The organism is Nocardia sp. NPDC005366, from assembly GCF_040606855.1.
In the GTDB taxonomy this organism is placed as follows: domain Bacteria; phylum Actinomycetota; class Actinomycetes; order Mycobacteriales; family Mycobacteriaceae; genus Nocardia.
Genome location: NZ_JBEXFQ010000034.1, coordinates 1 through 57384, shown reverse-complemented (window position 1 = coordinate 57384; position 57384 = coordinate 1). Strand labels below are relative to the sequence as shown.

Here is a 57384-nt window from a genome sequence, read left to right as displayed (position 1 = left end):
GCGAGTCGCGAGTTCGGTGGACTCGGCGGTCGCCGCCCCGCCGGTCCCCGCGGTCGTGGGGACGGTGGACTCCGGGCACACCTGTTCGGTCATCGCCGCGGGGAGAACGAGAAACGGCGGCGGCGCGTGTCGCGCAGCGCCAATCGGGCCGCACTGCGTCCGCTCGCCCCGGACACCCCGCCGCCCGGGTGGGTCGACGCGCCGGTGAGATAGAGACCGGGCGCGCCGGGCACCCGCTGACCGGACAGTTCCGGAATCGGCCGCCACATCATCATCTGGTCGAGCGACATCTCGACGTGCATCACATTGCCGCCGCGCAACCCCATCTCCCGCTCCAGATCGACCGGGGTCTGCACATGGCGTCGCAGCACTGTCTCGGTGAAACCCGGTGCGTAGGAATCGACTTCGGCGATGATTCGGTCGGCCTCGTCCTCGGCGTGCGCCGACCACTCGGTGCCGTCGGCGAGCCGGTACGGATGCCACTGGGCCCACAGCGAGAGTTGATGCTGCCCGGCGGGGGCGATGGTGGGATCGACGGCGCTGAAACTCATGCCGAGCACCACGGGGCGCGGCGGCAGGTCGCCCGCCAGCGCCGCGCCGTGCGCCAACCGCAACTGCCTGCGGTCGGAGACCAGGAATTGCAGGCCGCGGGCGGATTCGTCGGCGGTGGCATCCGGATAACGCGGCAGGTCCGAAGTCGCCAGGCGCACCACCATGCCGATGCCTGGACCGACCCGGATACGCCGCTGCCACTCATCGAGCGCGCCCTCGTCGAAACCGCCCGCGCGCAACAGGTCCAGCGTCGTCAGCACGTGCGTGCCCGCGATCACGATGCGGGCCGACAGATCTCGCCCGGATTCGGTCCGTACCCGCCAGCCGTCTCCCGCGCGCGTCACGGCGGTGACCGCGTCCCCGGCCGACACCGCGCCGCCGTCCGCGCGCAATCGCGCGACCAGCGCCGCGGACAACGCCCCGCTTCCGCCCACCGCGCGTCCGGGCGGCAGGGTGTGCATGAGCGCCGCGATTCCGACCATGGGCGCGGTACCCGGCTCCGACATCGGCGGCCCGGACTGGGCGCCGAACCACGCCAGCGACGCCTTCAGTCGTTCGTCGTGAAAACAGGTATCCAGCAGCGCGTCCCCGGATTGCAGGAATTCGCGCGACAACGCGCTGCCACCGCCTCGGGCGTCCAACCCCCAGAAGGAGCGCAGCAGCCGCCCCGGTGTCGGCGTCGCGCCGAACGCGCGCATCACCCGCGCGCTGCGCTCGCCCCACACCTCCACGAAACGCCGGTAGGCCACGGCGTCTCGCTCACCGCAGGACGCCGCGATGCCGGCGCAGGTCCGGTCGAGATCGTGATGGAACACGATCGGCGGCGCGCCCGATTCGGGGTCGGCCGGGGTGAATCCCCACGGATCGCAGTCGATATAGCGCAGGCCGAAACGTTCGAGTTCGAGTTCTTCGATGATGCCGGTGTGCCGGATCATGATGTGCGCCGACGATCCCCTGTCGACCAGGTGCCCGGGAAACCGCCGCACCGTCGAGACCGCCCCGCCCAGCACCTCGTCGCGCTCGAGCACCTCGACCCGTTCGCCCGCGCGCGCCAGATAGCAGGCCGCGACCAGGGCGTTATGTCCCGAGCCGAGCACCAGAACTGTCACGTGACCCTCATAGCGGCATCCGTCGTCCCAGGATCGCGAAAGGCCGAGTATCCCCGGCGAAGACGAAATTCCTGATCACATCGCTGAAACCCTCGCGTCGGTACAGTCGCCAGGCGCGGTTGTCCTCGCCGACCACCTCCGGGGTGGACAGCAGTACCGCGCCCTCCGGCCGGTTCCGGAGCAGGCGGTGCAACAGGATCGCGCCGATGCCGCGTCCCTGCGCGGAGGGGTGCACATGTAATTCGGTCAGTTCGAAATAGTCCGCGAGCAGGTCGCGCGTGGCGTGCTCCGGCCAGCCGGAGCGTCGCATTCCGGTGTGCACCTGCTGATGCCACCACTGGTGCGGTGCGCCGCGATATCCGTAGGCGATCGCGACGATCGGCGAGGTTCGCAGATCGACGTGTCCGGAATCGTCGGGCGACAGCGCCGCGACGGCCTGCCAGCCGACGCGGGTGGTGTGCTCGGTCCACATCGGCGCTCGATGATTCTCGGTGCCGCGCGGGTAGTCCATCGCCGCGACATATACCGAGAGCACGTCGTGCAATCGGTAGCGCAGATCGGTGACCGAGAAGTCGACGACGACCGGTGCGGGGGCGGGGGTGTGATTGGGCTTGACGGCTGTCATGGCTCTCGTCGGCCGCGCTGGCGCGGAAAAGTTGTCGGTGGGTGTCCCTATATTCAATCTCAATTCAAACGTTCGAATACCCGTTCGATCCGCGCGGTGGGCATGCAGCGCCCCGTCGGGTCGGGGTGTACGACAGCGGAGGGACGGCTGATGTCTGGTCGGATCGAACATCAGGGGCAACCCGGCAGGGCGGGGAAACTGCTGAAGAAGGCCGATGGACTGCTCATGGAGGCGGCGGGAGAAACGGATCCGCGCGAGCGGTTCCGCACCGCCTACCTGGCCGCGCTGCGTGGCGCGGGGGCCGTGCTCGCGTTCACCGGAGCCGACGCCGCGCCACGGGCGCGTTCACGCAACGCGTGGGTGCTCCTGCAACGAGCGATGCCGGAATTCGTCATGTGGGCCGACTACTTCGGCGCTCGCTCGGAATTGCGGGCCGCGCTGGAGGCGGGATTCGACCGGGATGTCGATGATCACACGGCCGACGAGTTCTCTTCGCGGGTGGGCGCATTCCTGCACGATGTGGAGGATCTACTCGCCACCGCCGCGCGTTTGAGGCCGCCGCGGGGCCTTTCGAACGGTATGACCGCTTAAGTTATCGGCGAGTAGGTGGTACGGCCTTCATCGAACTCGTATCATTGGTGTCAGATAGCCGCCAAGGTCGGCTATCAGTCGCCGACCCGGAGGCGACAGCCACGTCCTAGTGCCGGGGGAGGTACCGTGCCACTCTCCGAGCACGAGCAGCGCATGCTCGAACAAATCGAGAGCGCGCTCTATGCTGAGGATCCGAAGTTCGCCTCGTCCGTCCGCGGCGGACGACTTCGCTCGACCTCGAGTCGTCGCAGACTCCAGGCCGCGGTTCTCTTCGTCCTCGGTTTGTTTCTACTCGTCGCAGGGATCGCCGCTCCGGTGAAACCCGGCGGCTTCCCGATCATCAGCTTGGTCGGGTTCATCGTCATGTTCGGTGCCGGCGTGCTGCTGTTGCTCGGCAGCCCCAAGGGCGGCGGTAAGGGCACTCGCTCCACCGACGCCCCTTCCGGCGGACCGGGCACTGGCCGATCGAGCGGGCCTGGGCGACAGCGCAAGTCCGGTGGTTTCTCCGAACGCATGGAAGATCGCTTCCGGAGACGATTCGAGCAGGAGTAGTCGGATTCGTCCCCGACACTCGGCCCGACAACGACATATCGACCGCGACGCCGCACCGATCGAGGTGCGGCGTCGCCGTCGCATGTCGGTGGTCCATCAGACATCCGAGCAACGGGCGATATGCCGGGCGTCCCCATTTCACCCCACGGCTGTCCAACCGCACCCCCCACCTTTCCCCACGGGGATCCCCCACCGCGCCCCACCCGCGTGGCCCGGCGGACTATCCGCTTCCGGGTCCGCGCCTGCGGGCACGTTCCCCGCAAACTCGCCCCCGCGACAAAAGACGTGCGTAGCAAGGCCATGCCGAACCCGAGCGGTCGATCAGGGGTCGAATCGGCCCCTTCCGGGGGTTTGCTGAGTGTTTTCGGGTGATTGTCCATCTGCGCCAGGCGTGTCGGCGGAACACGGAAAAAGTTCTCCACTGCGTGATAGCTGGGATGACCTGCGAAATCGTTGACGTGGGGAGCGAGATCACCGGTTGTTTCGATTGAAAGTGGGGGAAAGTGGGGTAATGTGGAGCGCGCACTACTGGAGAGTCGTACATCCGAGGTGATCGTGCTCCCCGCTACCGCGGGGTTGATCCGCAGGAGGTATCGGGATGTTCCTCGGTACCTACACACCCCGGCTGGACGACAAAGGGCGACTCACGTTGCCCGCGAAGTTTCGAGACGATCTGGCGGGAGGGTTGATGGTCACGAAGGGTCAGGACCACAGCCTTGCCGTATATCCCAAGGAAGAGTTCACCGCGCTCGCTCGTCGAGCCGCGGCGGCGTCTCGAAGCAACCCGCGGGCGCGCGCGTTCGTCCGGGCGCTTGCCGCCGGTACGGATGAACAACGTCTGGATGGCCAGGGCCGGATCGTGTTGTCCGCCGAACATCGCCGCTACGCGAATCTCGATCGGGATTGCGTAGTGATCGGTTCGGTCGACTTCCTGGAGATATGGGATAAGCAGGCGTGGGAGTCCTACCTCGCCGAGCACGAGGAGGATTACGCGGAAGCGAGAGACGAGTCGCTGGGCGGAATCTTCTAGCCCGAACGAACGAGTGCCACGCGGCCTCTGCCCGGAGGCGAACCCTGACGTACTTCCCCGACGCCAGGTGTCGAATTCGGTCAGAGACCTCGCGGCATTCGTTTTCTCGAAGCAGCTCCGAAAACACTGTGGAACAAGGCGACCCGTGCAAGCGACGACGCGAGGCAGGATCCGGGAGGTCGAGGTGAATCGTGCAGAGCCCGGTCCCCGCCATGTTCCGGTGCTGTTGCACAGGGCCGACGAACTACTCGGGCCCGCGCTGACCGAGCCAGGCGCCGTCTATATCGATGCCACCCTCGGATTGGGCGGGCACGCCGAACATTTCCTGCGTACCTATCCGCGTCTGCGCCTTATCGGGCTCGACCGCGACACCACGGCACTCGAGCTGGCAGCAGAGCGCCTGCGGTCCTTCGAGGACCGAATCACCCTGGTGCATACCCGATACGACGGGATCGCCGACGCACTGGGACAGGCCGGACTCGGTCCGGTCGGTTCGGTCAGCGGGATCCTGATGGATCTCGGCGTCTCCTCGATGCAGCTGGACGAGGCGGATCGGGGGTTCGCCTATTCCGTCGACGCGCCGCTGGATATGCGGATGGATCCGACCACCGGTATCACCGCGGCCGATGTGCTGAATACCTACAGTCACGGCGACTTGGCCCGGGTTCTCAAAACCTATGGGGAGGAACGCTTCGCGGGCAAGATCGCCAGCGAGGTGCTCCGGCGTCGTCAGCAGCGGCCCTTCACCACCAGCGCCGAACTGGTCGAGGTGCTCTACGCCACCATTCCGGCGGCGGCGCGGCGCACCGGTGGTCATCCGGCCAAGCGCACCTTCCAGGCCCTGCGGGTCGAGGTCAACGGAGAGCTCGATTCGCTGCGCGCGGCTCTGCCCGCGGCACTGGATTCGCTGCGCGTCGGCGGGCGCATCGTGATCATGTCCTACCAGTCGCTGGAGGACCGCGTCGTCAAACACGAGCTGGCGCCGCGTATCGCGTCGAGGACCCCGGTGGACCTGCCGGTCGAATTGCCCGGTATGGGACCGGAATTCCGGATGCTGACCCGTGGCGCCGAGAAGGCCACCGAGCAGGAAATCGAGGAGAACCCGAGAGCGGCCCCGGTCCGTATGCGTGCCGCCGAACGAATTCAGGCGGCGGTGTGACGGACACGGGCTGGTCGACCCGCGGGTGGTTCCGCGGACTAGAGGAGGGGACTGCATGAGCATTCGGACACGCGCCGTGCCCGCGCCGGGTCGGGTCGCCCGACGGGTTCAGGCCGCCGAACGTGTGAAATCCGGTGCGGCGCAGCGCGCCTACGCCAAGCGCCGGACGCGGGCCGAACATCAGTCCGACGTGCCCGCGCTCCCGCGTCGGCGCGGATCGGTGATGGCGGCGCGCATTCCGTTCGTCGCCGCGATCATCGCCCTGCTCGGCTGCGGACTCGCGCTGACCCTGTTGCTGACCACCCGCGCGACGGAGGACAGCTACCAGCTCGGCGACGCCCGTCAGCTCAATCGCACGCTCGCCGAGGAACGCGCCGCCCTGCAACGCGAGGTGGAGGCAGCCGATTCGGCGCCCGAACTCGCCGCGCGAGCCCGTGAACTCGGCATGATCCCCGCCAAGGATCCGGCCAGGCTGGTCATCGCCGCGGACGGAACGGTCACGGTGATCGGCGATCCCACTCCGGCGCAGGGCGCGCCCGCACCTCCGTTGAACGGCTCGCCGACCGGTCCGGGGACGCAGGGGGAACGGGTCGTGCCGGTCAGCATTGTGCGGCAGTCGCCCGCTCCCGTGCAGACGAACGCGGAATCCGGCGCCGCGCCGCATACGCCCGCACCGACCCCGGCGCCCGCGCCCCCGGTTCCGCTTCCGGCGGGCCACGAGCCGGTCGCCGCGGTACCGGCGGCGCCGGTACCGGCCGCGTCCGGTGCGCCGGGCGAGGTACGGGAGACGCCGCGATTCGATGAATCGCACACCGGCGAATCGCAAACCAGCGAACCGCAAACCGGCGAACCGCAAACCCGGGCGGATCCGTACCGGGAGCAGTCATCGCCGGATGGAGGCACTCGATGACACAGGCCAGGCCCGCGGCGCGCAGGCGACGCGGGCCGACCCCGTCCGGGGGACGACCGCGTAAAGCGGGGGCCTCGGATCGGCCGCTGCGGCTGCGTCTGGTGGTGGGGCGGATCGTGATGCTGGTCGCGCTCGCCGTCGTCGCGCTGCAATTGCTGTGGATCCAGAGCATTTCCGCGCCCGCGCTGTCCGAGCAGGCCGCGAGTCAGCGCACCACCCGGGATCCCGAGATGGCGATCCGGGGTCCGATCACCGACCGCAACGGTAAAGCGCTGGCCTTCACGACCGTCGCGAAAGCTCTCACCTTCCAGCCGGTCCGGGTGCGCGCCGAACTCGAGGACGCGCGCGCCAAGAGCGAGAAGGCGCCCGTCCCGGAGGAACGGCTGCAGGCGATCGCCGAGGTGATCCACGACAAGCTCGGCCCGCGCGCGCCGTCGACGACGGAACTGCTCGACAAGTTGCGCGGCGACGAGGAATTCGTCTACCTGGCCCGTAATGTCGACGCGCGGATCGCCGGGGATATCAGGGCGCAGTTCCGCGAGGTGGGTACCGAGGCGCAGTCGCTGCGCGAGTATCCGGGAGGCTCGTTGGGAGCCAACATCATCGGCGCCACCGGCTGGGACGGGCACGGACTGATCGGCCTCGAGTCCTCGCTGGACGCGGTGCTGGCGGGTACCGACGGTTCGGTCACCTACGACCGCGGCTCCGACGGCGCCGTCATCCCGGGGAGCTGGCGCGACAAGCAGCCCGCCGTGAACGGCAACGGCGTCGAGCTGACGCTGGATTCGGACTTGCAGTACTACGTGCAGCAGCAGGTGCAGCAGGCGCGCGAAATGTCCGGTGCGCAGAGCGCTTCCGCGGTGGTTCTCGATGCCAAGACCGGCCAGGTGCTGGCCATGGCCAACGACAACACCTTCAATCCCGCGCTCGGCCCGCAGAACTGGGGCACCCTCGTCACCAACAACCCCTCGGTCAGCGATCCGTTCGAACCGGGTTCGGTGAACAAGATCGTCACCGCCGCCGCCGCCATCGAATACGGGCTCACCGATCCCGACGAGGTGTTGCAGGTTCCCGGTGCGATCAGAATGGCGGGGGTCACCGTCGGTGACGCGTGGGAGCACGAGACCGCGCCCTACACCACCACGGGCGTCTTCGGAAGATCCTCGAACGTCGGCACTCTGATGCTGGCTCAGCGGGTCGGCGAGGACCGATACGCGGATATGCTGAACCGCTTCGGACTAGGCCGGCGCACCGGCGTCGGCCTGCCGGGCGAAACGGCGGGCCAGGTTCCGGCGCGTGACCAGTGGTCGGGCGGCACTTTCGCCAACCTGCCCATCGGGCAGGGCCTTTCGATGTCGACACTGCAGATGACGAGCATGTACCAGGCCATCGCGAACGACGGCATGCGCATTCCTCCCCGGATCGTCAGGGCCACGGTCGCCGCGAACGGCGCGCGCACCGAGGAACCGCAGCCAGAGGGCGTGCGGGTGGTGAGTCCGCAGACCGCGGCGACGCTGCGGACCATGTTCCAGGCCGTCGTGCAACGCGATCGGATGGACGCCGCGCAGAACGGCACCGGCTGGCCCGCCGCCATCGAGGGCTACCAGATCGCGGGAAAGACCGGCACCGCGCAGAAAATCGACACGCGCTGCAAATGCTATTCCAGCTCCAGCTACTGGATCACCTTCGCGGGTATCGCCCCCGCCGACAACCCTCGCTACGTGGTCGGCCTGATGCTCGACAACCCGGTGCGCAGCTCCGACGGGAGCGGAGGCCAATCGGCCGCCCCACTGTTCCACAGCATCGCCTCCTGGGCGTTGCAGCGTGACCGCATCCCGCCATCGCCGGAGCCGGTACGCAAATTCGTGCTGCAGGCCGGAGTGTGATTCGCGTAGGTCACCCACACGTACCGGGGGACGGCGGCGCCGCAACATCGAGGCGCGTTGTTCCCCGGTACGCGTACGTCGGTAACCTGACACGTCGTCCCACGATGCGTTCTCATGTCCACGTCCCCGATCAGAGAGGAGCAAGGTGCCCGCGCAGTCCAGCCCGCACGCGCTCCGGCCGGTAAACCCGCCGTCGACGCCGCTGTCCACCGTGCTGGAGTCGACAGGCGCCCGTGTCCGCGGACCGATCCCCGCGGACGCGGTGGTGACCGGCATCGAGCAGCGGTCGAACGCTGTCGTGCCGGGTGATCTGTTCGCCGCGCTGCCCGGCGCGCGGTCCCACGGCGCTCGCTTCGCCCGTGACGCGGTCGAGCGCGGCGCGGTCGCGGTGTTCACCGACACGGCGGGGGCCGAGTTGGCGGGTGATCTCGGTGTGCCGGTGCTGGTACGCGAGCAGCCGCGCGCGGTACTCGGCGAATTGTCCGCGACGCTGTACGGCCATCCGTCGCGGCGGCTGCGCATCGTCGGCATCACCGGCACATCGGGTAAGACCACGACGTCCTACCTGGTGGAAGCCGGGCTGGGCGCGGGTGGCCTGTCCACCGCGCTGATCGGGACGATCGAGACCCGTATCGGCGGACGCCGGGTGCCGAGCGCGCTCACCACACCGGAAGCGCCGCAGTTGCACGCCATGTTCGCGCTGATGGTCGAGCAGGGCGTCGACGCGGTGGTGATGGAGGTTTCCAGCCACGCGCTGGCGCTGGGGCGGGTGGACGGGGTCCGATTCGCGGTGGGCGCTTTCACCAACCTGTCGCAGGATCACCTGGATTTCCATAGCGACTTCGAGGATTATTTCGCCGCCAAGCGTCGCCTGTTCGATCCGCAGTCGCCGGTGGCGGCCCAGGTGCCGGTCGTCTGCGTCGACGACGAGTGGGGCGCGCGACTGGCCGCCGAGCTGACGGAGCCGATCACGGTGTCGACCACCGCGACCCCGGCGACCTGGACGCTGGCGGGCGCGATCACCACGCGCGGCGGCGAACAGAGTTTCACCGCGGCGGGTCCCGAGCGAACCATCGATATGCGCCTGCGGCTTCCCGGCCGCTACAACGTCGCCAACGGACTGCTCGCGGTCGCGGTATGCGCCGCCGCGGGAGTCGACGCCGATATCGCCGCGCCCGCGCTGGCCACCGTGGACGTGCCGGGTCGGATGCAGCGTATCGAGCGCGGGCAGGATTTCCTCGCCGTCGTCGACTACGCCCACAAACCCGCCGCCGTCGAATCCGTCGTCGCCACCCTGCGCGCCCAGCTGGATCTCGATGCCTCCGCGTCGCCGGGCAGGCTCGCGGTGGTGGTCGGCGCGGGCGGTGACCGCGACGCGGGCAAGCGCGCGCTGATGGGCGCGGCGGGCGCGCGCGGCGCGGATCTGCTGATCATCACCGACGACAATCCACGCGGCGAGGATCCGGCGTCCATCAGGGCGGCGCTGCGCGCGGGGGCGCTGGAGGTGCCCGCCGACGTGCGCGGCGAAGTGCGCGAAATCGGCGACCGCGCCCTGGCCATCGCGGCGGCGGTCGACTGGGCGCGCTCGGGCGACGCGGTACTCGTCGCGGGTAAGGGACACGAGTCGGGCCAGGAGATCGACGGCGTCAAACACCCGTTCGACGACCGCGACGTACTGGCCGAGGCGCTCGAGCGCAAGCGGCGGTCGGTGGCCTCGGGGCACGACGACGGCGTGCACACGGGCGGCTCGACCACAGGGGTGTCGGGGGTGCTGCGGTGAACGGGATACCCTACTGCCGCAACGACATCGGGTCGGCGCACAATGTTCAGGCACAGCGAAGTCCGCAGAGAACGGACGCGGAGGACTTGACGATTTCATGATCGAGATGACACTGCGGGAGATCGCGGACGTCGTCGGCGGGACGCTGCACGACGTGCCGGACCCACAGGTGCGGGTGACCGGTTCGGTCGAATTCGATTCGCGGCGCATCGGTTCAGGGGATCTGTTCCTCGCGCTGCCCGGCGAGCGAGCGGACGGGCACGATTACGCGACCGTCGCGGTCGAGGCGGGCGCTGTCGCCGTGCTCGCCGCGCGACCGGTGGGCGTACCCGCCATCGTCGTCGGCCCGAAGCCGGGCACCGTGCCCGCGAGTTCGGTTGCGCTGGCCGGTGATTCGGACGGATCCGGGGCCGCGGTGCTGGCCGCGCTCGCCGATCTCGCCCACGCCAGCATCGAACGGCTCACCGCCGCAGGCGGTCTCACCGTCATCGGCGTCACCGGATCGTCGGGCAAGACCTCGACCAAGGATCTGCTCGCGGCCGTGCTGGCTCCGCTCGGCCCCGTCATCGCGCCGCCCGGCTCGTTCAACAACGAACTCGGGCACCCGTGGACCGCGCTACGCGCCGACGCGAATACCCGCTTCCTCGTTCTGGAAATGTCCGCGCGCGGGCCGGGACATATCGCCGCGCTGGCGTCGGTCGCACCGCCGAGGATCGGAGTCGTGCTCAATGTCGGCACCGCGCACCTCGGTGAATTCGGCAGCCGGGAGGCCATCGCGAAAACCAAGGGCGAATTGGTCGAGGCATTGCCCAGTGACGGCGTCGCGGTTCTCAATGCCGACGATCCGCAGGTCGCGGCCATGGCCTCGCGGACATCGGCCACCGTAACGACGGTCGGACAGTCGAGCGGCGCGGATATCAGGGCCACCGACATCCACCTCGACGACCAGGCCCGCGCCGGGTTCACCATGCACACGCCCGCGGGCAGCGCGCGGATCCGGTTGTCCGTGCACGGCGAACACCAGGTCGGCAACGCGCTGTCCGCCGCGGCGGTCGGATTGGCCTGCGGCGCGGATCTGGACACCGTGGCGACGGCGCTGTCCGGCGCCACGGCGGCCTCGGCGCGCCGGATGGACGTGCGCACCACCGGCGAGGGCGTGACCGTTGTCAACGACTCCTACAACGCCAACCCCGATTCGGTCCGGGCCGCGCTCAAGGCGTTGGTCACCATGTCCAGGGCGGGCGCCACACCTCGGCGCAGCTGGGCGGTACTCGGCGAAATGGGTGAACTCGGCGAGGAATCCGTGATCGAACACGACCGGATCGGCAGGCTCGCGGTGCGCCTGGATGTCGACCGGCTCGTCGTCGTCGGCACGGGAAGGCCGTCCCGGGCGATGCACCAGGGAGCGGTGATGGAAGGCTCATGGGGCGAGGAATCGATTCTCGTCCCCGATATCGGCGCGGCCATCGCGTTACTCGAAGACGAAGTAGAGACGGGTGATGTGGTGCTGGTCAAGGCGTCCAAATCGGTGGGTCTGTGGGAGGTCGCCGAGTATTTGACGAGCGCGGAACGTGCGGGCGATCGCAGGGGTAGCACGGAGGCGGCGCAGTGAGACAGATTCTCTTCTCCGCCGCCATCGCCTTGGCGGTGTCGATCCTGTTGACCCCGTTATTGATCAAATTCTTCGCCAAGCAGGGTTTCGGCCAGGAGATCCGGGTCGACGGCCCGGCCAGCCATCAGGCCAAGCGCGGCACCCCGACCATGGGCGGCGTCGCCATCCTGATCGGCATGTGGGCCGGTTATTTCGGTTCGCACCTGATCGGCATCGGCTACAACGCCGAGGGGCCGACCGCGTCCGGTCTGCTCGTGCTCGGGCTCACCACCGCGTTGGGGGCCGTCGGTTTCGTCGACGATTTCATCAAGATCCGCAAGGGCCGCAATCTCGGGCTGACCGCGGCGGGCAAATACGTCGGCCAGCTCACCGCCGCGGTGATCTTCGGCGTGCTCGCCCTGCAATTCCGCAACAACTACGGGCTCACTCCGGCGAGCAGGCATATCTCCTATGTCCGCGACATCACCACGGTGTCGATGGGCATTGTCTTCTTCCTGCTGTTCGTGAGCCTGATCGTCGTCGCCACCTCGAACGCGGTGAATCTCACCGATGGCCTCGACGGCCTCGCCGCTGGCTCGATGAGCCTGGTGATGGGCGGGTACGTGATCATCACGTTCTGGCAGTACTACCACGCGTGCGCCACCAAACCCGAGGCCGGTTGTTACAACGTGCGCGATCCGCTCGACCTGGCGCTGGTCGCGGCGGCGGGCGCTGCGGCGTGTATCGGATTCCTCTGGTGGAATGCCGCGCCCGCCAAGATCTTCATGGGCGACACCGGTTCGCTCGCGCTGGGCGGCCTGCTCGCTGGCATGGCCATCACGACCCGCACCGAACTGTTGATGGTGGTGCTCGCCGCGCTGTTCGTCGCCGAGGCGCTATCGGTGATCCTGCAGGTGGCCGTGTACCGCACCACGCGTAACCGATTGTTCAAGATGGCGCCGTTCCATCATCATTTCGAGCTCAGCAAATGGGCCGAGACGACTGTGATCATCAGATTCTGGCTCTTGGCCGCCATGGCCTCCGCGGTCGGGCTCGGCTTGTTCTACAGCGAATACCTCTCCGCGGTCGGGTGAAACAGATGGTCGAACATTCTCCGCGCGCCCTGCGATCTCCTGGGCCCATGCTCGAATTCCTGCGCGGCCGTGACGTGCTCGTCGCCGGCTGGGGTGTCTCGGGGCGCTCGCTGATCGAGCCGCTGCGCGATATCGGCGCCAATCCGGTGGTCACCGACGCGGGCGCGAAGGCGCTGGCCGAGGCCGCTGAACTGGGGCTGGAAGTCGCCCCCTGCGTGCAACTGGAATCCACCGCGCCGAGCGATCCGACCGGCCTGAGCCGGTTCGCGCTCGTCATCACCAGCCCCGGTTGGCGACCGGACTCCCCGGTACTCGCCTCGGCGGTGACCGAGGGCATTCCCGTCTGGGGCGACGTCGAATTCGCCTGGTGGGTCGACCAGGCCAGGATCTACGGTCCGGTGCGCAAATGGCTGGTGGTGACCGGTACCAACGGCAAGACCACCACCACCCAGATGACCCATTCCATCCTGCGCGCCGCTGGAATCTCCAGCGTCGCGTGCGGCAATATCGGCCTGCCTATTCTCGACGCGCTGCGACGCAGTCCCGGCCCGCAGGTACTCGCGGTGGAACTCTCGTCGTTCCAACTGCACTGGGCGCCGTCGGTGCGCCCGGAGGCGGGCGTCGTGCTGAATGTCGCCGAGGATCATCTGGATTGGCACGGCGGCCTCGACGCCTATGCCGCGGCCAAGGCCCGCGCGCTGGTCGGTCGGGTCGGCGTCGTCGGACTCGATGATCCGGTGGCGGCCTCGCTGGCGCGGCGCGCGAAGGCCAAGCGCGTCATAGGTTTTCGCATCGGCGTACCCGCCGACGGTGAACTCGGCGTGGTAGACGGCAAATTGCTCGACCGCGCCTTCACCAAGGCCGCGATCCTCGCCGAGACCGGCGATATCAGCCCGCCCGGTCCGGCGGGTGTCGCCGACGCGCTGGCCGCGTCCGCGCTCACCAGGGCCATCGACGTGGCTCCGCAATTCGTGCGCGAAGGACTTATCGAGCACAAGGTCGGCCCGCACCGGGCCGCCTTCGTGCGCGAACTCGCCGGCGTCGATTTCGTCGACGACTCCAAGGCGACCAACCCGCACGCGGCGCGGTCGTCGATTCTGGCGCATCCGCACGTCGTCTGGCTCGCGGGCGGACAGTTGAAGGGCGCCGGGGTCGAGGATCTGGTCGAGGAGGTCGCCGACCGGCTCGTGGCCGCGGTGCTGATCGGGGCCGACGCGCCGGTGATCGCGGCGGCATTGGCGCGACACGCGCCCGAAGTCCCTGTCGTCGAGGTACGCGCGGGAGACGATGCACTGATGCGGGACGATCCGTCGAGATCCGAGAAGGCCGATACGGTCATGGCCGAGGCGGTTCGCGTGGCGGCGGGGCTGGCCGGCAACGGCGACACCGTACTGCTCGCACCGGCCGCGGCCTCATTGGACATGTTCGCCGACTACACCCATCGCGGGCGCAGCTTCGCCGCCGCGGTGCACGCGCTGGAAGATGGTGACATCGGGCGGCAGCCATGACGGAAGCGACGCGACGGAACTGGAACGGCCGCAAGGCCGAGCGCTCGGTAGCCGCGAAGGCGACGGCGGGCGCACGGTTCGGCGCCTGGCTGGCGCGTCCGCTCGCGTCGTTCCATCTGATCGTCACCATCGCGACCCTGCTGACCGTGCTCGGACTGGTCATGGTGCTGTCGGCCTCGAGCGTGGAGGCCTATGCCGACGGTGGCTCCGCCTACTCGCTGTTCATTCAGCAGGCCATGTTCGCCGCCATCGGATGTGTCCTGTTCTACCTCGCGTTGCGGATCTCGTTGAAGCGGCTCCGCCAGTGGTCGTTCCCGATTTTCGCGCTCTCGGTGCTCGCCCTCGTTCTCGTGCTGATCCCCGGTATCGGCTCCGAGGTCCAAGGCGCGCGACGCTGGTTCATGGTTGGCCCGATCTCGGTGCAGCCCTCGGAGATCGTCAAGGTGACCCTGGTGGTGTGGGGTGCGCATCTGCTGGCCTCGCGGCGCGCGGAACACGCGAGCCTGAAGGACATCCTGGTCCCGCTGGTCCCCGCGGGTCTGCTGGTCTGTCTGCTCGTCGTTCTGCAGCCCAACCTGTCCACCACCATCGCGCTCGGCATCGTACTGGCCGCGCTGCTGTGGTTCGGCGGACTGCCGGTTCGGCTGTTCATCACCATCGCGATCTCCGGTGTGATCGCCGCGGGGGTACTCGCGCTGTCGGCGGGGTATCGCTCGGACCGAATGCGCGCGTTCTTCAATCCCGGCGATGATCCGCAGGGCATCGGATACCAAGCGCGCCAAGCGCTCTACTCGCTGGCCGACGGCGGGATCTGGGGTCGCGGGCTCGGGCAGAGCCGGGCCAAGTGGAGCTATCTGCCCAACTCGCACAACGACTTCATCTTCGCCATCATCGGCGAGGAACTCGGCTTCCTCGGCTGCGCGCTGGTACTCGGCCTGTTCGCGCTGTTCGTCTATACCGGGCTGCGCATCGCGAGCCGGTCGGTCGATCCCTTCCTGCGCCTGCTCACCGCGACCGCGACGACCTGGATCACCGCCCAGGCGTTGATCAATATCGGCTACGTCGTCGGCCTGCTCCCGGTGACCGGGCTGCAGCTGCCCTTGGTCTCGGCGGGCGGTTCCTCGCTGGCGATCACGCTGTTCATGTTCGGCATCATCGCCAACGCGGCCCGCCATGAACCCGAGGCCGTATCGGCGTTGCACGCCGGTCAGGACGGCCGGTTCAGCCGCCTGCTGCGATTGCCCAAACCCGAGGTGTATTCGCCCGCCAAAGCGGAATCGGCGAGGGCGCGCACCGCGGCCAAGGCCCGTCAGCGACCCCGCAGACCCGATCCGCGCGCACAGGCGCAGCCCGCGCGACGTCAGCCGCCCGAATCACGCCGCCGCTCGCCCGAGAGCCGCGGCACCAGCTCCCTGCGCGCGACCCGCGCCTGGGAGCCGAATTATCCGATGCCACATGCAAGAGAACGGGGTAGATCCAGGTGAGTGACGTGCGGTCCGGACTTTCGGTGATCGTCGCGGGTGGTGGTACCGCGGGACATATCGAGCCGGCCCTCGCCGTCGCTGACGCGCTGCGCCGACTCGACGATTCGATCCGGGTGACCGCGCTCGGCACCGAGCGTGGCCTGGAGACGAAGCTGGTTCCCGAGCGGGGCTACCCACTCGAGTTGATTCCGCCGGTGCCGCTGCCGCGCAAGGCGAGCGTCGATCTGCTGCGCCTGCCCGGGCGGGTGCGCGCCTCGGTGGCGCGCACCCGCGAGGTGATCGACGCGGTGCACGCCGACGTGATCATCGGATTCGGCGGATATGTCGCGCTGCCCGCCTATCTGGCCGCGGGCGGGGGAGTGTTCGGCCGCCGTCGCGCGGTGCCCGTGATCGTGCACGAGGCGAACGCCAAGGCCGGGATCGCGAACAAGGTCGGCGCCCGGCGCGCCGTCCGCGTACTGGCCGCGGTGCCTGATTCGGGTCTGTCCCATGCCGAGGTCGTCGGAATCCCGGTGCGCGCCGCGATCACCACACTGGATCGCGCGAGTCTGCGCGCCGAGGCTCGCGCCCATTTCGGGCTGCCCGCGCACGGTCCGGTGCTGCTGGTCTTCGGCGGTTCCCAGGGCGCCCGTTCGCTGAACGAGGCGGTCTCCGCGGCGGCCCCGCAATTGGCGGCGGTCGGGATTTCGGTGCTGCACGCGCACGGTCCCAAGAACACACTCGACGTCGCGGAATCCGGCGGTGAGGCGCGCTATGTCGCCGTGCCGTACCTGTCGAGGATGGATCTGGCCTACGCCGCGGCCGACGCGGTGGTGTGCCGGTCCGGCGCGATGACGGTGGCCGAGGTGTCGGCGGTCGGCCTTCCCGCCTTCTACGTGCCGCTGCCGCACGGCAACGGCGAGCAGGAACTCAATGCCAGGCCGGTGGTCGCCGGAGGGGGTGGCAGAATCGTCCCCGATTCGGAACTGACTCCGAAGTACATAATCGACGAGGTGATACCGCTGCTGATCGATCCGACACGGCTGAGCGAGATGGGCATGGCCGCCGCGGGCGCCGGGCACCGCGATGCCGCCGACGCGGTCGCACGGATCGCGGTGGAGGTAGCCGGTCGTGAGTGAGCGAAGCGAGCGAACCATGAACGCAGCGTCGGCACGAACGACGGAGCCGAGCGTCAGCGAGGCGCAGTCGTGAGTGAGCGGAGCGAGGAGCGTTCGGCGCTGCCCGCCGATCTGGAGCGGGTGCACATGGTCGGCATCGGCGGGGCGGGTATGTCCGGGATCGCGCGGATCCTGCTGTCGCGCGGGGGCGCGGTCTCCGGTTCCGATGCCAAGGAGAGCCGGGGCGTGCTGGCATTGCGGGCCCGCGGCGCACAGGTGCGGATCGGTCACGATGCCAGCGCACTCGACCTGCTGCCCGGCGGCCCGACGGCGGTCGTCACCACCTACGCCGCCATCCCCAAGACGAATCCGGAACTGGTGGAGGCGAACCGGCGCGATATCCCGGTGCTGTTGCGACCGGCGGTACTCGCCTCGCTGATGCGCGGGCACCGGACGCTGCTGGTCTCCGGCACCCACGGCAAGACCTCGACCACCTCGATGCTGATCGTGTCGTTGCAGCACTGCGGATTCGATCCGTCCTTCGCGGTCGGCGGCGAACTCAACGAGGCGGGCACCAACGCCCACCACGGCACCGGCGAGATCTTCGTGGCCGAGGCCGACGAGAGCGACGGCTCGCTGCTGCAGTACGACCCCGATGTCGCGGTGGTGACCAATATCGAATCCGACCACCTGGATTACTTCGGCTCCGACGAGGCATACGTTCAGGTCTTCGACGATTTCGCGGACCGGCTGCACGAAGGCGGCCTGCTGGTGGTGTGCCTGGACGATCCCGGTTCGCGCGCGCTGGCGGAACGGGTCGCGCCGCGGCTGGCCGAGCGCGGAGTCGAGGTGATCGGCTACGGCTCCGGCGATCTCATCGACGCGCCCGTACAGGTCGGGGTCCGGCTGCACAGCTGGGAACCGCGCGATGTCGGCGGTGTCGCGCAGTTCCGGTTGGGTGACGAGAGCGCGCCGCGGACGCTGCGACTGTCGGTGCCGGGCAGGCATATGGCCCTCAACGCGCTGGCCGCGCTGCTGGCCGCGCGCCGGGCCGGCGCGGATCTGGACGAGATCATCCAGGGGCTCGAGGGTTTCGGCGGCGTGCATCGGCGCTTCCAGTTCGTCGGCAGGGAGAACGGGGTGCGGGTCTTCGACGATTACGCCCACCACCCCACCGAGGTGCGCGCCGTGCTCGGCGCGGCCGTCGAGCTGGTGCGGCAGGAGGCCCGCGACGGCGCCCGTTCTCGGCAGGGGCGGGTCATCGTGGTGTTCCAGCCGCATCTCTACAGCCGCACCGCGACCTTCGCCGCGGAGTTCGGCGCGGCGCTGAGCCTGGCCGACGAGGTGGTCGTGCTCGACGTCTACGGCGCGCGGGAGGAGCCGCTGCCCGGCGTGAACGGCGCGCTGGTGGCGCAGGCGGTGACCGGCCCCGTGCACTACCAGCCCGATATGTCGCGGGTCGGTCGTCAGGTCGCCGGATTGACATTGCCGGGCGACGTGGTGATCACCATGGGCGCGGGCGATGTGACGATGCTCGGCAGCCAGATTCTCGATGGGCTCCGGGCTCGGCCGCAGTACGGGCGGTGAGCCGCCATGCGATCCGCGCGGCAGCGGCGCGCGTGGTGGGAGGAGATCACCGACAGGCTGCGCACCGAACGCGTCGGTGGTCTGCGGCAGATGCGGTCGTGGGGTGTACTCGGCGTCGGCGTTCTCACCGTCGTCGCGGTGCTGGCGTGGTTCACGCCGCTCCTGTCGGTACGCACGGTGGAGATCGATGGAATCGTCGCGGTCGGCGACGCCGAGGTGCGTGAGCGGCTCGAGGTCCCCTCGGGGCGCTCGATGCTGCGGATCGACACCGACCAGATGGCACGGCGGGTCGCCGACCTCCCGAAGGTGAGCACCGTGCGCGTGCGGCGGGTGTTTCCGTCCACCGTGCGGGTGACGGTCGTCGAGCGCACGCCGGTGCTGTACTTCGAGAGCCCCGATGGCGCGCATCTGGTCGACGCGCAGAGTACGGAATTCGCGATCGAGGCCGCTCCGATCGGGGTGCCCCAGCTGATCACCGGAACCCCCGGTGGGGCCGATCCGGTGACGAGGGCCGCGGTCGCCGTGGTCGCCGTGCTGCCGCCCGCCTTGTATATCCAGGTGGGCGAGGTTGTGGCACGGTCGATTTCGGATATCTCGTTGAAACTCAACGACGGCCGCACGGTACTGTGGGGAGGAGCGGACGACGCCGAACGCAAAGCGCAGGTAGTGTTGCCGCTGCTGACGCGCGAGGGAACAGTGTTCGACGTTTCGAGTCCTAATCTGGTCACGGTAAAGTGATCCACACCCATTGTGCCCAGGGATTTTTCGGTACCACCGAGAAGCTGGACGGGGGCAACCGTCCACGATACGACGTGTCGCGCGGCGAGACGAGAGGGATCACACAAGATTCTGTGACTTGTCTCGGCGCGCCTGCGCGCGTATCGAGGCGGCTGCGAATAGCGTTCCGCACCAGTCGGATACTTGACATAATGCTAACCCTATGGTTCAGCTTTAGGGTTTGCCCGGACGGCGGCGCGTGAAGCTTCGCCCCGGGTTTCCTCGGCGACATGTCCTGAATCCGAAAACGACAGGCTTTAGATCGAAGGAAGGCGAGAGCCCATGACGCCCCCGCACAACTACCTTGCTGTGATCAAGGTCGTCGGTATCGGCGGCGGCGGTGTGAATGCCGTCAACCGGATGATCGAACAGGGACTCAAAGGTGTCGAGTTCATCGCGGTGAACACCGACGCGCAGGCCCTGCTGATGAGCGATGCCGACGTCAAACTCGACGTCGGCCGTGAACTCACCCGCGGCCTCGGCGCCGGCGCGGATCCCGAGGTCGGACGCCGCGCCGCCGAGGACCACAAGGACGAGATCGAAGAGGTGCTCAAGGGCGCCGATATGGTCTTCGTGACCGCGGGCGAAGGCGGTGGCACCGGCACCGGCGGCGCGCCCGTCGTCGCCAGCATCGCCCGCAAGCTCGGCGCGCTCACCATCGGCGTCGTCACCCGCCCCTTCTCGTTCGAGGGCAAGCGTCGCGGCGGACAGGCCGAAACCGGTATCAACCTGCTGCGCGAATCCTGCGACACCCTCATCGTCATCCCGAACGACCGGCTGCTGCAACTGGGCGACGCGGCGGTGAGCCTGATGGACGCCTTCCGTTCCGCGGACGAGGTGCTGCTCAACGGTGTGCAGGGCATCACCGATCTGATCACCACCCCGGGTCTGATCAACGTCGACTTCGCCGACGTGAAGAGCGTGATGTCCGGAGCGGGCAGCGCGCTCATGGGCATCGGCTCGGCGCGCGGGGAGGGTCGCTCGGTCAAGGCGGCCGAATCCGCGATCAACTCGCCACTGCTCGAGGCGTCCATGGACGGCGCGCACGGAGTGCTGTTGTCGATCGCGGGCGGTTCGGATCTCGGGCTGTTCGAGATCAACGAGGCGGCCTCGCTGGTCCAGGAGGCCGCGCATATCGAGGCCAACATCATCTTCGGCACCGTCATCGACGACTCGCTCGGCGACGAGGTGCGCGTCACTGTGATCGCGGCCGGATTCGACGGCGGTGGTCCGGCGCGGCGTAGCTTCGAACCACCCATCAAGTCCACCAGCACCATCGGTTCGAGCACGGCGGGTGAAGTCGGGAGACCTCGCCCGTACGAACCGGTGACGCGAACCACGGATACGTCGTCGACCCCGCCGCGTCCCCCGAGTCGCACGGTGCCGAGCTACAAGGAGACCGAGGAAGCGCGCCTGCGCACCCGCATCGATCCACCCGATACCGACGATGACGACGATGTCGATGTGCCGTCGTTCATGCGGCGGTAGAGCACGCGGCGATCACCGACGCCGCCGTCGATCCCGATGAGGAGGTCGTCGACGCGGCGATAGGTGCTGGGGGAAGGTGACAGCGCTCACCACGGGGCTGGTCCGGGATCGGATCAGCCTCCGTCTGTCTGCGGGGGGTTCCGCGCGCCGCGGCGCTGCGGATTTCGGTGGCCCGCGCCGAGGGCTACTACGCTCGGCACCATGACTGCTGCGCCGACTCTGACCATCCGAAGGGTGACCACGACCAGGACCGGTGGATTCTCGGCGCCGCCGTACGATTCGTTCAATCTCGGCGATCACGTCGGCGACGATCCGGCCGCGGTGCGGCGCAATCGGGAACGACTGGCCGAGGGGATCGGACTGAGCCCGGACCGGATGGTGTGGATGGAGCAGATCCACGGACGCTCCGTCGAGATCGTGGACGGACCACGGTCGCAACCCGTGCCGGCCACCGACGCGCTGGTCACCACCGTGCCGAATCTGGCGCTGGTGACGTTGTCGGCGGATTGTGTTCCCGTATTGCTCTCCGACGACGAGGCAGGGGTGATCGCCGCGGTACACGCCGGACGGATCGGCGCGCGGATCGGCATCGTGCCACGGGTTCTCGACGCCATGGTCTCGGTGGGCGCGCGGATCGATCGGATCGGCGCTTTCCTCGGCCCCGCCGCATCAGGGCGTCAGTACGAGGTGCCCGCCGCGATGCGCGCCGATGTCGACAAACATCTGCCGGGCAGCGCGGCCACCACGGTGCGCGGCACCCCTTCGCTGGATCTGCGCGCGGGCATTCGCAGGCAGTTGACCGAAGCGGGCGTCGGCGGGGTCGCGGTCGACCCGCGGTGCACCATCGAGGACAAGACGCTGTTCAGTCATCGCCGTAGCGCACCGACCGGTCGGATCGCCGGTGTGATCTGGATGCAAGCGGGTATATGAGTGGAAGTGCCTGCGTACGGACGATTTTCGATGTCCGCCGCGGTGCTGGGTGACGGGAAAGGCTGGTAGGTGTGAGCGGGACCGCGGAGTCCACGGTCGAATCGAGAACGGCGGCGCTGTCGTCCAGGCTCGATGAACTGCTGGAACGAATCGATGCGGCATGCCGTGCCGCCGGGCGTGCGCCCGGTTCGGTGCGCTTGCTTCCTGTGACGAAATTCTTCCCCGCCGCCGATGTGGAGATCCTCTATCGGCTCGGCCGACGCGAATTCGGCGAGTCCAGGGAACAGGAGGCCACCGGCAAGGTCGCCGCGCTGCGCGAATACCTGTCAGCACAGGATGATTCGGACATTCGGTGGCATATGATCGGCCGTTTGCAGCGCAACAAGGCCCGTGTCGTCGCGCGCTGGGCGCACACCGTGCACTCGGTGGACAGCGAACGGTTGGCAACGGCTCTTGACGTCGCCGCGCGTGCGGCGCTCGACGCGGGGGAGCGCTCCGATCCGCTGCGGGTGCTCGTGCAGATCAGCCTGGATGACGATCCCACCCGAGGTGGTGTCGCGGCACGTGATCTCGACGCGCTCTCGGACCGGATCGCGCAGTTGCCAGGACTGCGGCTCGGGGGTCTGATGGCGATCGCGCCACTGGATGTCGCGCCCGATAGCGCGTTTGCCCGCCTTGCGACTTTGCACACGTCGCTACTGGCTCGACACCCCCGTGCGACCGAGCTTTCCGCAGGAATGTCGGGCGATCTGGAAGCGGCCATCGAACACGGTTCGACATGTGTGCGTGTCGGTACCGCTTTGATGGGCGCGCGACCGATAACCTCGGCGTAGCAAAGAAACCTCATCAGTCACATTCGACACATATGCTTGGGACGGACGAGGGGCTGAGCAAGACTTCAACACCCGGCCGCCACCGGGGCCGAAGGAAGGTCGACCAGAATGAGCGAGCGCAGCGAGCGAACATTCGACGCAGCCACCATCGTGGTCATGACGCCGCCTAGCGACAGCGAGGCACGGTCATGAGCACGCTGCACAAGTTCAAGGCGTACTTCGGCATGGTTCCGCTCGAGGATTACGAGGACGACTATGTCGACGACCGCGCACCCCGTGGCGCGGGCGAGCGTGGTGGACCCAGGCCCCGCGGTTACTCCGACCGGGGTGGCTACGGAGTCCGCTACCCCGAAGATCGTTACGGCGCCGAGCGATTCGGCAACGACCGGTTCGGCGCCGACAGGTTCGACGACGAGTCCGGCTACCCGGAGCCCGCGTACAAGTCGCCCTACAAGGGCGGCTACCCGAGTTCGCGCGACTACGCCGACGAGCCCTACGGTGATGACCGCTACGAGGCGCCACGGCGCCCCACCCGGATCGATGCCGCCCCGTCGTCGGGGAGCCGGTTCCGGGCGGGCGGCGGTGCGCCGATGCTGCGGGGAGCCACCAGGGGTGCGCTCGCCGTCGATCCCGACGCCGAGGAGCGGCGGCTGGAGGAGCGCGTGCGCCCCGAGCCCGCCGTGGCCCGCAGGCCAGGGATCTTCGAGGACGGAGGTCCCTTGTCCAAGATCACGACGCTGCGCCCGCGCGATTACAGTGAGGCCCGCATCATCGGCGAGCGGTTCCGCGAGGGCAACCCGGTGATCATGGATCTGGTCGACCTGAGCAACGCCGATGCCAAACGACTTGTCGATTTCGCGGCCGGACTCGCGTTCGCCCTGCGTGGCTCGTTCGACAAAGTCGCGACCAAGGTGTTCCTGCTCTCACCGGCCGATGTCGACGTATCGGCGGAAGAACGCCGTCGGATCGCGGAAACCGGCTTCTACAACCAGAAATAGCGATCTGAACCGGGGGGTTCCGCAGTCCGGTCGCGCTCGGGGCGGTGTGGTCATTTTGCGCGACGCGGATTTTGGGGCAGAGTGATCTGGTGGCCTTGTTCGCGGTGCTGTACTTCGTACTGTTCATCTTCTGGCTGTTGTTGATCAGCCGGGTGATCGTCGAGTTCGTGCGCAGTTTTGCCCGCGACTGGCGTCCCACGGGCGTCGTGGTCGTCATCCTCGAGGTGATCTTCACGATCACCGATCCGCCGGTGAAACTCCTGAGACGGTTGATACCGCCGGTGTCTCTGGGGGGAATTCGCCTCGATCTGTCGATTATGGTCCTGCTATTCGTCGTCTTCATCCTGATGTCGATCGTGAGCAGGCTCGGCCAACCGGTAGCTCCGGTGTGACAGAATGGGCAAAGATACCTTGCTAGATCTGCTCGATCTCCAAAAGACGCGTGAAGGGATCCTTCCATGCCGCTGACTCCAGCCGATGTGCACAACGTCGCGTTCAGCAAACCACCGATCGGGAAGCGCGGCTACAACGAGGACGAAGTAGATGCCTTCCTGGATCTCGTGGAGCAGGAGCTCTCGCGTCTGATCGAAGAGAATGCGGACCTGCGCCAGCGGGTTGCCGAACTCGATGCCGAACTCGCCGACGCCAAGTCGAACCGGCCCCCAGCGCCCGCCGCCGTCAAGGCTCCGGTGCAGCAGGCGCCGCCGCCCCCACCTGAACCGATCAAACCCCCGATCCAGCAAGCGCCGCCGGTGCCCATGCCGGTGGCCGCGCCCATTCCCAAGGACGCTCCGAGTGCCGACGCGAATCTGCAGGCGGCCAAGGTGCTCAGCCTCGCCCAGGAGATGGCGGACCGGCTGACCAGCGATGCCAAGACCGAGTCGGAGAATTTGCTGTCCAACGCTCGGGCGAATTCCGAGCGACTGGTCGGCGACGCCCGGACGCGTTCGGAGGCGATGATCGCGGACGCGCGCCAGAAGTCGGACGCGATGCTGTCGGACGCCCAGAGCCGGTCGGACAGCCAGCTGCGGCAGGCGAAGGAGAAGGCCGACGCTCTGCAGGCCGATGCCGAGCGCAAGCATTCCGAGATCATGGCGACCATCACCCAGCAGCGCAGTGTGCTTGAGAGCCGGATCGAGCAGCTCAAGACCTTCGAGCGGGAATACCGCGTGCGGCTGAAGTCGTACCTGGAATCGCAGCTGGAGGAGTTGGAGAACCGCGGCTCGGCGGTTCCGGTGGACGGCGGCGAGGCATTCGCCGACGTCAACACCGCGAACAACCTCGCGCCCGCGTCGTTCGCCAAGGGCGGCAAATAAGCAGGCTCCGGGTGGGCGCGTGCCTCGGCATCGCATCGCTTGTCGCCGAACCGCCTGGGATGCCTAGGGGGTCATCATGCTCGTCTCGACGCTCGTCCTTGCCGCGATCGGATTCGCCCTGCTCGTGACCGCGCTGACCACCGGGTCGGTGCTGTGGGCCTGGGGTTGTATCGTCGTCTGTGTGATCGGTGCTGTGTTGTTGCTGGTGAGCGCGCTCTCGATGCGCAGGCCGGGCGGCGATACGCCACCGCCGCCGGGGCGGCACTCGAAACGGTGAGTGCGGGCCCGAATCCGGCGCACGATGGGCGCGGCCTGTGGGAAGTCGTTTGACGGCGCTGGTTAGAATCGAGAAGTACACGGTGTCGATCCGGCTATCACCGGGGAGCCTTCGGAAGAACGGCGCACGCCTTCGGCCCGCCTATTAGAACCGAACGGGTGAGCCCGTCACAGCTCGTAACGAGAGGTCCGGCTCGATCGTTTGCCGGACAAGCGGGGTGGTACCGCGGTTTCGGCGCAATGGGCGCCGGCATCGTCCCCGTGCCGACACAGAACGCGCCTGGTGGCGCGGTGGCACGAGGAGACGTATCCGCGATGGCGGACGACAGCAAGAGCGCATACCCCCGCGTCGACCTGGGCGCAGGCAGCGATGGATCGTTCCCCGACCTGGAACGACGCGTGCTCGAGGCCTGGGCCGCCGACGACACCTTCCGCGCGAGTATCGACGACCGCTCCGGCGCCGATGAGTTCGTGTTCTACGACGGGCCACCGTTTGCCAACGGTCTGCCGCATTACGGTCACTTGCTCACCGGATACGTCAAAGATCTTGTTCCGCGTTTCCAGACGATGCGCGGTAAGCGTGTCGACCGGCGTTTCGGCTGGGACTGTCACGGATTGCCCGCGGAAATCGAAGCCGAAAAGCAGCTCGGTATCACGGACAAATCACAGATCGATGCCATGGGGTTGGCGGAATTCAATGCCGCCTGCAAATCCTCGGTTCTCCGGTATACCGGAGAATGGCGCGACTACGTCACCAGACAGGCGCGCTGGGTCGACTTCGACAACGACTACAAGACACTCGATCTCGACTTCATGGAGTCGGTCATGTGGGCGTTCAAGTCGCTGTACGACAAGGGCCTGATCTACCAGGGTTTCCGGGTGCTGCCCTACAGCTGGTACGAGCAGACCCCGCTGTCGAATCAGGAGACCCGGCTCGACGACGCCTACAAGATGCGCCAGGATCCGGCGGTCACCGTCGATATGGTGCTCACCGTCGGGCCCGACCATCCGCTGCGTGAACTCGACGGCGCGAACGCGCTCATCTGGACGACGACGCCGTGGACGCTGCCATCCAACCTGGCCATCGCGGTACATCCCGACGTGCGCTACGTACACCTGCGCGCCGCGGACGGCAAGCGGTATCTGCTTGCGGCCGAACGGGTCTCGCATTACGCCCGGGAGTTCGGCGAGCAGCCCGATGTCCTCGGCGAGTTCGACGGCGCGGCACTGGCCGGACTGTCCTACACGCCCCCGTTCGACTTCTTCCTCGGTCACCCGAACGCGCACCGGGTGCTGAACGCCGACTATGTGACCACCGACTCCGGCACCGGAATCGTGCACCTCGCACCCGCTTTCGGTGAGGAGGATATGGACGTCGCCTCGGCCAACGGCATCAGGATCGTGCAGCCGCTGGATCCCGGCGGCAGGTTCACCTCGATGGTGCCGCCGTACGAGGGCCTGATGGTCTTCGACGCCAATCCGGTCATCATCAAGGATCTCAAGGCCGCGGGAAAGCTGCTGCGGCACGAGACGATCGAGCACTCCTACCCGCACAGCTGGCGTTCGGGTCAGCCGCTGATCTACATGGCCGTGCCGTCGTGGTTCGTCGCGGTGACCGAGTTCCGCGACCGGATGGTCGAGCTGAACAAGCAGATCACCTGGGTGCCCGAGCACATCCGCGACGGGCAGTTCGGCAAGTGGCTCGAGGGCGCGCGCGACTGGAATATCAGCCGTAACCGCTACTGGGGCAGTCCGATCCCGGTGTGGGTCTCCGACGACCCCGCGTACCCGCGGCTGGACGTGTACGGCTCGCTCGATGAGCTGGAACGCGACTTCGGTGTGCGACCGGATGATCTGCACCGGCCGATGATCGATGAGCTGACCCGTCCGAATCCGGATGACCCGACCGGCAAGTCGACCATGCGCCGGGTGCCGGAGGTGTTGGACTGCTGGTTCGAATCGGGCTCGATGCCCTACGCCCAGGTGCACTACCCGTTCGAGAACAAGGACTGGTTCGACTCGCACTTCCCCGGCGATTTCATCGTCGAGTACAACGGGCAGACCCGCGGCTGGTTCTACACGCTGCATGTCCTGGCGACCGCGCTCTTCGACAGCCCGGCGTTCAAGACCGTCGCGGCGCACGGAATCGTGCTCGGCGACGACGGGCTCAAGATGTCGAAGTCCAAGGGCAACTATCCGGATGTGAACGAGGTGTTCGACCGGGACGGGTCCGACGCCATGCGCTGGTTCCTGATGAGCTCGCCGATCCTGCGCGGCGGCAATCTCATCGTCACCGAGCGCGGTATCCGCGAAGGCGTCAGCCATGCGCTGCGCCCGCTGTGGAATGCGTGGACCTTCCTGCAGCTGTACGCCTCGACCCCCGGCACGTGGCGTACGGATTCGGAGCACGTGCTCGACCGCTACATCCTGGCGAAGCTCGCGGCGACCCGTGACGTCATGACCGAGGCGCTCGAGACCTACGATATCGCCGGAGCCTGCGAGGAGCTGCGTCACTTCGCCGACGCACTCACCAATTGGTATGTGCGCCGGTCGCGTTCGCGGTTCTGGTCGGAGGACCGCGACGCGGTCGACACGCTGCACACGGTCCTGGAGGTCGTCACCCGGCTGGCCGCGCCGCTGCTGCCGCTGATCTCGGAGGTGATCTGGCGCGGACTGACGGGGGGGCGCTCGGTGCATCTCACCGATTGGCCCGGGTCCGCCGAGCTTGCGCGTGATCCGGAATTGGTGGCCGCGATGGACGAGGTCCGCACGGTCTGCTCGACGGTGCTCGGTCTGCGCAAGGCGCGGAATCTGCGGGTGCGGTTGCCGCTGGCAGAAGTCACCATCGCCGCGGCCGATGCCGAGCGGCTGCGTCCGTACGCCGACATCATCGCCGACGAGGTGAACGTCAAGAAGGTCGATCTGACGACCGATGTCGCCGTGCACGGCCGTTTCGAGTTGGTCGTCAATGCCAGGGCCGCGGGTCCGCGCCTCGGCAAGGATGTGCAGACCGTGATCAAGGCGGTGAAGGCGGGCGAGTGGTCCGAGGATGCCGACGGTGTGGTCACCGCCGCGGGCATCACCCTGCTGCCGGAGGAGTACACCCAGCGGCTGGTCGCCGCCGAGCCGGAATCCACCGCCGCCCTGCCCGGCAATGCCGGTCTGGTGGTCCTGGATTCGGTGGTCACCGAGGAACTGGAGGCCGAGGGCTGGGCCCGTGACCTGATCCGCGATCTGCAGGAGACCAGGAAGTCGCTGGGGCTGGATGTCTCCGACCGCATCACCGTCGTACTCGGGGTGCCCGATGATCGGCTGGAGTGGGCGCGCACGCACCGCGATCTGGTCGCGGGCGAAATCCTCGCCACCGAACTGACATTCGGCGATCCCGGTGCCGACGCCGCGGAAATCGTCGGTGGCGTACGGGTTTCGATCGTCAAGGCCTGACGGGACGGTAGGGGCGGGCGCACCGCCCCTACCGACTACGTGTAGTCGTTCTCGTTCAGCCCGATTCCCAGTCGGCTTGACGCATTCCTATATAGGAATATGATGACTGCCATGGCACGAGCAGCGACGACATCGGACGTCTTCAACGCGATCGCCGAGCCGCAGCGTCGGGACATCCTGGCGCTGCTGCGGGCGGGTGAGCGGCCGGTGACCGACTTGGCCCAGGAGCTGGGGATGAGCCAGCCGGGGGCGTCCAAGCACCTGCGGGTGCTGCGGGAGGTGGGGTTGGTGCGGGTCCGAGGAGCGGGCAAGCAGCGTCTCTACGGCCTGGACGCCCGCGGGCTGCGGCCGGTCCACGAGTGGGTCGGCGGATTCGAGCGGTTCTGGAACGAGAGTTTCGACCGGCTGGACACCTACGTGCATGACCTCAAACAGACACGGCAGGAGGAATGACCGATGGCACAGACAAGGCGAGAAATGCGGGCGGAGCCGGAGACAGCCGACCGGGAGATCGTGATCTCCCGGGTCATCGACGCCCCGCGGGAGCTGGTGTTCGAGGTGTTCACCGAGGTCCGGCACCTGTCGCGGTGGTGGGGTCCCGACGGGTTCACCACCACCACGCGGTCCTTCGAGTTCCGCGAGGGCGGGGAGTGGGACTTCGTGCTGCACGGGCCGGACGGGACCGACTACTCCGAGTGGATCCGCTGGACCGAGATCGCCCCGCCGGAGCGGATCGCGTTGCTGCACGGTGAGTCCCGCGACGACCCGAACGCCTTCGAGTCGGTCCTGACCTTCGCGGCGGACGGCGCGGCGACCCGGATCGTGATGCGCACGGTGTTTCCCACCAAGGAACTGCGCGACGAGGCGGTCGAGAAGTACCACGCGATCGAGGGCGGCAGGCAGACCCTGCGCAACCTGGCGGCCTACGTCACCGAGATCATCAGGAAGGGAGCGCGGGGCTGATGGCGGGGAAGGTGTTCTTCAGCGTGTCGATGTCGCTGGACGGGTTCATCGCGCCCGAGTCCCACGCCGTCGGTGTTCGTGCCATGGAGGGCTTCACCGCGCCCGATGAGCAGGACGACCCGGACGTGCGGCGCTGGATGGCGCAGTGGATGGAACTGCAGCAGTGGGTCTTTCCGCTGCGGTTCTTCCGGGAGAACCTGAAGCTCGGCGAGGGCGGCGAGGAGGGCCGCGAAAACGACGTCGTGCGGGAGACGTTCGAGCGCACCGGCGCGAGCGTCATGGGCAAGCGCATGTTCGACCTCGGCGAGCGGGCATGGCCGGAGGAGGCGCCCTTCCATACCCCGGTCTTCGTCGTGACGCACGCCGGGCGTGACCCGTGGGAGCGGCCCGGCGGCACCACGTTCCACTTCGTCGACGACGGCATCGAGCACGCCGTCGACCAGGCCCGCGAGGCCGCCGGCGACCGCGACGTCCGCATCGCGGGCGGCGGCGCGACGATCCTGGAGTACCTGAACGCCGGCCTGGTCGACGAGTTCTCGATCACGCTGTCACCGGTGCTTTTCGGCGCAGGCACCCGCCTGTTCGACGGCGTGGACGCGTCAAGGGTCGCGCTGGAGCAGGTCCGTTCGGAGCCGTCGTCGCGGGTGACGCACCTGACCTACGCCGTGCGCCCACGGTAGTGGCGCCACCGCTGCACCCCAACGAACATGTGGTGGCAGTTTGCAAGCGACCATTGTGATAGACATCACACGCTAGATATTTGCTGAAAACCTTGTAGGGATCTAGAGGGGCCCGGCAGACTTTACGGATGTGACTGCGGTTACCCGGATGCACTCCTGGTTCTGTCGGTCATGATTAATGGTTTGTCCTGTGTGAACCGCGTTGCTCCGGAATCCGACCGGTTTGCGACGCGCTGTGGTCTACGGCTCCATACCCACGAAGAGATGGGTGCCGTGAGTTAGCCAGGCCGTCGTTCGGCGGCCGATAGCTAGGCCGACAGTGAGGGGCGAGCACGTGAACAACAAACCGTTACGCCGGATGATCTTCGGCTTCGTCATCTCCATCGTGGCCGCGCTGCAGCTGGCGGGGCCCGCCTGGTCCGATACCGGGAGTGTCTCCGGCAGTGGCGGCTCGGGCTCGGGCAGTTCCAGCGGGTCGGCCGCGCTGCCGATTCCGAGCGTGGCCGGACTCGGCGCGCTGGCCGCGGCCACCACCCAGACCGGTAAGCCCTACGAATGGGGCGCGGTCGGCCCGAATTCCTGGGATTGCTCCGGACTGGTGCAGTGGGCGTTCCGGCAGGTCGGCGTGAAGCTGCCGCGCACCACCTGGCAGCAGGCCAAGGTCGGCGCGGCGGTACCGCGCGCCGCGCTCTCGCCGGGTGATGTCGTCGTGCTGAACAGCGACGCGTCGCATGTCGGCATCTATGCCGGATACGGTCAGGTCCTCAATGCCTTCGACTGGGGCGTCCCGGTCGGCCTGACTCCGCTGAGCAGGTTCGACATCTACACCATTCGCCGCTTCTGACCGAACACGCCGCCGCGGCGGTGCTACCGCGAATCGGCCACCAGTTGGTGCAACAGCGGCCCGTACTCGGGATGCGCCAGCGCGGAAGCGAATTGGGCGACCAGATAGTCGGCCGGGTTGCCGGTGTCGTACCAGCGGCCACGGATGACCTGACCGAATACCGGATTCTCCGAGGCGTACACGTTGATGGCATCGGTCAGGTAGACCTCGCCCTCGCGATGCTGGTACCAGTGCTCGGTCTGGCGACGTAATTCATCGATGATGCCGGGGGTGACGACGTAACCGCCGATCGCGGCGAAATCCGACGGCGCGTCCTCCGGTTTGGGCTTCTCCATCAATCCGGTGATACGCAGCAGGCCGTCGCCGCGGTCATCGGCGACCACGGGGACGCCGTAGCGGTGGGATTCGGACGGATCCATCGGCATCAGCGCGAGGACGGGGGCTCCGGTGGATTCGTAGGCGTCGATCAACTGCTGGGCGCGCGGCACCTCGGCGACGAACACATCGTCCGGCCAGAGCACGAGCATGGGTTCGTCGCCCGCGTTGCGCGCGGCGTTCAGCACGGGGGTGCCGTTGCCGTAGGGGCCGTGCTGGTCGAGGTAGGTGATGTGGCCGAGCCGGGAGAGTTCGCCGACCTCGGCGACGGCATCGGCGTACGCGGTCTTCCCGTCCGCGCGCAGCTGGGCCACCAGCGCCGGGTTGGGACGGAAATGGTCCTGGATCAACGACTTCCCGCCGCTGACCACGATCGTGATATCGGTGATGCCGGACGCCACCAACTCGCGGACGGTGTGCTCGATGACAGGTTTGTCGCCGACCGGCAGCATCTCTTTGGGGATGGCCTTGGTCAGCGGGAGTAGGCGGGAGCCGATTCCGGCAGCCGGGATGACGGCTTTGCGGATCTTCATGAACCGATCATCACATACGACCGGGGGTAGCAGGTCCGATCACCGGCTCCGGCCCGCCCGTGTCGATCTTGGTTCGGTCAGGTATCCGGCCTGGTCAAAGCCCGTACCGTCGGTGCGGGCGTCCGCGCGCATACGCGCGGCGGATCGACAGCAACCGATGAGTACGGCCGCATTCCACGGATGCGCGCGGCGGCCCGCCGAGAGACGGGTCTGTCGGTGGGGCGGCGTAGATTCCCGAGCGTGAGTCGACGCACCGAGTGCCTGCCGTGAGTATCGGCGGTGTGGACGCCCGCCGTCGAGGTCGGGCGAGCGGGCGCGTCGTCGTATCCGCCACGCCCGGAGGATTTCGGCCGGGGAAATACTCAGCGACGTCGCAGTGAACGGCCAGGCGAAACAGCCCTATCCTTCCGAACACGCGGACCTGACCGCGCGGCGCTGGGTCCTGCATATCGATATGGACGCGTTCTTCGCCTCGGTCGAACAGCTGACCCGTCCGACACTGCGCGGGCGGCCGGTACTGGTCGGCGGGGCCGGTGGTCGAGGCGTGGTGGCCGGCGCGAGCTACGAGGCGCGAGTCTTCGGGGCCCGCTCCGCGATGCCGATGCATCAGGCCAAGCGGCTCGTGGGCGCGGGCGCGGTGGTGGTCCCGCCACGCGGTGTCGTCTACGGCGTGGTGAGCGGCCGGGTATTCGACGCGCTGCGCAGCCGGATTCCGGTGTTGGAGACGCTGTCGTTCGACGAGGCGTTCGGTGAGCCGGCCGAACTGGCCGGGGCGAGCGCCGCGGACGTGCGCGCATTCTGCGAACAACTGCGCGCGCTGGTGCTGGAGCGGACCGGATTGATCGCCTCGGTCGGCGCCGGTACCGGCAAACAGCTCGCCAAAATCGCCTCCGGTCTCGCCAAACCCGATGGTATCCGGGTGATCTCGCCCGCCGAACAGCGCGAGCTGCTGGCCGGGCTGCCGGTGCGCAAACTGTGGGGGATCGGTCCGGTGGCCGAGTCCAGACTGCGATCACTCGGCATCGAGACAGTCGGCGCGTTCGCGGCATTGCCGGAACCGGAGGCGGTGTCGATCCTCGGCGGCAGTGTGGGCGCGGCGCTGCACCGGCTGGCGCGCGGCATCGATGACCGGCCCGTCACCGAGCGGGCCGAGGCCAAACAGATCAGCGCCGAGACCACCTTCGACAGCGATATCGTCACGCTGGCCGGGCTGCGGTCCGCGATCGAGGCGATGGCGGCCTCCGCGCACCGGAGGCTGGAGAAGGACGGGCGCGCCGCGCGCACCGTGGTACTCAAACTCAAGAAATCGGATATGAGCGTGGTGACCAGATCGTTCACGCTGCCCTACGCGACCACCGATCTGGTCACGCTCGGCACCGCGGCGCAGCGTTCGGCGATCGATCCGGTCGAACTCGGTCCGATCCGCCTGGTGGGCGTGGGATTCGGCGGACTCTCGACGGTGCGCCAGGAGTCGCTGTTCCCCGAGCTCGACCAGATGCCGGTCAGCGATATCACCGAAACCGGGTGGGGCTCAGAGCCTGTGCCCGAATCGGTGGTCGCGCGGTCGGAGACCGCGACCCACTGGTTTCCCGGAATGGATATCTCGCACGCGGAATTCGGGCACGGCTGGGTGCAGGGCGCCGGGCTCGGCGTGGTTACCGTACGGTTCGAGACAAGCTCGACAGGGCCGGGTCCAGCGCGTACCTTCAGCGCCGACGACATCAGTTTGTCCCGGGCGGATCCGCTCGGCAGTCTCCACTGACCGGTAGCCTGGGTGAGCCGCGCAGCGCCGCCGGTGGCGCGGATGCCGTGCGGCGATGTCGGGATACTCCCGTGACCACCTACTCGAACGCAAAGGACGAGCAGTTGAAGCTTCGTAAGACTGGACGCATCGCGATCGCAGGCCTCGCCGTTGTCGCTGCCCTGAGCATGAGCGCCTGCGGTAGCGATGACAAGAGCGATACCGCCAAGCCGACCAAGACGTCGACCAGCGCCAAGGCCACCGTCGCGGCGAACGTGCCGCCGGTTCCTTCCGTGGCGGAGCTGAACGCACAGCTGCAGAAGGCGCTGGACCCGTCGGTGCCCAATTCCGAGAAATTGCAGATGGTGCAGGGCGCCGAGGCCGATCCGGAGCTGCCGAACCGTCTGGCCGAGGCGTACAAGCAGACCAACGCCTCGGTCGAGGTGACCGAGGTGACGGCCTTCGGCGACACCATCAACGCCAAGGCCAAGGTCGTCCTGAACGGCCAGGAGAACCTCGCCGACGTACCGTTCGTCGCCGAGAACGGCGTGTGGAAGGTCCAGAAGGCCTGGGCCTGCCAGATGCTCGCCGCCCTCGGGCAGCAGTCGACCGCCTGCGGCTGAGATCGGATCCGGAGGGCGCCCGGTCTCGCGGCCGGGCGCACTCCGGTGAATTCCGATCGGCACGTCCCCCGGTAGTCGGCGAAAAGCGCAGGCCAGGCGGCCTCGATCGGGATGAGTGCGACTGTGCGTCACCGGCAACGGTTTTCGTTCTCAGGTTTGATGGTTACCATCACCCCCCGTGGCTGACACGATGGTGTGGGCGGAGCCGTCCGTCCAGGGATACGAACCGGGGACGGCACCGCGCGACGCGCGCGGGGGCTGGGCTCGTCCTGTCGCCTTGATCGCGGCTCTGATCGGCGCGCTGTGCGCGATCGCGGTGCCGCTGCTCCCGATTCGGGTGGACGCGGTGACGCTGTCCTGGCCGCAGGCGGGTTCGGCGCGCAGTATCGAGGCGCCGCTGATCGCCTACGCGCCGTCCGTCTTCGACGCGACGGTGCCGTGTGCGGCGATCGACCAGCTCGCGGCGGACGGCGGGGTGCTCGCGGCGACCGGCCCTACCGGTGCGCCGGACCTGGCCGAATACGGATTCATCGCCCAGGTGCAGGCTCCGACCGCCGAGACTCCCGCCCGGTTGGATGTGGTGTTGCGCAATCAGGCGCTGTTCACCGTTCCCCTCGATCGACTCGGCGACGGTTGTGTGCTGAGGGTGCACGCCGACCACTCCGCGGCGACCGCGACGCTCACCGGATCAGGCACGGCTCCCGTCACCCTGACCGGGGATTTCCGGCCGCAGATGGTCGGTATCTTCAGTGATCTCGCGGTCGCCGACGGCACGAGCGTCACCGCCGAACTCGATACCAGATTCTCCTCGTCGCCGACGCCGCTCAAACGCGCGACGATCTGGCTCGCGGTCGTGGCGACCGCGGTGTCGTTGATCGCGCTGGCGCGGCTCGACCGGCAGGACGGCAGGCGCCTCGCATGGCGTCGGCGGTCTTTCTCGATTCGGCGGCCCTTCTCGATTCGGCGGCAGTTCTCGATCATCGACGCCGTGGTGCTGACGACGCTGGTGGTCTGGCATTTCATCGGCTCGACGACTTCCGACGACGGTTACCAGCTCGGTATGGCCCGGGCTTCGGGAGCTTCGGGCTATATGGCGAACTACTTCGCGTATTTCGGCGTTCCCGAGAACCCGGTCGGCACGCCGTACTACGACCTGATCCGGGTCATGGCGCAGATATCGACGGCAAGCCCGTGGGTGCGCCTGCCCGCGCTGCTGTGCGGGGTGTCCCTGTGGCTGCTGCTCAGCCGCGTGGTGGTGCCCCGGCTCGGGATCGCGGTGCGCCACAGCGCGATCGCGATGTGGACCGGTGCGTTCGGCTTCCTCACCGTGTGGATGGCCTACGACAACGGGTTGCGCCCCGAACCGCCGGTGGCGCTCGGGCTGCTGCTGACCTGGTGCGCGGTCGAGCGTGCGATCGCGACGAGGCGGGTGCTGCCTGCCGCGGTGGCGATCCTGGTCGCGGCCTTCACCGTGACGGCGGGACCGTCCGGCGTCATCTGTGTCGCGGCGCTGCTCGCCGGTCTGCGGCCGGTGGCGCGGATCGTCATCGATCGCGTCGGCCCGGCGCGGAGCAGGACGCAGTGGCTGTTCGGCTTCGTCGCGCTGCTGGCCCCACTGGTCGCGGCCGGTGTGCTCGTACTGGCGATCGCGTTCGCCGATCAGCCGTTGGCCGCGGCAATGGAGATGCAGCGCGTGCATCACGTGATCGGACCGGATGTGCCGTGGTACCAGGAGTATCTGCGCTATCAGTACCTGTTCCAGGGCGAGACGGACGGCTCGGTGGGCAGGCGGATCGGTATTTTCGCGATGCTCGCCGGGATCATCGTCTGCGTGGTGATGCTGCTGCGTAAGGGCGGCCGGATTCCGCTCACCGCGGCCGGTCCGTCGCGGCGGATACTCGGCACCACCGTCGGCGCATTGGCGCTCATCATGGTCACACCCACCAAATGGACCCATCATTTCGGTGTTTTCGCCGGTGTGGCGGGTGCGGTCGCGGTACTGACCGCGATGGCGGTCGGTCCACGGGTGCTGCGCACCCCGCGCAATCGCGCGCTGTTCGCCGCGGTGGTCGCCTTTCTGCTCGCCCTGGTGTTCTCCGGTCCCAATGAATGGTGGTACGTGTCCTCCTACGGCATGCCGTGGTGGGACAAGCCGCCGGTGCTGGCCGGGGTGGCACTGAACCAGCTGTTCCTCGTGCTGGCGCTCGCGCTGCTCGCGGTGGCCGCCTGGTGGCAGGTGCTCGCGCCGGAACCGGGTACGCCGCATCGGGTTTCGCGTTTCGCCTGGCGGATCTCGCTGCTGCCGCCGCTGACCATCGCGCTGGCCCTGCTGGTGGTGTGGGATCTGGGGTCCTTCGCGAAGGCGGCCATCGCCCAGGGGCCTGCCTTCTCGCTCGCTCGCTCGAATGTCGACGCCGTCACCGGAGACCCGTCCGGACTGGCCGGGCATGTCCTGGTCGAGGCGGACCCGAACGCCGGAATGCTGCGACCGCTCACCGGCGACGCGTTCAGCACGCTGTCGGGCACCGGAACCGGCTTCACCCCTGGCGGTGTCGCGAACGATCTGCGGCCCGACGACGAGGCGACCGAATCGGTCGGCAGTATCGCCGATGCGTTGAACAGCAACAACACCCAGTCCGGCGCGGAAACCGGAACCGCGAACGCCGACTTGCCGTTCGGGCTCGACCCGGCCACCACCCCGGTACTCGGCAGTTACCGATCCGGCGACGCCGGTCCCGCGGAACTGACCACCGGCTGGTACCGGCTGCCCGCGCCGGACCGGCGTGCGGGGATCGTCGCGTTGAGCGCCGCAGGCCGGATCCGGTCGGTGGACGCGGACGGTATCGTCACCCCCGGTCAGACCCTCGAGATCGAGTACGGCACCACCGATTCCGATTCCACCGCGCGAGCGGTGGGCAGGGTGGCGCCGATCGATATCGGTCCCGCGCCGTCGTGGCGCAATCTGCGAGTGCCGTTCACCGAGATACCGTCGGAGGCCGACGTGATCCGCGTCGTCGCCGTCGACCGGGATCGCAACCCGCAGCAGTGGCTGGCGCTGACCCCGCCGCGCGTGCCGAGTACGACGACCCTGCGCGATCTGGTCGGCTCCCGGGTGCCCGTACTCACCGACTGGATGGTCGGACTCCAGTTCCCCGGCCAGCGCCCCTACGACCACCGTGACGGTATCGCCGAAATACCCGCCTACCGCATCCTTCCCGATCGCCCCGGCGCCGAGATCACCACCCTGTGGCAGAGCCACGACAAGGGCGGTCCGCTCGGCTGGTCCGGCATGCTGTTGCGCGCGCAGACCCTGGCCACCTACCTGAATCACGACTGGCGCCGGGACTGGGGCGAATTGCAGCAGTTGACCCGCATCGATCCACGGGCCGAACCCGCCCGTCCGGCGATCACCCGGCGGGATCATTCCGGACTGTGGTCGCCCGGCGAACTCAGTACGGCGTGGTAGCGACGCTCCCGCGGAATCAGTTGTGCGCGGCGGCGATACGGGTGGCGAGGGCGACGAGGTCTTCGCCGGTGAGGCCCGGGTAGCCGTGCAGCAGGGTCCGCCAGCGCGCCGGAACGGCCGAGGCGCCCCAGCGCGCACCGAGTAGCGCGCCGGCGATGGCGGCGGTGGTGTCGGTGTCGCCGCCCGCCCGCACACACAGTTCCAAGGCCAGGGGCAGGTGGGCGGGCCCCGAGGCGTCGGCGGTGGTGATCGCCCACCACGCGGTCTGGAGGGCGTGCACGACCCAGCCGTTGTGCGAGAAATCGCTCGGCGCTCCGGTTTCCGCGGCGTCGAGCACGCGGTTCCAGTAGTCCGCGCTGGGCGAGGCGGCGACGAAGGATCGGACTCCGTCGAAATCTCCGGCGAGTACCGCGTGCCGGATGGCGTAGGTCCAGATCTTGCAGGCTTCGATCGCCCGCTGATCGTGGTGGGTGAGGGACCCGACGACGCCCGCCATGCGCATGCACTCCTCGGCATCGGAGAGATAGGCGAGGGCGACCGGCGCGGTGCGCATGAGGGATCCGTTTCCGCCCGTGCGCCCTTCGACGGCCATCGCCTGTATCCGCATCTCGCGCGCGGACTTCGGGCGGACGGCGAGCACCCGTGCGGTCTGGACGCCGATATCGGGCGGATCGAAATCGAACCAGCGCACGAATCCGGCGGCCACCGCGTCGATATCGATACCGGGACCGGGTTCGGCTGCCTGGGCTATGGCGATCGCCATCGAGGTGTCGTCGGTCCACTCGCCGGGCGCCCAGCGGCACATCCCGCCGCCGATCATGCCGATCTCGCTTTCGGCATCCGGATAGGTGAATTCGTATCCTGCCCCCAGCGCGTCACCCGCAGCGGTCCCGAGCAACGCTCCGGCCGCTCTGTCGCATTGCTCGTCGTCCACCATGATCCAACCCCTCGGTACCGCGTCGATCGGAGAATGTACCGGAGGTCGCGCGCTCGGCTCCCCGTCGCGATGTGACGGGAAACGGGCCGAGGCTCTGTGCCGATGGGACGAATAATGCTCTGAACGGCCCCGATTCGATGATTTCGGCTTCAGCGGGCTTGTGCCGGGCCTTCTTCGGTGACGGGTGCGGCGAAGCGCCGGGTGCGGCGGGTGCGTACCAGGGCGTCGGCGGTGAATATCGCCAGCGCGGCCCAGATCAGGGCGAAACCAGCCCAACGTGAGGCGGGCATGGGTTCGTGAACGACCGCGACGCCCCACGCCATCTGCAGTGCCGGTGTCAGATATTGCAGCAGTCCCATCGTCGACAGCGGAACCCGTTGTGCGGCGATGGCGAACAGCAGCAGCGGAACCAACGTCACCGGGCCGGTCGAGACCATCAGCGCGGCGTTCGCGGGGCCGGAACCGAATGCGCTGCGGCCCGTCAACGCCAGTACCAGGATGAATCCGAGCGCGAAAGGCGCGGCTACCATCCCCTCGGCGGCGATGCCGCGCACGGCGTCGAGCCGGATCACCTTTTTCACCAGTCCGTAGGTGGCGAAGGAGCACGCGAGGACCAGCGCGATGACCGGGGGCCTGCCGTAATCGAGGGTCAACACCGCCACCGCGATCGCGCCGAGTCCGAGCGCGGCCCACTGCGCCCTGGCCAGCCGCTCCCGGAAGATCGCCACCCCGAACGCCACGGTTACCAGCGGATTGATGAAATACCCGAGCGCGCATTCCACGACGTGGCCGGAGATCACCCCGAAGACGTAGGTGCCCCAGTTGATGGACAGGGCGGCCGAGGCCACCGCCGCCATCCGCCAGGTTCTGGCGTCTATGCCGCGCATCTCGCGCAGCCGCCCGGTGAGGGCGAGCACGACCAACACCAGCAGCAGTGTCCAGACGATTCGCTGGGCCACGACCTCGGCAGGTCCGGCGAAGGCGAGCAGACCGAAGAACGCGGGAAACAGCCCCCAGATCAGAAATGCGCTCGTTCCGAACGCGACACCTGGGACCGCCGTGATTCGCCGCACTCGTCCGAGGCTACTTCGCCGTCCGGGTTCGGCTCGAACCGATCGGTATGGACCGGCGCGCGTCGGCAGGGTGGCGGGTATGCGGGTCGGCACCGCACGATCGCGCGGCGGCACAGCAGGCCCGCGTGGATCGCGTCGCCGCGGTGGGCGAACCGTGGCTCAGTTTCTTCACCGCCGACGAAATCCGCGACAGGATGCTGTCCTTCGGTCACCGGTCGATCGAAGACCGTTCCGCGACACAGCTGTTGGCCGACTACGGTGTCCGGACGCGCGGAGGCCACGGATTGGGGACCGCACATCATCCGCGCGAGCACGGTGTCTCGGGTGGGCGACTCGCCGTGATGTCACGGTAGGGCAGGGTCGCTAGGCTGGCAGCCATGTCGATAACCGTTCAGGCGTCGGATGCGACCGGACTCACGGCGACGGAGGTCGAGCAGCGTCGTCGAGACGGACGTACCAACGATGTGCCGGATCGGGCCAGCCGATCGGTTCGCGACATCATCCGGGCCAATGTCTTCACCCGGATCAATGCCATCCTCGGCGTGCTGTTCATCCTGGTCATGGCTACCGGATCGGTGATCGACGGCATGTTCGGCCTGCTGATCATCGCCAACAGCGCGGTCGGCATCATCCAGGAGGTCCGCGCCAAGCGGACGCTGGACCAGCTCGCGATCGTCAGCCAGGCCAAACCGATCGTGCGCAGAGACGGAAAATCCGCCCAGATCGCGCCACACGACGTGGTGCTGGACGACCTGATCGAACTCGGTCCCGGCGACCAGATCGTCGTCGACGGCGTGACCGAGGAGTCCGCGCTGCTCGAGGTGGACGAATCGCTGCTCACCGGCGAGGCGGATCCGGTCGACAAGCCGGTCGGCAGCAAGGTCATGTCGGGCAGTTACGTGGTCTCCGGCAGCGGCGCCTACCGCGCGACCAAGGTCGGGCGCGATGCCTATGCCGCCAAGCTGGCCGAAGAGGCGAGCAAATTCACGCTGGTGAAATCGGAGCTGCGCAGCGGCATCGACACCATTCTCAAGGTCATCACCTATCTGCTGATTCCGGCGGGCCTGCTGAGCATCTACAACCAGCTCGTCTCCAGCGGGCAGAGTTGGCGACCCGCCGTGACCGGCATGGTCGCGGCACTGGTGCCGATGGTTCCCGAGGGGCTCGTGCTGATGACCTCGGTGGCCTTCGCCGTCGGCGTGGTGCGGCTCGGACGCCGTCGATGCCTGGTGCAGGAATTGCCCGCGATCGAGGGCCTGGCCCGCGTCGACGTGGTCTGCGCGGACAAGACCGGCACGCTCACCGAGAACGGGATGCGGTTGTCGGAGATCAAGGCGCTCGACGGCTTCGACGACGAGCAGGTGCGACGGGCGGCGAGCGCGCTGGCCGCCGACGATCCGCGTCCGAACGCCAGTGTGCAGGCCATCGGGGAAGGTCTCGGCGAAGGCCCGGGCTGGCAGAGTACGGCGATCGCGCCGTTCTCCTCGGCCAAGAAATGGAGCGGCATCTCCTACGGGGAGCACGGTGACTGGTTGCTCGGCGCGCCAGATGTGCTGCTCGACCCGTCCTCCGAGGACGCGCGCGTCGCGGAGGAACTGGGTTCGTCCGGGCTGCGCATCCTGCTGCTCGCCCGCAGCGATCGCTCCGTCGACGCGGCGGACGCGCCGGGGACCGTGCGGCCCGCGGCATTGATCGTGCTGGAGCAGAGAATTCGTCCCGACGCCAGAGCGACCCTCGAATACTTCGCCGATCAGAATGTCTCGATCAAGGTGATCTCCGGCGACAACGCCGTCTCCGTCGGCGCGGTGGCGACCTCGCTGGAACTGCCCGGGGGCGATCACGCGGTCGACGCCCGCGAATTACCCGATGACCCTGCGCAACTCGCCGATGTGTTGGAGCGCGAGACCACCTTCGGCCGGGTGCGCCCCGACCAGAAGCGCGCCATGGTCGCCGCGCTGCAATCGCGTGGCCATACCGTCGCCATGACCGGTGACGGCGTGAACGATGTACTGGCGCTGAAGGATTCCGATATCGGCGTGGCGATGGGCGCGGGCAGTCCGGCCACCCGCGCGGTGGCTCAGATCGTCTTGCTCGACAACAAATTCGCGACGCTGCCCTATGTGGTCGGCGAGGGCCGCCGGGTGATCGGCAATATCGAGCGGGTCTCGAATCTGTTCCTCACCAAGACCGTGTACTCGGTGCTGCTGGCCTTCCTCGTCGGTATCGCCGGTGTCGGCTCGCAGATCTTCGACTACGACCCGATCGGATATCCGTTCCTGCCGAGACATGTCACGATCGCTGCCTGGTTCACCATCGGCATCCCGGCCTTCATCCTGTCGCTCGCCCCGAACAACGAAAGGGCCCGCACCGGATTCGTCGGGCGCGTCATGCGATTGGCCATACCCTCGGGCGTGGTGATCGGAATAGCGACCTTCGTGTCCTATCTGATCGCCTACGCGGGAGCGGACGCGACCGAGGAGCAGAAGGTGCAGGCTGGCACGACCGCCCTCATCACGCTGATCATGATCGCGGTCTGGGTGCTCGCCATCGTGGCGCGGCCCTACGTGTGGTGGAAGGTCGTCCTCCTCGCGACGTCGATCCTCGCCTACATCGTCTTGTTCACGGTGCCCTTCACCCGGGAATTCTTCAAACTCGATCCCTCCGATATCCGGCTCACCACCGCCGCCTTCATCTGCGGCGGCATCGGCATCGTCCTGGTCGAGGCGGCCTGGTGGTTCGGCGCGATCAACGGGGAGCAGCGCAGGCTCATTCCGGCCTCGCCCGGCGGCAGCGCCTGAGTCGCGGCTGCCGGGGAACCGGCGTCGGGATCGGTCCTCACGTCAACTGGACGCCCGACCCGCCGCGCCGCGAGAAGCCTTGTGCGAAGCGGTCATTCGGCGTTGGAGTACCTTCTCCGATATGGAGGTTCTGCTGCACCGGATCGACGCGTTCGCCGACGCACCGTTCTCGGGTAACCCGGCCGCGGTCATGCCGCTGCGTGCGTGGCTGCCGGACGAGTTGCTGCGCAGTCTGGCCGAGGCGAACAGTCTCGCCGAAACCGCCTTCTACACCTCGCGCTTACCCCCGGAGGCGGGGGTGCCGCCCGAAGACCGGCCGGTCTTCCACCTGCGCTTGTTCACCTCGGCCGCCGAGATCGATATGTGCGGCCACGCCACCCTGGCCGCCGCGGCGCAGATACTGGAGGACGCCCATCCCGGCGCCGATATGGTGAGTTTCTTCACCAGGGGCGGCTGGGTGCACGTCGATCGCACCGATGACGACGAATACGTCCTCGATCTGCCCGCGGTCGATTCCGTGGAGATCGAGCCGCCGCCCGCACTCGTCGCGGCGCTGGGGGTGAACCCGGTCCGCGCCTTCTCCGGGGCCGACGAGGTGATCGTCGTCGCCTCGGAAGCCGAAGTCCGCCGCGCCCGCCCGATGATCGCCGCGTTCCCGCCGCTGCGCCGCGCCGCCGTTCTCACCGCCCGCGGTGACGAGGTCGATATCGTCTCACGCGTCTTCGCGCCCGGCCTCGGCGTGCCGGAGGACCCCGTCACCGGTTCCGCGCACGCCCAGCTGGTTCCCCTGTGGGCCGGGCAGATCGGGCGCACCGACCTGTTGGCCCGACAGCTGTCCCGGCGCGGCGGCGCATTGCGTTGTCAACTCGTCGGGGACCGGGTGCTGCTACTCGGGCGGTGCCGCCGCTATCTCGACGGGGTGGTGACGCTGCCGGACTGAGGATCGGATCGCGTCGCGGCGAGATCGCGTCGTGCCGGGATCAGCGGCGAGACCGCGAACTGTCCCGCGACCGCGTCGGCGGGCAGCGCCTCGACGGCGCGGACCCCGTCGGCGGCGGCGAGTTCCCGCAGCCGGGGCAGCGGACCCCGGACGACCAGTCCCACCGTGCAGGCGCAACCGGCGCGCAAACCCCGCGCCGACTCGGTGACCACGTCGCGGTAGCGCGCGTCCACCGCGGCGGGGTCGGTCTGTTCGAGCACGGCGAGCAACTGCCACGCCGCCGCGTCGGCGGACGCGACGGCCACACCATCGCCCGCCGGGACCTGCACGGCGACGAGCGGGGGCTGCGCGTCGGCGATCGGTACCCGATGCAGCACCTGCGCGATCCGCAGTCCGCCGCTGTGCGCCGGAATCTGTTCGGGCCGTATCTCTTCGGTGAACGACACCAGCGCCCATCGCTCGCCGTCCTCGGCGCCTGCGAGCGAATCGCGCGCCCGTGTCAGATAGTCCGGCACCGGCTGTCCGCGTTCCGGCCCCAGTCGGTCGGTCGAGATACCGAGCGGCCGAGGCGGATTCAGCTCCCCGAGCACCGTCATGAACGCCACTGCGGCGATCACCCCGACGACGATCAGCGCGGCCCGCACGGCGGCAGGCCGACTGGCGCCGGAAGGACCCTCCAGCGCGGCGAGCGCCGCCGCGCGGGCCGCCTCGCGTTCGGAAGCGGACAGGTCAGGCATCGCGCAGGACGCTCAGCGCGTTCTTCAGATCGTCGGGGTACTCGCTGGTGATCTCGAGATAGCGGCCATCGGCGGGATGGTGGAAGCCGAGAGTGTGGGCGTGCAGCCATTGGCGTTGCAGCCCGAGGCGTTCGGCCAGGCGCGGGTCGGCGCCGTAGGTGAGATCACCGCAGCACGGGTGGCGGATCGCGGAGAAGTGCACGCGGATCTGGTGGGTGCGACCGGTTTCCAGATGGATATCGAGCAGGCTCGCGGCCTGGAACGCCTCGATGGTGTCGTAGTGGGTGATGCTGGGGCGGCCGTCCGCGGTGACGGCGAATTTCCAGTCGTTGCCGCGCGCCCGGCCGATCGGGGCGTCGATGGTGCCGCTGCTCGGATCCGGATGTCCTTGCACCAGTGCGTGATAGCGCTTGTCGACGGTCCGCTGTTTGAACGCGCGCTTGAGCACCGTGTAGGCGTGCTCGGACTGCGCGACCACCATCACCCCGGAGGTGCCGACGTCCAGCCGGTGCACGATGCCCTGCCGTTCGTGCGCGCCCGAGGTGGAGATGCGATATCCCGCCGCCGCGAGACCGCCGACCACGGTGGGGCCCGACCAGCCGACACCGGTATGCGCGGCGACGCCGACCGGCTTGTCGACCGCGACGATATCGTCGTCGGCGTAGAGAATTCTCATCCCCTCCACCGGTTCGGCCTCGATGGTCAATTCGCGCTTGGGTTCGGGGAATTCGACTTCGAGCCACGCGCCCGCGACCAGCCGATCGGATTTGCCCGCGGGCACGCCGTCCAACTGCACCGACCCGTCGGAAGTCAACTGCGCGACCGCGGTGCGCGAAAGACCGAGCAGCCGCGACAGTCCCGCGTCCACCCGCATGCCGTCGAGTCCGTCCGGCACCGGCATGGTTCTGGTTTCCCTCACGCGGCGTTCTCCTGTCCGGCACTCTCGGTGCCGCTCGCGCCGGCGGAGCCGTCGGTGGTCGGAGGCCGATCGGCCTCGTCGGTCGTCATCGTGCCCGCGGCCGGATTCGTCTCGTCGGCCTTCTCGGTGCTCGTGCCACCGCCGGAATCGCGCCCCGTCCTCGTGCCGTCCGGCTCGAATCCGAAGACGGTCAGCGTCACCAGCAGGATAGCGCCGCAGACGATGGCCGAATCCGCCACGTTGAATACCGGCCACCAGCCGATGGCGACGAAGTCGACCACATGTCCTTGTAGCGGTCCCGGCGCGCGGAACAGCCGGTCGGTCAGATTCCCGAGCGCGCCGCCGAGCACCATACCGAGCCCGATCGCCCACCACGGCGAGCGCAGGGTGCGGCCGATCCGGATCACGCCGATCACCACGGCGGCGGCGACCAGGGTCAGCAGCCAGGTCATGCCGGTCGCCATGGAGAACGCCGCGCCCGGGTTGCGCACCAGGGTGAACCGGGCGAAATCGCCGATGATCGAGACCGGGTCACCCGGGGTGAGATGGGCGACCACGAGCGTTTTGGTCAGCAGATCGAGGCCGTACAGCACGACGGCGATGAGCAGAAGGGTTGTCAGCCGTCGCGGTCGCTCGGCCGCCGCCGGGGCCGTCGCCTCGGCATCGGCGGCCGGTTCTTCCGTCGGTGGTACCGCGTCGTCGGGTGGCGGCGCCGCGCGGTCTGCGGCGTTGTCCTCGGTCGGCCGGTCGTCACTCACGACGTTCATCATCTCTCGAGCGCGCGGACGCACGCGCCGCGCCTCCGGTCCGAGGAGTTCGCGACGGTGTCCGGACCGGTATCCGGATGTCCCAGCTGACACTCAGGAAGCGGTCGTACTCTGTGCCTTGTGACGGTGTTGTCTTCCCCCCACGTACCCCGCATCGCGCGCTCGGGCGTTCTGCTCGTGATGCTCGCGGTCGGGCTCTCGGCGTTCGGCGTCGGCTGCGGCGACGATTCCGACGCGGTGGTCGCCACCGACGGCACCGAACCACTCGGCATCGGCAAGGAAGTGACCGTGCCCATCTCGGCCTCGGCCGCGACCGTGGTGTCGCCGGGGGCCGAACCCCGTGCGGTGTTGCGTCCCAACTATGTCGCGGGCACCACCCAGCAGGTGACGTTGCGCACCGACCATCGGATCGAACAGCAGATCAACGATCAACCGGTGCGCGATTTCTCGACCCCCGCGCTGACCATCCCGCTGATCGCGCAGGCGGGCTCCGACGGGGTCGACCTGACGATCGGCGCGGTGACAAGCCCCGATCCGACGCTGAGCAAGGCGCTCACCGCGGTGGGCGGAACCCACGCCGGATTCGACTTCAGCGACGACGGCGCCATCACCGCCCTGCGGCTCGCGCCGTCGCCCGATACCTCCAACGCCGCGCGCGCGGCGTTGGAACAGGCCTTCTACCAAGCGGTCTACCGCTCGATCATGTTCCCCGACGAGCCGGTCGGCGAGGGCGCGATCTGGACCGTGCACCAGGAGGTGGACGGTGGCGTCACCCTCGATCAGGTGACGACCGCGACCTTGACCGGTGTCGACGGCAACCGGCTCACCATCGATCTGCACGTGGTGCAGAAGCCGAGGGCACAGGTGTGGGCATTGCCCAATGACGCGGGCATCCTCGATATCGCGGATTACACGATGGAGGGCACGGGCACCATCACGGTGGATCTCGGCCTGCCGCTTCCGGTGTCGGGTTCCATCACGGTCGGCGGTCACCAGGCCTACCGTGACCCGCGCAGCGCGAGCGATCTGCAGCAGACGATCACCACGCAGGTCTCGTGGACCGAGTGAGCCGGGGTGGCGTGGTCCTGCTGGCCGCCGTGAGTGCCGCACTGCTGGCCGGTTGCGGATCGGATTCGACGAACGACGACGGTCGTGCGCTGCCCGAACTGGGTCCGGTCGTCGCCGCCGCACCCGTGAGCGGGCCTCCCCTCACCGACGCGGCGGTACTGGGGCGGCAGCTGCTCGGCCCCGAGGATCTGCCGCAGGGGATGGAGCAGGTGCCGCAATCGAATCTCGACTCCACCGGCGCGCAGTCGCGGACGAATCCCGCCGAATGCGCACAGGTGCTGCGACCGTTGGCGCGACAACGTCCGGACGCGCTGACCAGAAATGCCGTCGGATTCAACGGCCCGAACTTCTCCAGTATCGATATCGACGCCGCGACCTTTTCGAACGACACACTCGCGGGCGCGTTCGAGGCGGTGCAGCAGACGCTGCGCAAGTGTAGGAGCTATTCCGAAACCGATGCCGACGACGCGGTCGTCGAATACAGGTTGGGTGGTCTGGCGCAACCGGTCGCGGGCGACGCCTCGACCTCGTTCCAGTTACGACTGACCAGCGAGGGTTTCACGCTCGTCTCGTTGGTGACGGTGGTCCAGGTCGGCAATACGCTGACCCAGGTATCGGTGACCGCGCCGGAGTCGGTGGATCCCGGTGTCCTCACCGATCTCACCGCCGCCCAGGTCCGCAGCCTGAAAGGCGTCGCGGGACCGTAGCGGATATCGATAATTCCTCGAAACATTCGGTCGAACACGCATTGATCGGTGAAATCCGGGAATAGGCTCGCACCTACCGACAATCGCCGCGATCGGAGGTCCTCCATGCCCGATGTCAAATCAGTTCCCGATGGATACCCGGTGGTCTCGCCCGGGCTGGCGGTCGACGGAGCCGCCGCCGCCATCGATTTCTACAAAACTGTATTCGGCGCCGTGGAGCGTATGCGAATGCCACGTCCCGACGGCAAGATCGCCCATTGCGAGTTGATGCTGGGTAGTTCGATCATCATGCTCGGCGATCCCGCCCCCGACATGGATTTCCTCGACCCGAGGACGGTCGGCGGCACCCCGGTGAACCTCTATGTCTACGTGGAGGACGCCGACGCGGCCTTCGCCGCCGCCCTGGCCGGGGGCGGCAGGGAGTTGACTCCCATGGCGAATCAGTTCTACGGCGATCGCAGCGGCGGTTTCGAGGATCCGTGGGGGCACCGCTGGACGGTCGCCACCCACGTCGAGGACGTATCTCCCGACGAGATGGACCGCCGGATGGCCGAGGTGTTCGGCGACGCCTGATCCCGTCGATGGATACGGCGAGCGCGTGTCGCGCCCGCCGTACGTCTTCTCGTGTGCCCGGTCGGGATCGGCTCAGCCGCTGACCACCGAATCGCCGTCGACGCGGACATTCTTCGTGGCGAGCGGGCGTTTCGCGGGTCCGGCGACCACCGAGCCGTCCAGGCCGAATTTGCTGCCGTGGCACAGGCAGTTGACGGTGCCGTCCGATATCTCGGACACCTTGCATCCCGCGTGCGTGCAGGTGCTGTCCAGGCCGACGAAGGTGCCCGCGCTCGGCTGGGTCACCACCGTATTGCCGACGATCACGCCACCGCCCACCGGGATATCGGCGGTTTTGGCCAGGGCGTTCGGGGCGCTGCCCGGTTGCCCGGCGCTGCCCGGTTGCCCGGCGCTGCCCGGTTGCCCGGCGCTGCCCGGTTGCCCGGCGGGGGCCGGGGAGGGGGAAGCCGCCGGAGTCGCGTCGGAATCCTTGCCGTAGGTCGAGCAGGCGGTGAGCGCGGCGGCTGTCGCGAGTATCCCCGCGCCCGCGACGACGGCGCGGCGATCGAGTTCGTTGTTGGTCACGTTGTTCATTGTGGAGCTCCGTTCAGAAGATGAGGCCGTTGTTCTGGAAGAACCACAGCGCCGAGGTGAGCCAGATACCGATCAGTCCGGTGAGGACCAGCCCACCCGCGACGGGGAGCGCCCACCCGGGCAGACCCTTGCGCGTGAGCAGCAGCATCTTGGTGACGAAGGCGCCGTAGAAGAAGCAGCCGAGCAGCGAGTGCCACAGCACGCGGGGCTCGTAATCCTGAAATCCCAACGCGTACAGGCAGTGCACCGCGACGGGAACACTCGCCACGACGGCGAGTCGTCCGGACCAGACGTGTGCGGGGCCGATCCACCGGGGCGCGGCCACCCCGGGGATCTTGCCGTACATGGCCAGGGCCGAACCGAATTGGAAGACCGCGAGCGCCGCGGCCAGGGTGGCGAGCCAGGATTTCACCGCGACCGGGCTGGAGAATCCCGCCACATTGATCGAGAAGAATCGTGGATCGTGCGCTTTCGCGTATACGCCGAGCGATATCGCGACGGCGGCCCCGATCAGCACGGCGCCGGTGATGGCGAGAGCGGGTGCCGCGGAACGGATTCCGCCACCGGTCGGTGTGGTGTTGTCAGCCGACATCATCGCCACCGCTCACTTTGTTCGCCGTGATCTTCTTGCCGCCGACGAGCGCCGTCGCGTCGGGAGCGAGAGCGGGGGCGGGCGAGGTGGCGCCGTCGGCGGCGCGCTGCACGCCGGTGACGGCACCGGCGGAGTTCACGATCCAACTCTGCCGTGCTCCGTTATCGGTGTAGATGTAGAGGCCCGCGGGCGGGGTCACCGGTGCGGCGGTGAAATCCCACTGCTTACCCGCGACGGTGATCCGTCCCCCGACTCCGGGGCCGCTCGACGCACCGTCGAGTGTCGCGTCGTTCTTCCCGGTGAGCTGGAGACGGCCGTTCACCGCGCTGCCGCGCAGCCAGGATTCGATCGACGCGCCGTCGCACAGGTAGGCGATGGCCTTCTCGCCCTCGACGGTGATTTCGAGGGTGAGCGCGCCGCCGGTGGCCGGTGTGATCGTGCCGACGTAATCCGCGTTCGCGGGGAATGGCGCGGGTGCGGCACTCGTCGGCGTCGCCGCGGTTGTGGTCGCTGCGGTTGTGGTCGCCGCTGTCGTGGCTGTCGTCTGCGCGGCGGTCGGTGTCGATTCCTTGGACATATTGACGGTCAGCAGGATGAGGCCGAGGACGGCGACCACCGCAAGGGTGAGCCAGGGCCCGAGACGTTTCATTGGATCTCCTCGATGGCAGGCCGCTTCGGTACACGGCCGCGCGATCCCGGACTCGACGCTGGCCGGTATCGCTGTTCAGACTGTCAACGGGGCAGCGCATCGGGAGGTTCAATCCGGCATTCCGATATTCGCCGTTCGGCGTGTCGCCGCATCGCGCACGGTGTTTCGCGGGTCGCCGTCGATCGGGAGTACGTGGCAGGGACCGAATGCCACCGTGCCGACGGGAATGGGCGCGGATAGTCTCGGTCGGGTGACACCCTCCATCACGGTTGACTACCGTGCGGCGTTGACCGCCGAAACCGACGCACTCGCCGACCTCATGCGGACCGCCGATCCGGCGACGCCGATCCCGGCCTGTCCCGGCTGGTCGCTGGCCAACCTGATGACCCACGTCGGGCGCGGCCATCGCTGGGCCGCCGCCATGATCACCGAGCGGGCCACCGAGCGACTCGACTTCCGCGCGGTTCCCGAGGGCGCGATGCCAAAGGATCCCGACGCCGCCGCGCGGTGGTTGCGCGACAGTGCCCGGCTGGTGCTGGACGCCGTCGACGCCACCGGATCCGAGGTGCGGGTGTGGGCACTGTTCGGCCCGCCGTGCCCCGCCGAATGGTGGATCCGTCGCCGCCTGCACGAGGCCACGGTGCACCGTGCCGATGTCCTGCTCGCACTCGATCGGGAGGTGACCATGAGCGCCGATCTCGCCGCCGACGGCATCTCCGAATGGCTGGGTCTGCTCGACACCGCGCTGCGCGGCAGTCCGGTTGCCGCCCTGCCCGACGGCGTCACCATGCACCTGCACGCCACCGATCCCGGCCTCGATTCCGCCGGTGAGTGGACCATTCGCGGGACGGGTTCGGGTATCGAATGGGATCACGGCCATGCCAAGGGGACCGTCGCCGTGCGCGGCGCCGCCGTCGCGCTGCTCCTTGCGATACTGCGGCGCATCCCGGCGGACCACCCGGGTCTCGAAATCCACGGTGACGCCGCCGTTTTCAGCCGGTGGCTCGATAACACCCCGTTCTGATCGCGCCGCGAGATCAGCCGAGACGGGTTCCGTACCATTCGGTGACCTGACGCCACGCTTCGGCGGCGGCGACAGGCTGGTAGCGGGTTCCGGTGTCGTTGAAGAAGGCGTGGTTGGCGTCGGGAGCGGTGAAGATCCGGTAGGTCAGGCCCGCGCGTCGCAGTGCCGCCTCCGCGGCGGGGCGTGAGGCGTTGACCCGGTTGTCCTGTGCCGCGTAGATCCCCAGCACCGCGGCCTTCGTGCCGGAGAGATCACCGTTGTCGGGGAAGGGACCGTAGAACGGTGTGGCCGCGGCCAATCCGGGTGTCCCCGTGGCGAGCAAAAGCCAGGTGAGTCCGCCGCCGAAGCAGAATCCGGTGGCGCCCAGTTTCTTTCCCGGCGCACGCAGGGAGAGCTCGTCGAGTCCGGCGCGCAGATCGGCAAGCAGACGATCCTGTGGCGTCGCGGTCAATGCGGCGGTGGCCTCGGCGGGATCGGGGAAAGCGCCGGTGCCGCCCCGGTCGGAGAGCAGGTCGACGGCCAGCGCGCTGTACCCCGCGCCCGCGAATCGGCCCGCTACCGAACGGATGTGATCGGTGAGGCCGCGATTCTCGTGGATGACGAGCACCGCGCCCCTCGGCTCGGCCGCCGCCGCCCACGCGCCCCGCAATGTCCTGCCGTCCTGACCCGGATAGGTGATCGGTGTCGTCGGCACCGCCGCGGCGCTGCCGGGTGGCGCCCCGGCTGTCGTCGTCGCGGTGACGGGAACGGGGGTGGGGGTTTGCTCACCTGAGCCGCACGCGGCCAGCAGCGCGGTGGCGGCGCCCGCCCCGAGGCCGAGCAGGCCGAGGCGGCGTAGTGCCTCCCGGCGTGCCAGGAATCCCTCGGCGTGGTCCGTGGCGATCTCTTCGGCGACATAACGCTGCAGTGGCTCCACAGCCCCTCACGGTAGGCCATGTCCCGGCCCCGGTGAGGCATCCGCGTCGCGGTGTGCCGCGATCCGCGCGCAAACACATCGGTGCGTTACCCGGCGCAGCGCAACGCCTCGGTCCAGCGTAATCCGGGTCAGCGCCCGACTGTTTCGCGCCCGACTGTTTCGCGCCCGACTGTTTCGATAGCCCGCCCCCCGGCGGCGCGAACGGGTGTCAGCGCCGACGGCCCATTCTGATCACCACTTCGAACAGCACGAGGACAGCGACCGCCGCGGAAGCCACCGCGACGCCGGAATGGTCGTCGGCGCGCCCGTAGTGCACGGCGCAGACGGTGATCAGCACCGCGACAGCGACAATCATGGCGCGCTTCCCGCCGTCGGGATGACCGACTGCCATCTGGCGCTACAGCGGGCGATCGGTCGGAATATTGAGGAAACTCGGCGCATCCGGGTCGAGCAGCAGATGTTGGGGTTTCAGCTCGGAGGCGTTGAGCAGGGGACGGAAGGGCAATGCCTTCGGCGCGTTCGCGGCGAAGATGTCGACGCGCAGGCGGTGGCCCGGTCGCAGCACCGCCTGGGTGGGGATGACGGCGATATCCAGGGCGACGGGGCGGCCGGGGACGACGGGTTCGTGGCTGTCGGCGGTGATCGGGTTGTACGGCGCGGTGAAATCGCCGTTGGCGGAGCGGGTGCTCCTGGCTTCGTCGACGGCGCGCAGCGAGGCGGTCAGCTGGCCGGTGGTCAGCACGGTGGACGCGCCGTCGGGGGCGACATCGTTCACGGTCACGCTCCAGTACCCGTCGGTGGTGTCGTGGACGGTCAGGAGGTGGGCGTTGATCGGTCCCGAGATCACCGTCGCGGCGTCGACCGGTGCGCTGGTGAAGGTGAGTGCATTGGTCTCGGCGACGCGCGAATCCTTGGCGCAGAGGTCCAGAACCGACCCCATGCCCGCCGAACCCTGGGCCGCGTCGCGCGAACACGCGTTGGACAGGCCGGGTGCGACAGTGAGAGTTTCGGTGACACTCGGAGCAGCCGCGCCGAGAGATCCGTCGTGCAGGCTGGTCTCGACGATGCCGCTGGCGGTGGGGGACAGGTAGACGCGCCGATGGGTCACGCCCGGCTGCGGGAATCCGGGCAGCGTGACCCAGCCGCCGCCCTGTTCCCATACGACGACAGGCCCGAATTCGTCGATGCCGTTGTCGATGCCCTTGAGCCAGTAGTCCAGCCACGCCCGCTGCAGGACGTCCAGCCGCGGCGGCGCGCCGGGAACGCCGGTCCCCGCGCCGGGATTGGCGTGGTAGGTATCGCCGACGACGAGCTTCTTCATCGAAGCGCCCGCCGGTGTGCGGGCGGAGGTGGGCCGCGGGGCCGCGGTAGCGTCCGCGCCGCCCGGTTCCCGCGCGGGGGCAGGCTCGGCGGCGAGCGGAATCGCGTTGTAGATCTTGGTCGCGCTGTTGGCGAAGATGTCGTGCCAGCCGCCGTAGACGAAGGTGGGCACCGTGATTCGCTCCGGATGCCCGAGAATGCCCTGCCGGAACGCGCTCGATTCGTCCAGTGCCGACTCCAGCGCGGGCGGCAATTCGTCCATGGCCGGTGTCGTCAGCGCCTGCACGAGCAGGTCGTAGTTGGTCAGCGGGTCGGACACGCGTTCCTGGAGCCACGCCCAGTCGAAGGTGCCGCGCAACATCGAGGACACGTCGGGAATCATCTTGGCCTGGTTGACCGAATTCAGCCACATCGGCAGGAAGGTGGTGCCGATGCCACCGCCGGGGGCCACCACGTCGCGCATGAGATCGCTGCCGGGTTCGACGGGGAAGATGGTCTTGAGGGGTGCGGGCGCGTTCTCGGCCGCGCGGAGCTGATTGATGCCCGCGTACGATCCGCCGGTCATGCCGACGCTCCCGTCGGACCAGGTCTGGCGCGCCGCCCACTCGATCACCTCGCGGGTGTCGAGTTGTTCGCGCGCGCCGAGGGTATCCCACGAGCCCTGTGAGAATCCGGTGCCGCGCACATCGGCGACGACGAGTGTGTAGCCGCTGCGCACCAGTTTCCTGTCGACGCCGAGCACGGTCTGCACGGTGCCGCCGTCGAGGCCGTGCAGCAGGTCGCCGAAGCCGCTGATCGGGGTGCCGGACAGATTGAACCGATTCGCCAGATCCACGGTCAGCGATTGCAGCCCCGGCAGCGCCATGGCCGAGTCGATGAGATTGGTCATCAGTTTGGTGTAGGGCGTCATGGTGACGAGCGTTGGCATCGGCGAGTCCGGGGCCTTGCCGGAGGCGTCGACCGGCCGGTACACATTGGCCTCGAGCACGACCCCGTCGCTCATGGTGATCGGCACATCCGATTCGATGCGCACGTCGGCATAGGGCTGCGGCCCGTCGTGCAGTGCGGTCCATTCTGCTACCGAGGCAGCCAGATCCGGCGCGGAAGTATGTGTCACGCCGACCGACAGTCCGGTGGCGACGACCACCGCGACCACCGCCCCCAGCACCATCCGAAAACCTTTGCCCGAACCACACTTCGGAGCCACTCGAGTCCTCCACCTCGCCTACTGCCGGTCCCTGGACACCAGTGACCATAGCAATCGGCTACCGATAAATAGGGGAACCGAACGTGCTCGCGCCGCTGACAGCGCCATCACTCAGCGGCGGAAGACGCCGAGTCCGTCGTCGTCGAAATATTCGAGGGTCAGGGTGTCACCCGCGAAACTCGCCCGGGAGATGGTTCCCGGCGGGGCGTTCTCGTCGAGGAGTTCGAAGGTGAAGGTATCGGCGTCCCAGTGTCTCAACGGATAGGTCCGACCCGCGGGTCCGATCGTCAGTGTCAGCGCGCCGCCGGTTTCGGTGATCGCGGCCGGTCCCCAGTAGTCGTTGGCGTAGCTACCGACGTAGGAACTCAGCGGCCGGGCGGGTGCTGGATTCGCGGGCGACGGCTTTCCGGCCAACTCCCCTTCGGGGCTGCTCATCCCGGCGAAGGCGTTCTTGTACAGCCGACGCCAGTCCTGCGTGACCTTGCCGTACTGAAGGATGTCGGAGAATTCGGCCGTCAGCGTTTCGGGCACGCCGATGGGCGCGGCGTTGGTCAGTGCCACGATCGCCACGTCGGCGGACGGGATGACCAGGAAATTCGTCGCCGCGCCGAGGGAGAAGGCGCCCGAATGGCTGTAGGTGACGCGACCGGCCGACGTCGTCGAGACGTTGTAGCCGAATCCGTAGAACCCCGCCCGCGCGTCGGGGGCGCTCGCCGGGGCGGAGATCATCTGCGGGGTGATCGCGGGAAGTAGCGCTGCCTTCGGCGCGATCTTCGTGCCGCCGAATTCGCCCTCGCCCAGGAGCATGGCGAGCCATCGGGTCATATCCCGCACCGAGGAACTGACCCCGCCCGCGGGTGATTGCGCATCGGGATCGCGCACGGCTCGCGCGACCCATCGTCCGTCGACCGACATATGTCCGACGGCCCGGTTCGGTCGCGCCTGGAAATCATCGAAACGTGAACTGGTGGCGGTCATGCCGAGCGGTGCGTACAGGGTGTCGTTCGACAGTCGCTCCCAGTCCGTGCCCGCCGCCTGCGCGACCGCCTCGGCGGCGGCCGTGACACCGAAATTGGTGTACTGGTAGGTGATCCGGAAAGGGTCGAGCGGTTCCAGGCGCAATCTCTGCAGCACCTGCCTGCGGTCGAAGCCCATATCCTCGAGCCGATCGCCCGCGTGGTCGGGCAGCCCGCTGCGATGGGAGAACATATCGCCGATGGTGACATCGGCCGTGACATACGGATCGCCGAGCGCGAACCACGGCAACTTCGAGACGATGGGTGTCTCCCATTCCACCGACCCGGTCCCCACCTGGTGCGCGATCACCGTGGCCGCCAGGGATTTCGACACCGAGGCCAGCTGGAATACGGTGTCGGCGTCGACACGTTCGTCGCGCCCTGCCTCGCGCACGCCGAAACCCTTGCTGTACACGGTCTTCCCGCCGTGGACGACGGCCACCGCCATACCGGGAATTCCGGACTCCGACATCAACGAGTCGATCAGCCCGTCCAGTTCACCCACCGCAACTTCGACGGCGTTCTCGGGTAGGGCCAGCCCGACCACCTGGTTGGGCGGGAGTTCGCGCGCCGTCGCGGTGGTGGTGGCCGACTCGTCGGTATCCGACGAAGCGCAGCTCACCACCAGTGCGACGACCGAAATTGCGGCTACACCGAATAGACGTGCACGACGCGTCATGGGGCAACGGTAATCCGCGCCGCCCGGCGATGGCGGGAATTCGAGACCGCTTCGCCTCCGTCGGCAATCGTGTCGTTACATTCATGCGTCCGAGGAAGTCCACCGTGCGACCTCCCGCGTCCCGGGGGCGGTCAGGTGCGAAGGGCGCGGTCGGCGGTGGCGAGCTCTGCCGAAAACGAAGGAGATCACCGGCTTGACCAGCAATCGGGTGACGACGGCCGCGCCGAAGGGGTAGTCGCACCTCGGCCTCGGTGGTCCAGACGACAGAGGTGGCGCCGGGTAGACCCGGCCCCCTCATCGAAGCCGGGTCCGCCGAACGGGTCAGCCTCGGGCGATCGCCTGGAATACGGTGGGGTCGACGAGGGTGGAGGTGTCGCCGAGTTCGCGGCCTTCGGCGATGTCGCGGAGGAGTCGTCGCATGATTTTGCCGCTGCGGGTTTTGGGTAGTTCGGGGACGATGTGGATTTCGCGGGGTCGGGCGATGGGGCTGATTTGGTGGGCGACTTCGGTTTTGAGTTCGTTGATGAGGGTTTGGCCGGTGTTGGTGGTGTGGGTGGTGAGGATGACGAAGGCGACGATGCCTTGGCCGGTGGTGGGGTCGGTGGCGCCGACGACGGCGGCTTCGGCGACGCCGGAGTGTCCGACGAGGGCTGATTCGACTTCGGCGGTGGAGATGCGGTGTCCGGAGATGTTCATGACGTCGTCGACGCGGCCGAGGATCCAGAGGTCGCCGTCGGTGTCGAGTTTGGCGCCGTCTCCGGCGAAGTACCAGCCTTGTTCGGTGTAGCGGTTCCAGTAGGTGGCGCGGTAGCGGTCTGTGTCGCCCCAGATGCCGCGTAGCATCGCGGGCCAGGGTTGGTCCAGGACGAGGTAGCCGTTGGCTTCGGTTTCTCCGAGGTGTACGGGTGTGCCTTCTTCGTCGACGACTTGTGCGCTGATGCCGGGTAGTGGGGTCATGGCGGCGCCGGGTTTGGTGGTGGTGACTCCGGGGAGGGGGGAGATCATGATGGCGCCGGTTTCGGTTTGCCACCAGGTGTCGACGATGGG

53 protein-coding genes (1 of these 53 only partly in view) are annotated in these 57384 nt (G+C 68.1%); 36 read left to right on the top strand and 17 right to left on the bottom strand.

Annotation, left to right across the window (positions count from 1 at the left end):
- The 3 genes in view from ABZS43_RS29955 to ABZS43_RS29945 are tightly spaced (at most 7 nt apart) and all read right to left on the bottom strand, a layout consistent with a single transcriptional unit that may run on beyond the window.
- A protein-coding gene (locus ABZS43_RS29955; RefSeq protein WP_355039329.1) for a carotenoid biosynthesis protein crosses the window boundary here: on the bottom strand, nt 1-93 show its 5' end (the start). 954 nt of this gene lie to the left of the window's left edge; 93 of the gene's 1047 nt are visible here — the first part of the coding sequence; the start codon lies at nt 91-93; the stop codon falls past the left edge of the window.
- Entirely contained in the window at nt 90-1661 is a 1572-nt protein-coding gene (locus ABZS43_RS29950) for an NAD(P)/FAD-dependent oxidoreductase (protein WP_355039328.1), read from the bottom strand. Before ABZS43_RS29950 ends, ABZS43_RS29955 begins: the two co-directional genes overlap by 4 nt.
- A 7-nt stretch (nt 1662-1668) precedes the next feature.
- Nucleotides 1669-2286, bottom strand: a complete 618-nt coding sequence (locus tag ABZS43_RS29945; RefSeq protein ID WP_355039327.1) for a GNAT family N-acetyltransferase — start codon at nt 2284-2286, stop codon at nt 1669-1671.
- A gap of 150 nt (nt 2287-2436) precedes the next feature.
- Here ABZS43_RS29945 and ABZS43_RS29940 point away from each other — a divergent pair, with 150 nt between their 5' ends.
- The 26 genes from ABZS43_RS29940 to ABZS43_RS29815 all read left to right on the top strand — a co-directional run bounded on the left by ABZS43_RS29940 (nt 2437) and on the right by ABZS43_RS29815 (nt 31104).
- The gene (locus ABZS43_RS29940; protein ID WP_355039326.1) at nt 2437-2877 is read left to right on the top strand and encodes an SAV_6107 family HEPN domain-containing protein; all 441 of its coding nucleotides are present in this window, start codon (nt 2437-2439) and stop codon (nt 2875-2877) included.
- A 126-nt stretch (nt 2878-3003) separates the two neighbouring features.
- On the top strand, nt 3004-3429 hold the full coding sequence (locus tag ABZS43_RS29935) for a DUF3040 domain-containing protein (RefSeq protein ID WP_355039325.1): 426 nt from the start codon (nt 3004-3006) through the stop codon (nt 3427-3429).
- Nucleotides 3430-4027: 598 nt separating this feature from the next.
- The gene (gene mraZ, locus ABZS43_RS29930; protein ID WP_054813217.1) at nt 4028-4459 is read left to right on the top strand and encodes a division/cell wall cluster transcriptional repressor MraZ; all 432 of its coding nucleotides are present in this window, start codon (nt 4028-4030) and stop codon (nt 4457-4459) included.
- 169 nt (nt 4460-4628) lie between these two features.
- Nucleotides 4629-5618 (top strand): 16S rRNA (cytosine(1402)-N(4))-methyltransferase RsmH, encoded by a 990-nt coding sequence (rsmH, locus tag ABZS43_RS29925; protein ID WP_355039356.1) that lies wholly within the window; start codon nt 4629-4631, stop codon nt 5616-5618.
- Nucleotides 5619-5673: 55 nt separating this feature from the next.
- Nucleotides 5674-6528 carry a hypothetical protein gene (locus ABZS43_RS29920; RefSeq protein ID WP_355039324.1) on the top strand — a complete coding sequence of 285 codons (855 nt, stop codon included), beginning with the start codon at nt 5674-5676 and terminating at the stop codon, nt 6526-6528.
- Between the two features lie 119 nt (nt 6529-6647).
- Complete coding sequence (locus ABZS43_RS29915) at nt 6648-8414, top strand: penicillin-binding protein 2 (RefSeq protein WP_355039355.1); 1767 nt, start codon at nt 6648-6650, stop codon at nt 8412-8414.
- 145 nt (nt 8415-8559) lie between these two features.
- The gene (locus ABZS43_RS29910) at nt 8560-10194 is read left to right on the top strand and encodes a UDP-N-acetylmuramoyl-L-alanyl-D-glutamate--2,6-diaminopimelate ligase (protein ID WP_355039323.1); all 1635 of its coding nucleotides are present in this window, start codon (nt 8560-8562) and stop codon (nt 10192-10194) included.
- Nucleotides 10195-10291: 97 nt separating this feature from the next.
- Entirely contained in the window at nt 10292-11806 is a 1515-nt protein-coding gene (murF, locus tag ABZS43_RS29905) for a UDP-N-acetylmuramoyl-tripeptide--D-alanyl-D-alanine ligase (RefSeq protein WP_355039322.1), read from the top strand.
- Complete coding sequence (gene mraY / locus ABZS43_RS29900; RefSeq protein ID WP_355039321.1) at nt 11803-12879, top strand: phospho-N-acetylmuramoyl-pentapeptide-transferase; 1077 nt, start codon at nt 11803-11805, stop codon at nt 12877-12879. Before murF ends, mraY begins: the two co-directional genes overlap by 4 nt.
- Nucleotides 12880-12926: 47 nt before the next feature.
- A complete protein-coding gene (murD, locus tag ABZS43_RS29895; protein ID WP_355039354.1) occupies nt 12927-14387 on the top strand; it encodes a UDP-N-acetylmuramoyl-L-alanine--D-glutamate ligase in 1461 nt (486 codons plus the stop codon).
- Complete coding sequence (gene ftsW / locus ABZS43_RS29890) at nt 14384-15871, top strand: putative lipid II flippase FtsW (RefSeq protein WP_355039320.1); 1488 nt, start codon at nt 14384-14386, stop codon at nt 15869-15871. The genes murD and ftsW overlap by 4 nt, the downstream gene beginning before the upstream one ends.
- Nucleotides 15868-16989: an undecaprenyldiphospho-muramoylpentapeptide beta-N-acetylglucosaminyltransferase gene (gene murG / locus ABZS43_RS29885; protein WP_355039319.1), complete on the top strand. Its 1122-nt coding sequence runs from the start codon at nt 15868-15870 to the stop codon at nt 16987-16989. The genes ftsW and murG overlap by 4 nt, the downstream gene beginning before the upstream one ends.
- A gap of 126 nt (nt 16990-17115) precedes the next feature.
- Entirely contained in the window at nt 17116-18555 is a 1440-nt protein-coding gene (gene murC, locus ABZS43_RS29880) for a UDP-N-acetylmuramate--L-alanine ligase (RefSeq protein WP_355039353.1), read from the top strand.
- A 6-nt stretch (nt 18556-18561) separates the two neighbouring features.
- Nucleotides 18562-19293: an FtsQ-type POTRA domain-containing protein gene (locus ABZS43_RS29875; RefSeq protein WP_355039318.1), complete on the top strand. Its 732-nt coding sequence runs from the start codon at nt 18562-18564 to the stop codon at nt 19291-19293.
- A 321-nt stretch (nt 19294-19614) separates the two neighbouring features.
- Nucleotides 19615-20820 (top strand): cell division protein FtsZ, encoded by a 1206-nt coding sequence (gene ftsZ, locus ABZS43_RS29870; protein ID WP_355039317.1) that lies wholly within the window; start codon nt 19615-19617, stop codon nt 20818-20820.
- Between the two features lie 201 nt (nt 20821-21021).
- Nucleotides 21022-21750, top strand: a complete 729-nt coding sequence (gene pgeF / locus ABZS43_RS29865; protein ID WP_355039316.1) for a peptidoglycan editing factor PgeF — start codon at nt 21022-21024, stop codon at nt 21748-21750.
- Nucleotides 21751-21866: 116 nt separating this feature from the next.
- Nucleotides 21867-22583, top strand: a complete 717-nt coding sequence (locus ABZS43_RS29860) for a YggS family pyridoxal phosphate-dependent enzyme (RefSeq protein ID WP_355039352.1) — start codon at nt 21867-21869, stop codon at nt 22581-22583.
- Between the two features lie 188 nt (nt 22584-22771).
- The gene (locus ABZS43_RS29855) at nt 22772-23581 is read left to right on the top strand and encodes a cell division protein SepF (RefSeq protein WP_355039315.1); all 810 of its coding nucleotides are present in this window, start codon (nt 22772-22774) and stop codon (nt 23579-23581) included.
- Nucleotides 23582-23670: 89 nt separating this feature from the next.
- Nucleotides 23671-23973: a YggT family protein gene (locus tag ABZS43_RS29850; protein WP_109526393.1), complete on the top strand. Its 303-nt coding sequence runs from the start codon at nt 23671-23673 to the stop codon at nt 23971-23973.
- A 66-nt stretch (nt 23974-24039) separates the two neighbouring features.
- Nucleotides 24040-24897, top strand: a complete 858-nt coding sequence (locus ABZS43_RS29845) for a DivIVA domain-containing protein (protein WP_355039314.1) — start codon at nt 24040-24042, stop codon at nt 24895-24897.
- Between the two features lie 76 nt (nt 24898-24973).
- Entirely contained in the window at nt 24974-25174 is a 201-nt protein-coding gene (locus ABZS43_RS29840; RefSeq protein WP_355039313.1) for a hypothetical protein, read from the top strand.
- Between the two features lie 314 nt (nt 25175-25488).
- Entirely contained in the window at nt 25489-28617 is a 3129-nt protein-coding gene (gene ileS / locus ABZS43_RS29835) for an isoleucine--tRNA ligase (protein ID WP_355039312.1), read from the top strand.
- Nucleotides 28618-28728: 111 nt separating this feature from the next.
- A complete protein-coding gene (locus tag ABZS43_RS29830) occupies nt 28729-29070 on the top strand; it encodes a metalloregulator ArsR/SmtB family transcription factor (protein ID WP_355039311.1) in 342 nt (113 codons plus the stop codon).
- Between the two features lie 3 nt (nt 29071-29073).
- Nucleotides 29074-29580 (top strand): SRPBCC family protein, encoded by a 507-nt coding sequence (locus tag ABZS43_RS29825; protein WP_355039310.1) that lies wholly within the window; start codon nt 29074-29076, stop codon nt 29578-29580.
- Nucleotides 29580-30260: a dihydrofolate reductase family protein gene (locus tag ABZS43_RS29820; protein ID WP_355039309.1), complete on the top strand. Its 681-nt coding sequence runs from the start codon at nt 29580-29582 to the stop codon at nt 30258-30260. The genes ABZS43_RS29825 and ABZS43_RS29820 overlap by 1 nt, the downstream gene beginning before the upstream one ends.
- 334 nt (nt 30261-30594) lie before the next feature.
- A complete protein-coding gene (locus ABZS43_RS29815) occupies nt 30595-31104 on the top strand; it encodes an NlpC/P60 family protein (protein WP_355039308.1) in 510 nt (169 codons plus the stop codon).
- A 23-nt stretch (nt 31105-31127) separates the two neighbouring features.
- Here ABZS43_RS29815 and ABZS43_RS29810 read toward each other — a convergent pair whose 3' ends face one another.
- Complete coding sequence (locus tag ABZS43_RS29810; protein ID WP_355039307.1) at nt 31128-32012, bottom strand: UTP--glucose-1-phosphate uridylyltransferase; 885 nt, start codon at nt 32010-32012, stop codon at nt 31128-31130.
- Nucleotides 32013-32388: 376 nt separating this feature from the next.
- Here ABZS43_RS29810 and ABZS43_RS29805 point away from each other — a divergent pair, with 376 nt between their 5' ends.
- The 3 genes from ABZS43_RS29805 to ABZS43_RS29795 all read left to right on the top strand — a co-directional run bounded on the left by ABZS43_RS29805 (nt 32389) and on the right by ABZS43_RS29795 (nt 37842).
- Entirely contained in the window at nt 32389-33774 is a 1386-nt protein-coding gene (locus tag ABZS43_RS29805) for a DNA polymerase IV (protein WP_355039306.1), read from the top strand.
- A 104-nt stretch (nt 33775-33878) separates the two neighbouring features.
- Nucleotides 33879-34376, top strand: coding sequence for a hypothetical protein (locus tag ABZS43_RS29800; protein ID WP_355039351.1), 498 nt, complete (start codon nt 33879-33881; stop codon nt 34374-34376).
- Nucleotides 34377-34554: 178 nt separating this feature from the next.
- Nucleotides 34555-37842 (top strand): arabinosyltransferase domain-containing protein, encoded by a 3288-nt coding sequence (locus ABZS43_RS29795; RefSeq protein WP_355039305.1) that lies wholly within the window; start codon nt 34555-34557, stop codon nt 37840-37842.
- A 16-nt stretch (nt 37843-37858) separates the two neighbouring features.
- On the opposite strand, the gene ABZS43_RS29790 is transcribed toward ABZS43_RS29795, so the two are convergent.
- Both ABZS43_RS29790 and rarD read right to left on the bottom strand, forming a co-directional pair.
- On the bottom strand, nt 37859-38779 hold the full coding sequence (locus ABZS43_RS29790; RefSeq protein ID WP_355039304.1) for an ADP-ribosylglycohydrolase family protein: 921 nt from the start codon (nt 38777-38779) through the stop codon (nt 37859-37861).
- Nucleotides 38780-38928: 149 nt separating this feature from the next.
- Nucleotides 38929-39852 (bottom strand): EamA family transporter RarD, encoded by a 924-nt coding sequence (gene rarD, locus ABZS43_RS29785; RefSeq protein ID WP_355039303.1) that lies wholly within the window; start codon nt 39850-39852, stop codon nt 38929-38931.
- A gap of 125 nt (nt 39853-39977) precedes the next feature.
- Between rarD and ABZS43_RS29780 the strand changes: the two genes are divergently transcribed.
- The 3 genes from ABZS43_RS29780 to ABZS43_RS29770 all read left to right on the top strand — a co-directional run bounded on the left by ABZS43_RS29780 (nt 39978) and on the right by ABZS43_RS29770 (nt 43590).
- A complete protein-coding gene (locus ABZS43_RS29780) occupies nt 39978-40205 on the top strand; it encodes a hypothetical protein (protein WP_355039302.1) in 228 nt (75 codons plus the stop codon).
- Nucleotides 40206-40229: 24 nt separating this feature from the next.
- Nucleotides 40230-42650: an HAD-IC family P-type ATPase gene (locus ABZS43_RS29775; protein WP_355039301.1), complete on the top strand. Its 2421-nt coding sequence runs from the start codon at nt 40230-40232 to the stop codon at nt 42648-42650.
- 121 nt (nt 42651-42771) lie between these two features.
- Nucleotides 42772-43590 carry a PhzF family phenazine biosynthesis isomerase gene (locus tag ABZS43_RS29770; RefSeq protein ID WP_355039300.1) on the top strand — a complete coding sequence of 273 codons (819 nt, stop codon included), beginning with the start codon at nt 42772-42774 and terminating at the stop codon, nt 43588-43590.
- Here the strand turns inward: ABZS43_RS29770 and ABZS43_RS29765 are convergent.
- Genes ABZS43_RS29765 through lspA form a run of 3 tightly spaced genes read right to left on the bottom strand, consistent with a single transcriptional unit; the run spans nt 43557 to nt 46016 of the window.
- Nucleotides 43557-44327, bottom strand: coding sequence for a hypothetical protein (locus ABZS43_RS29765; RefSeq protein ID WP_355039299.1), 771 nt, complete (start codon nt 44325-44327; stop codon nt 43557-43559). The two genes, ABZS43_RS29770 and ABZS43_RS29765, sit on opposite strands and share 34 nt — an antisense overlap.
- Nucleotides 44320-45228 carry an RluA family pseudouridine synthase gene (locus tag ABZS43_RS29760; RefSeq protein WP_355039350.1) on the bottom strand — a complete coding sequence of 303 codons (909 nt, stop codon included), beginning with the start codon at nt 45226-45228 and terminating at the stop codon, nt 44320-44322. Before ABZS43_RS29760 ends, ABZS43_RS29765 begins: the two co-directional genes overlap by 8 nt.
- 14 nt (nt 45229-45242) lie before the next feature.
- Nucleotides 45243-46016: a signal peptidase II gene (gene lspA, locus ABZS43_RS29755; RefSeq protein WP_355039298.1), complete on the bottom strand. Its 774-nt coding sequence runs from the start codon at nt 46014-46016 to the stop codon at nt 45243-45245.
- 117 nt (nt 46017-46133) lie between these two features.
- On the opposite strand from lspA, the gene ABZS43_RS29750 reads away from it, so the two are divergent.
- The 3 genes from ABZS43_RS29750 (at nt 46134) to ABZS43_RS29740 (ending at nt 48361) form a co-directional block, all read left to right on the top strand.
- A complete protein-coding gene (locus ABZS43_RS29750; RefSeq protein ID WP_355039297.1) occupies nt 46134-47081 on the top strand; it encodes a hypothetical protein in 948 nt (315 codons plus the stop codon).
- Entirely contained in the window at nt 47069-47788 is a 720-nt protein-coding gene (locus ABZS43_RS29745; RefSeq protein WP_355039296.1) for a hypothetical protein, read from the top strand. Before ABZS43_RS29750 ends, ABZS43_RS29745 begins: the two co-directional genes overlap by 13 nt.
- A 105-nt stretch (nt 47789-47893) precedes the next feature.
- Nucleotides 47894-48361, top strand: coding sequence for a VOC family protein (locus ABZS43_RS29740; protein WP_355039295.1), 468 nt, complete (start codon nt 47894-47896; stop codon nt 48359-48361).
- Between the two features lie 72 nt (nt 48362-48433).
- Here ABZS43_RS29740 and ABZS43_RS29735 read toward each other — a convergent pair whose 3' ends face one another.
- The 3 genes from ABZS43_RS29735 to ABZS43_RS29725 are packed head-to-tail and all read right to left on the bottom strand — an operon-like array spanning nt 48434 to nt 50175.
- Complete coding sequence (locus ABZS43_RS29735) at nt 48434-48934, bottom strand: Rieske (2Fe-2S) protein (protein WP_355039294.1); 501 nt, start codon at nt 48932-48934, stop codon at nt 48434-48436.
- Between the two features lie 13 nt (nt 48935-48947).
- A complete protein-coding gene (locus tag ABZS43_RS29730) occupies nt 48948-49526 on the bottom strand; it encodes a DUF6529 family protein (protein WP_355039293.1) in 579 nt (192 codons plus the stop codon).
- The gene (locus ABZS43_RS29725) at nt 49516-50175 is read right to left on the bottom strand and encodes a hypothetical protein (protein WP_355039292.1); all 660 of its coding nucleotides are present in this window, start codon (nt 50173-50175) and stop codon (nt 49516-49518) included. Before ABZS43_RS29725 ends, ABZS43_RS29730 begins: the two co-directional genes overlap by 11 nt.
- Before the next feature lie 250 nt (nt 50176-50425).
- Here ABZS43_RS29725 and ABZS43_RS29720 point away from each other — a divergent pair, with 250 nt between their 5' ends.
- A complete protein-coding gene (locus tag ABZS43_RS29720; RefSeq protein WP_355039291.1) occupies nt 50426-51199 on the top strand; it encodes a maleylpyruvate isomerase family mycothiol-dependent enzyme in 774 nt (257 codons plus the stop codon).
- Between the two features lie 13 nt (nt 51200-51212).
- Here ABZS43_RS29720 and ABZS43_RS29715 read toward each other — a convergent pair whose 3' ends face one another.
- From ABZS43_RS29715 to ABZS43_RS29695, 5 genes are all read right to left on the bottom strand, one after another.
- A complete protein-coding gene (locus tag ABZS43_RS29715) occupies nt 51213-52115 on the bottom strand; it encodes a dienelactone hydrolase family protein (protein WP_355039290.1) in 903 nt (300 codons plus the stop codon).
- Nucleotides 52116-52323: 208 nt separating this feature from the next.
- On the bottom strand, nt 52324-52506 hold the full coding sequence (locus tag ABZS43_RS29710) for a hypothetical protein (protein ID WP_355039289.1): 183 nt from the start codon (nt 52504-52506) through the stop codon (nt 52324-52326).
- 6 nt (nt 52507-52512) lie between these two features.
- Nucleotides 52513-54606 (bottom strand): CocE/NonD family hydrolase, encoded by a 2094-nt coding sequence (locus ABZS43_RS29705; protein WP_355039288.1) that lies wholly within the window; start codon nt 54604-54606, stop codon nt 52513-52515.
- A 147-nt stretch (nt 54607-54753) separates the two neighbouring features.
- Nucleotides 54754-56337: a serine hydrolase gene (locus ABZS43_RS29700; RefSeq protein ID WP_355039287.1), complete on the bottom strand. Its 1584-nt coding sequence runs from the start codon at nt 56335-56337 to the stop codon at nt 54754-54756.
- A 321-nt stretch (nt 56338-56658) separates the two neighbouring features.
- Nucleotides 56659-57384 (bottom strand): AMP-binding protein (locus ABZS43_RS29695; protein WP_355039286.1); only part of this gene is annotated, 726 nt, incomplete at its 5' end.

What these genes read in the sequence shown, in the direction of transcription:
- ABZS43_RS29945 (WP_355039327.1), bottom strand. Translation starts at nt 2,286, where the DNA reads ATGACAGCCGTCAAGCCCAATCACACCCCCGCCCCCGCACCGGTCGTC.
- ABZS43_RS29940 (WP_355039326.1), top strand. Translation starts at nt 2,437, where the DNA reads ATGTCTGGTCGGATCGAACATCAGGGGCAACCCGGCAGGGCGGGGAAA.
- mraZ (WP_054813217.1), top strand. Translation starts at nt 4,028, where the DNA reads ATGTTCCTCGGTACCTACACACCCCGGCTGGACGACAAAGGGCGACTC.
- ABZS43_RS29920 (WP_355039324.1), top strand. Translation starts at nt 5,674, where the DNA reads ATGAGCATTCGGACACGCGCCGTGCCCGCGCCGGGTCGGGTCGCCCGA.
- ABZS43_RS29915 (WP_355039355.1), top strand. Translation starts at nt 6,648, where the DNA reads ATGCTGGTCGCGCTCGCCGTCGTCGCGCTGCAATTGCTGTGGATCCAG.
- murF (WP_355039322.1), top strand. Translation starts at nt 10,292, where the DNA reads ATGATCGAGATGACACTGCGGGAGATCGCGGACGTCGTCGGCGGGACG.
- murD (WP_355039354.1), top strand. Translation starts at nt 12,927, where the DNA reads ATGCTCGAATTCCTGCGCGGCCGTGACGTGCTCGTCGCCGGCTGGGGT.
- ftsW (WP_355039320.1), top strand. Translation starts at nt 14,384, where the DNA reads ATGACGGAAGCGACGCGACGGAACTGGAACGGCCGCAAGGCCGAGCGC.
- murC (WP_355039353.1), top strand. Translation starts at nt 17,116, where the DNA reads ATGGTCGGCATCGGCGGGGCGGGTATGTCCGGGATCGCGCGGATCCTG.
- ABZS43_RS29875 (WP_355039318.1), top strand. Translation starts at nt 18,562, where the DNA reads ATGCGATCCGCGCGGCAGCGGCGCGCGTGGTGGGAGGAGATCACCGAC.
- ftsZ (WP_355039317.1), top strand. Translation starts at nt 19,615, where the DNA reads ATGACGCCCCCGCACAACTACCTTGCTGTGATCAAGGTCGTCGGTATC.
- pgeF (WP_355039316.1), top strand. Translation starts at nt 21,022, where the DNA reads ATGACTGCTGCGCCGACTCTGACCATCCGAAGGGTGACCACGACCAGG.
- ABZS43_RS29855 (WP_355039315.1), top strand. Translation starts at nt 22,772, where the DNA reads ATGAGCACGCTGCACAAGTTCAAGGCGTACTTCGGCATGGTTCCGCTC.
- ABZS43_RS29845 (WP_355039314.1), top strand. Translation starts at nt 24,040, where the DNA reads ATGCCGCTGACTCCAGCCGATGTGCACAACGTCGCGTTCAGCAAACCA.
- ABZS43_RS29840 (WP_355039313.1), top strand. Translation starts at nt 24,974, where the DNA reads ATGCTCGTCTCGACGCTCGTCCTTGCCGCGATCGGATTCGCCCTGCTC.
- ileS (WP_355039312.1), top strand. Translation starts at nt 25,489, where the DNA reads ATGGCGGACGACAGCAAGAGCGCATACCCCCGCGTCGACCTGGGCGCA.
- ABZS43_RS29830 (WP_355039311.1), top strand. Translation starts at nt 28,729, where the DNA reads ATGGCACGAGCAGCGACGACATCGGACGTCTTCAACGCGATCGCCGAG.
- ABZS43_RS29825 (WP_355039310.1), top strand. Translation starts at nt 29,074, where the DNA reads ATGGCACAGACAAGGCGAGAAATGCGGGCGGAGCCGGAGACAGCCGAC.
- ABZS43_RS29820 (WP_355039309.1), top strand. Translation starts at nt 29,580, where the DNA reads ATGGCGGGGAAGGTGTTCTTCAGCGTGTCGATGTCGCTGGACGGGTTC.
- ABZS43_RS29810 (WP_355039307.1), bottom strand. Translation starts at nt 32,012, where the DNA reads ATGAAGATCCGCAAAGCCGTCATCCCGGCTGCCGGAATCGGCTCCCGC.
- ABZS43_RS29790 (WP_355039304.1), bottom strand. Translation starts at nt 38,779, where the DNA reads ATGGTGGACGACGAGCAATGCGACAGAGCGGCCGGAGCGTTGCTCGGG.
- ABZS43_RS29775 (WP_355039301.1), top strand. Translation starts at nt 40,230, where the DNA reads ATGTCGATAACCGTTCAGGCGTCGGATGCGACCGGACTCACGGCGACG.
- ABZS43_RS29770 (WP_355039300.1), top strand. Translation starts at nt 42,772, where the DNA reads ATGGAGGTTCTGCTGCACCGGATCGACGCGTTCGCCGACGCACCGTTC.
- ABZS43_RS29765 (WP_355039299.1), bottom strand. Translation starts at nt 44,327, where the DNA reads ATGCCTGACCTGTCCGCTTCCGAACGCGAGGCGGCCCGCGCGGCGGCG.
- ABZS43_RS29760 (WP_355039350.1), bottom strand. Translation starts at nt 45,228, where the DNA reads ATGCCGGTGCCGGACGGACTCGACGGCATGCGGGTGGACGCGGGACTG.
- lspA (WP_355039298.1), bottom strand. Translation starts at nt 46,016, where the DNA reads ATGATGAACGTCGTGAGTGACGACCGGCCGACCGAGGACAACGCCGCA.
- ABZS43_RS29740 (WP_355039295.1), top strand. Translation starts at nt 47,894, where the DNA reads ATGCCCGATGTCAAATCAGTTCCCGATGGATACCCGGTGGTCTCGCCC.
- ABZS43_RS29735 (WP_355039294.1), bottom strand. Translation starts at nt 48,934, where the DNA reads ATGAACAACGTGACCAACAACGAACTCGATCGCCGCGCCGTCGTCGCG.
- ABZS43_RS29730 (WP_355039293.1), bottom strand. Translation starts at nt 49,526, where the DNA reads ATGTCGGCTGACAACACCACACCGACCGGTGGCGGAATCCGTTCCGCG.
- ABZS43_RS29725 (WP_355039292.1), bottom strand. Translation starts at nt 50,175, where the DNA reads ATGAAACGTCTCGGGCCCTGGCTCACCCTTGCGGTGGTCGCCGTCCTC.
- ABZS43_RS29710 (WP_355039289.1), bottom strand. Translation starts at nt 52,506, where the DNA reads ATGGCAGTCGGTCATCCCGACGGCGGGAAGCGCGCCATGATTGTCGCT.
- ABZS43_RS29705 (WP_355039288.1), bottom strand. Translation starts at nt 54,606, where the DNA reads ATGGTGCTGGGGGCGGTGGTCGCGGTGGTCGTCGCCACCGGACTGTCG.
- ABZS43_RS29700 (WP_355039287.1), bottom strand. Translation starts at nt 56,337, where the DNA reads ATGACGCGTCGTGCACGTCTATTCGGTGTAGCCGCAATTTCGGTCGTC.